The sequence below is a fragment of the Hoeflea marina genome (assembly GCF_003182275.1).
GTDB classification, from domain to species: Bacteria; Pseudomonadota; Alphaproteobacteria; order Rhizobiales; family Rhizobiaceae; genus Hoeflea; species Hoeflea marina.
On record NZ_QGTR01000005.1, the window covers coordinates 279991 to 335490 of the forward strand.

The window sequence follows — 55500 nt, forward strand, 5'->3', positions numbered from 1 at the left end:
GTACCTCGGCCTGATCGCGCTCAACCGCGCCATGGACGAGCCGGGGCGCGCGGCGCGGGCCACCGCGGTGCTGATCCTGGTCGGCTTCGTCAACATCCCCATCATCAAGTTCTCGGTCAACTGGTGGAACACTTTGCACCAGCCCGCAAGCGTCATGCGGCTCGACGGGCCGACGATCCATCCTTCGCTGCTCTATCCGCTGCTGGTCATGGCGGTGGCGTTCACGCTGCTGTTCTTCACGCTGCACATGATGGCGATGCGCAACGAGATCTGGCGCCGCCGGGTCCAGACGATGCGCCACCGGGCCGCGCGCGCCATCGGATCGGGCCAATGATGAGCCATCTGGCCTTTGTGGCACTGGCCTATGGCGTTACCGCCCTGACCGTCGCGGCCATGGTGCTCGCCATCGTTCTCGATGGCCGCGCCCGCAGACGTGAACTCGCCGATCTCGAGGCCCGCGGCATCCGCCGCCGCGCCGCCGGCGCTGACGGGATCGTGTCATGACCGAACGACCCGAAGCTTCACCCGGCAGGCCGGCGGCGGCCGGGCGCCGTCGACTGCTGCTCGCCTTTCTACCGCTGATCCTGTTCATGGCGCTGGCGGGCGTGTTCCTTTACCAGCTGGGCTCCGGCAAGGACGCCAGCGAGATTCCCTCTGTACTCATCGGCTCCCGGGCGCCGAGCCTGGCGCTGGCGCCGCTGGAGGGACTCAACCGCGACGGCGTGCCCGTTCCCGCGCTCACCGATGCGGCGGTTGCCGGCAGGCTGACGCTGGTCAATGTCTGGGCTTCCTGGTGCGTGCCCTGCCGCCAGGAGCATCCGCTGCTGTTTGCTCTCGGGCAGGATCCGCGCCTGACCCTGGTCGGTATCAATTACAAGGACAAGTCCGAGAACGCGCTGCGGTTCCTCGGCGAGCTCGGCAACCCCTTTGCCGCCGTCGGCATCGATCCCGCCGGCCAGTCGGCCATCGACTGGGGCGTCTACGGCATTCCCGAGACCTATCTTGTCGGCCCCGACGGCACCATCCTGTTCAAGCAGATCGGCCCCTTCACCGAAGAAACGATGGCCTCCAGGCTGATGCCTGTCATCGAAAAGCATGCCGGCCCCGCATCCTGACTGGCTCTTTGCCGGCCGCGGTCCTATGGTTCCCGCATGGACAAGAGCATCAACTTCCGACGCCTGATTCCCGATGGCGACACCCATGAGCGCGACGTCTGCGCCAGTTGCGGTTTCGTCAACTACCAGAACCCGCGCATCGTCGTCGGCTCCGTCGTGCGCCATGCCGGCAAGGTGCTGCTGTGCCGTCGCGCGATCGAGCCCCGGCGCGGCTTCTGGACCGTGCCGGCCGGTTATCTCGAACTCAATGAGACGCCCGAACACGGCGCCCTGCGCGAAGCGCGCGAGGAGGCGCTCGCCCGCCTCCATCTCGGCGATTTGCTGGCGGTCTATTCCGTGCCGCATCTGAGCCAGGTGCAGCTCATCTACCGCGCCGAGTTCGCTGCGCTCGACTCCGACCAGCCGCTGTTCGGCGCCGGAGAGGAGAGCCTGGAGGTCGGCCTGTTCGACTGGGACCGCCTGCCGCTCGGCGACATCGCCTTCCCGACGGTGCACTGGATGCTCGACCACGAGCGCGAGGTTCAGGCGAAGGGCTATCATGGTCCGTTCGGCAATCCCGCCTGACGGTGAGCCAGAGCATTTCCAGACCAAGTGAATGTCACTTCGTCGTCGAACAATGCGACGTATCAGAAACCTGGAGCGCTTCTGCGGGTCGATGAAAGGCAGAACCGATCTGTTGGGCGAACCGCAGGCATCGGCGAGCCACCCTCAGCCGCCGCGCCCGCCGCTTCAGGCCTGGTCCTTGGCCTCTTCGGGAAGGGCATGCCGCATCATCAGCGGCATCTGCGCCAGCATGAACAGGATCGACAGCGGCATGTTGCCCCACACCTTGAAGGCAATCCAGGTATCGGTGGAGAAATTGCGCCACATCACCTCGTTGACGACCGCCATCACCAGGAAATAGACACCCCAGCGGAAGGTGAGCTTGCGCCAACCCTCCGCATCAAGTTGAAAAGCCGAATCGAACACATAGCCGAGAAGGGATCGTCCAAACCAGAGGCCGCCGAGCAGGATTGTCCCGAACATGGTGTTGATGATGGTCGGCTTGATCTTGAAGAAAAACTCGTCGTGAAGCCAGAAGCCTATCGCGCCGAAAACGAAGATCACCACGGCGGAGAGAATTGGCATGATCGGGAGCGATCGGAGCAAGATCCATGAGATCGTCAGCGCGATCGCCGTTGCCGCCATGAATGCAGCACTGGCTATGAAGATGGGCTTACCGAGCGAAGCCAGCATCGGAAACTGTTCGGCCATCCATTCGGCTTTGCTGTTGGCGAAGAAGAAGACGAGCAGCGGCCCGAGCTCGAGAGCGAGCTTCAGCACCGGGTTGATGTGCTTGCGCTTCGGATCGGCGGGATCGCGCTCGAACAGCGACTGGTCTTCGGTTTCACTCTTGTGGTCGCTCACTCTGTCTCTCCGGCAATGGCTGCGGCGAAATCCTTCGCCTCGAATGGTTCGAGATCGTCGACGCCTTCGCCGACCCCGATGAAATAGACCGGCAGTTTGTGCTTGGCCGCGATTGCCACCAGGATGCCGCCGCGCGCCGTGCCATCAAGTTTCGTCATCACCAGGCCGTTGACGCCGGCGATGTTGCGGAAGATCTCGACCTGGTTGAGAGCGTTCTGACCGGTGGTGGCATCCAGCGTCTGAAGCACCGTGTGCGGTGCCTCCGGATCGAGCTTGCCGATGACCCGGACCACCTTGGCCAGTTCGTCCATCAGCTCGGTGCGGTTCTGCAGCCTCCCGGCAGTGTCGATGATGAGCACGTCGGCCTTGGCGGTACGGGCCGCCTCGAAGGCTTCGTAGGCAAGGCCGGCCGCGTCGGCACCGAGACGGGTCGAGATCACCTGTGCCCCGGTGCGTTCGCCCCAGATCTTGAGCTGCTCGATGGCCGCGGCGCGGAACGTGTCGCCGGCCGCCAGCATCACCTTGAGCCCGCCGGCGGACAGTTTGGCCGACAGCTTGCCGATCGTGGTGGTCTTGCCGGTGCCGTTGACGCCGACGACGAGGATGACATGCGGCCGGTGGCTGAGGTCGAGCTGCAGCGGCTTTGCCACCGGCGAGAGCACCTTCTCGATCTCGGCCGCCATCACGCGGTTGACCTCGGCAGCCGAGATGTCCCTGCCGTAGCGGCTGGCCGACAGCGCTCCGGTGATCCGCATCGCCGTCTCGACGCCAAGATCTGCCTGGATCAGCACGTCCTCGAGGTCCTGGAGAGTGTCGTCGTCAAGCTTGCGCTTGGTGAAGATCGAGGTGACCTGACCGGTGAGCTGCGAGGAGCTGCGCGACAGCCCCTGGCGCAGTTTCTGCCACCAGCCTGCCTGTGTCTGCGGTTCCGCAGCGGGCGTTGCCAGGGGTGCGGCGCGCGACACGGTCTTGCCAACCTGCACGGTGCCCGAGGGCGTCTCCGGTCCCTCCAGGGCTGCTGGTTCGGGGACGGGAGAGACCTCGATCTCTTGCAGCCCTGCGGGGGCGGTAAGGCCGGCCCGATCCTGCGCGGCTTCTGCCGTGGCCGGCTCCCCGGCGTCGGGCAATCCGTGAGGCATGACGGGCATGATTTCGCCGGCCTCCGCGTGCCCCGCCTCCGAAGCAACCTCAGGCTCAATCGCCCCGGTTCCCGGCGCGCCTTGCGCCGGCGTCACCAGATCGGCGGGCACGATCTCCGCACCGGGCAAGCGTTCGGGATTGCCGGGCGCATCCGCCGGTGCCGCGATCGGCGGCTCGCCGGCATGCTCCTCATCCGCGGGCTCGGGTGTCGACAGATCGGGTTCGGGCGCCGTCTCCGGGGTGAACTCCATGGCGCTGTCGGCGGGAAAGCCGCTGACCACAGAGTCCCCCGCCGACCGCGGCAGCGGCGGCAGCGAGGCGATCTTCGGCTCGGCCAAACCTTCGGCCACGGTCTCGGATGCGCGTGCCGCCTCCGTCCCGGAAGCGGCGGCGGGCTTGCCCTTGCCGAAGGAGAACACCTTTTTGATGAAGTCTAGAGCCATGCCTGCGTCAGTCCTTGTATCGGCGGGCGCTCTCGCCCGCGGCGATGCCCTGCCTGTCAATCCGCTGCGCAATGCCCGGAAATGCGGGCGCTGGCAACCCTCGGGCACGGATCCGGCTCCCGCGGCTGCCCGGCAAGGCTGATCGGGCGCCACGGCCGCGCGCTGCTGTCCGCTGTTGCAGGATCAAGCATCCTGCTCCGCGGGCTGCCACTGGCCGCCGGCGGGATCGAGCGAGCCGGAGAACTCCCATTCGGCCGGACCGGTCATGATCACATGGTTGGTGTCGCGCCAGTCGATGATCAGCGGCCCGCCGGGCACATGCACGATGGTCCTGCGTCCCGTGCGTCCGGTTCGCGCCGCCGCCACGCCGGTGGCGCAGGCGGCCGATCCGCAGGCGCGGGTCAGGCCGGCGCCTCGTTCCCAGGTGCGGATCCGGATCTCGTCGGCGGCCTCCACCCGGGCAATCGAGATGTTGGCCCGCTCCGGAAAGATCGGGTGGTTCTCGAGCAGCGGCCCGAAACGCTCCAGGTCAAAGGACCAGACGTCCTCGCTTACCCAGAAGATGGCGTGCGGGTTGCCCATCGACACGACCGAAGGCGAATGCAGCACCGGCGCATCGATCGGGCCGATCTGCAGCTCGATCTGGCGCGTGTCGTGGAACGCTTCCGACAACGGGATGCGGTTCCACTCGAACGCCGGTTCGCCCATGTCGACGGCGATCAGCCCGTCGGAGAGCTCCTCGGCGGAGATGATGCCGGTCGGCGCCTGGAACGTGTAGCTCTTGCGGCCGGTCTCGGCGGCCAGCGCCTGCACGACGCAGCGGGTGCCGTTGCCGCAGGCCTGCGCCCGACTGCCGTCGGAGTTGATGATGTCGATGCGGTAATCGGTGCCCTCGAGCACCGGATCGTGGATCGCCATGATCTGGTCGAAGGCCGTGGCCGGATCGGCGGCCAGCGCGATGGCGGCCTCGGACTCGACGCGCCCGGCGCGCCCACGCATGTCGACGACGAGAATCTCGTTTCCGAGCCCGTTCATCTTGGCGAAGGGAACCTGTGCGGTCATGGTCTGGGCCTGCGTTGTCATGTGCGCCTATATGGCCCAAACAGGCCCGGATTACCAGTGCGCCGCGTCTCGGTGCTCAGTCCGGGATATCCCAGGCTTCGCCGGGGCTGAGTGGCCGGAACCGCTCCCGGCCCAGGCCCTTGGCCTCGAGCGCCGCGTGCAGCACCGCCGGCGGCGCGTCGCGGCCCTCGTTGGTGAGCTGGAACGTGCCCCAGTGGTGGCCCACCGCCCAGCGCGCGCCGCAGAGCAGCAGGCCTTCGATGGCCTCCTGCGGGTTCTGATGCTGGTCCTTCATGAACCAGCGCGGCTCGTAGGCGCCGACCGGCAGGATCGCGGCGCGCAGGTCTCCGTGCTTCTCGCGCACGCCGCGATAGGGCCGTCCGCCGTCGAACCCGGTGTCGCCGACATGCAGCAACTTGCCCGCCGGTCCCTCGACCACGAAGGCCGCCCACAACGCCATCGAACGGTCGTTCATGCCCCGCGCCGACCAGTGATGGCACGGCTCGAAATGCACGGCCAGCGGACCGGCGTGGCGCACGTCGCCCCAGTCGCCCGTGGCGAACCGCATGCCGGGAACCTCTGACCGGACGATCGCATCATTGCCGAGCGGCGTGATCACCAGAGGATCGTGGGCCTGCTGGAGACGCTTCAACGTCGCGACATCGAGATGGTCGTAATGATTGTGCGACAAGAGCACGAGATCGATCTTCGGCAGGTCTTCGAAGCCGATGCCCGGCGGCGTCACCCGCCGGGGTCCGGCGAAGCTCACCGGACTGGCGCGCTCCGACCACACCGGGTCGGTGAGGATGTTCAGTCCCGCCGTCTGGATCAGCAGCGTGGCATGGCCGACCATGGTGATCCGCAGCGCCGCGCCTTCGACTCGCGGCTCCGGCCGTGCCGGCGCATGCGGGCTCCTGACCTGATCCGGCCATTTCGCCTTGCCGCCGCCCAACTGCCAGCGCAGAAGATCTCCGAACCCCTTCGGGTCGGATCCGTCCGGATTGAAGAACCGGGTTCCATCGAAATGGTCGCTGAGCGGACCGGAATGATATGGATTGCTGGCGCGTGCCAAGGCCATGGCGCTCCCTGTTGCGCCAATGCCCAGCGAGGTGGCAAGCGCGGAAAACCTGAGAAAGGATCGACGTTTCATCCGCAAGGATATGGGGCCTGCGGACACCGTATCAAGGAGGGCGTCAGACGCGTCGCTTTGGAGACGGGGCGCTTGAAGGGAGCGTGTCGCCCGACCGCCTTCGCCGGCGGCCGTCTCGACCCTTCCCCTCGGCAGCGGATGCCCGCGCGGATCGCCCGGGGTTGACCGCGGCATTCGACCATGCAACCCCGGGACCGCAGTCCGCAAAGGCCCATCCCGCTGGAGATACCATAGATGTCGACCGATCAGATCGTGCTGTTTGGCATTCTCGTCATCCTCTTCGGGATGCTTGTCTGGGGCCGCATCCGCTATGATCTCGTGGCCTTCGTGGCGCTGCTGGTCACGGTCCTGGCGGGACTCGTCGAGCCCGGCGAGGCATTTCACGGTTTCGGCCATCCGGCCGTCGTCATCATCGCGCTGGTGCTGATCGTCTCGCGCGGACTGATGAATTCGGGCGCGGTCGAATTCATCGCCCGTTTTGTCACCAGCCCGGACCGGTCGCTCCCGACCCACATCGGCATCATGGCGGTCGTGGGTGCCGCGCTCTCGGCCATCATCAACAATGTCGCGGCCCTGGCGCTGCTGATGTCGCTCGACATGGACGCGGCGCGCAAGGCCAAGCGCGCGGTCTCGCTGACGCTGATGCCGCTGTCCTTCGGGACGATTCTCGGCGGCATGATCACCCTGATCGGGACTCCGCCCAACATCGTCATCGCCCAGTATCGCCAGGACGTGCTCGGAGCTCCGTTCTCCATGTTCGATTTCGCACCCGTCGGCCTCGCCGTCGCGGTAGCCGGCATCGCCTATGTGTCGTTCGTCGGCTTTCGGCTCATTCCCGCCCGGGCCGACGCGATATCGCTGGAGGGAGATGCCGGCCTTTACGTCGCCGAGGCGCGGGTCAAGGAAGGCTCCAGGTCGATCGGCCTGACGGTAGCGGAGCTGTATCCGCTGACCGACGAGAATGATGTGACCATTCTGGGGCTGGCCCGGCAGGGCAAGCGCCTGCCAGGCTTCTCGCAGAGCCGCGAAATCCGCGAGGACGATTTTCTGGTGCTGGAGGGTGACCCGAAGCAGATCGAGGCCTTCATGGGCGCCGCGGAACTCGACGCCATCGGCACCGAGGAGCACGGCGGCCTGATGGGCAAGTCGCTGAGCCTGATCGAGGCCATCGTCCCGGAAGAGGCCAGTGTCGTCGGCCGCACCATGCTCGGGCTGCGGCTGATCCAGCGCCAGGGCGTGACGCTGCTCGGCGTCTCCCGGCAGGGCAGGCGGTTCCGCGAGCGGGTCGGCCGCCTGACGATCAAGGCGGGCGACCTGCTGCTGCTGATCGGACCCGACAAGAACATCGCCGCCGCCTGCCAGTGGCTGGGCGTGCTGCCGCTGGAAAACCGCCGGCTCGAAGTCATGCAGCGGACCAAGGCGCTCATGGCCATCGGCATCTTCGCCGCGGCCATCGCGCTGTCGGTGATGGGGATCACGTCGCTGGCCATCGCGCTGGGGCTCTGCGTGGTGGGATATCTCGGCCTCGGGATCATCGGCGGACGCGATTTCTACGCGCTTGTCGAATGGAAGGTGATCGTTCTGCTTGCCTGCCTCATTCCGGTCGCCGGCGCGCTGGAGGCGACCGGCGGCAGCCAGATGATCGCCAATCTGATCGTCACCCAGACCACCGGCCTGCCTGCCTGGGGCGTGCTCATGGTGCTGATGATCATCACCATGACGCTTTCCGACTTTCTCAACAATGTCGCCACGGCGCTGATCGCCGCTCCCATCGGCGTCAGCGTCGCCCAGTCCATCGGCGCCAACCCCGATCCGTTCCTGATGGGCGTGGCGGTAGCCGCCTCCTGCGCCTTCCTCACCCCCATCGGCCACAAGAACAACACCATCATCATGGGCCCGGGAAACTACCGCTTCGGCGACTACTGGCGCATGGGCCTGATGCTCGAAGTGATCGTCATCGCCGTCGGCGTGCCGATGATCGCGTGGGTCTGGCCGTTCTAGCGCCCAGCGTGAATCTGCGGCGCGACAGTCTCGCGCCGTTTCCCGATCATCAAGCCTGGCCGGCGAGAAGTGTCCTTCCCGCTGCCCAAGGTCGATATCCGCCTCGGGTTTGCCAGCCGGCTCGCACCACAAGTTCCGCAAGGATGGCAAGACCGTCACCGTGCCGCATCCGAAAAAGGATCTGCCAATCGTCACGGTTCGCGCCATCTGCAAGCAGGCCGGCTGGCTCGACTGACAAGGAGGCATTCATGCGTCACTACATCGGCGTCGTGCATCAGGATGGGACAGCGCCTTCGGGTTTCATTTCCCCGATGTGCCGGGTTGTTTTTCCGCCGCCGATCACCTTGATGACCTGCTCGCCAATGCCAGCGAGGCGCTGGCGCTGCACCTGGACGGCGAGGCGCTGCCGACTGCGCGGCCGCTGGAAGCGGTGCGCGGGGATGCCAAGGTGGGGCGCGATCTCAGGCAAGGCGCCTTCCTGCTCGCCGTGCCGGTGATCCGGCTTTCAGGCCGCACCACCAAGGCCAATATCACCATGGACGCGGGGCTGCTGGCGGCAGTCGACGCTACAGCGCGCGAACGCGGCCTCACCCGCTCGGCCTTCCTGGCCGATCTGGCCCGGCGCGAAATCGCCGGCTGAATTGCGATCGGGCCACCAACCTTGACTCGGCGCGCCCTGCGGTGTTATGGCCCGCCACAATCTGCGACGAGTGATGCTCCGAGCCGCCGACCGGGACCCCAGCTGGTATAAACAGATCCCGGAGGTCAACACCCGACAGCGCGATGCGCCCTCGGGTGCTGTTTGGCTTTGGTCTTCCCCGTCCCATATGTACCGGACGACAATCCGGAAACGACAGGAACGCGCATGTTTGACACTCTCCAGGATCGCCTTGGATCCATCCTCAACGGACTCACCGGTCGCGGTGCGCTGTCCGAAAAGGATGTCGCCGGCGCCATGCGCGAGGTTCGCCGCGCCCTGCTTGAGGCCGACGTGGCGCTCGAAGTGGTGCGTGAGTTCACCGACAAGGTTCGCGAGAAGGCGGTCGGCGCCACCATCGTCAAGGCGATCAAGCCGGGCCAGATGGTGGTCAAGATCGTCCATGACGAGCTCGTCGCCCTGCTCGGCACCGACGGCGTCGGCATCGATCTGAATGCCGCCTCGCCCGTCGTCATCATGATGGTCGGCCTGCAGGGCTCGGGCAAGACCACGACCTCGGCCAAGATCGCCGCAAGGCTGACGAAGCGCGACCGCAAGAAGGTGCTGATGGCGTCGCTCGACACGCGCCGTCCGGCAGCCCAGGAGCAGTTGCGCCAGCTGGGCGCCCAGGCCGGCGTCGACACGCTGCCGATCGTGGCCGGCCAGTCGCCCACCGACATCGCCGCCCGCGCTGTCCAGGCCGCGAAGCTCGGCGGCTTCGACGTCGTCATTCTCGACACCGCCGGCCGCACCCATATCGACGAGCCGCTGATGGCGGAGATGGCCGAGATCAAGCGCCGCGCCACGCCGCACGAGATCCTGCTCGTCGCCGATGCGCTGACCGGCCAGGACGCTGTCAACCTGGCGCGCAATTTCGACGAGCGCATCGGCATCACCGGCCTGGTGCTCACCCGCATGGACGGCGACGGCCGCGGCGGCGCCGCGCTGTCGATGCGCGCCGTCACCGGCAAGCCGATCAAGCTCATCGGCACCGGCGAGAAGATGGACGCGCTGGAGGAATTCCACCCCGGCCGCGTCGCCGACCGCATCCTCGGCATGGGCGACATCGTCAGCCTGGTCGAGAAAGCCGCCGAATCCATCGACGCCGAAAAGGCCGCCGCCATGGCCGGCCGGCTCAAGGCCGGCAAGTTCGATCTCAACGATCTCGCCGACCAGTTGCGCCAGATGCAGAAGCTCGGTGGCATGGGCGGGATCATGGGCATGATGCCCGGCATGGGCAAGATGAAGGACCAGCTGGCCGCCTCCGGCATGGATGACCGCTCCATCGTTCGCCAGATCGCCATCATCTCCTCGATGACAAAAGCCGAGCGCGCCAATCCGGACATGCTCAAGCACAGCCGAAAGAAGCGCATCGCCGCCGGCTCCGGCACCGACGCGGCCGCCATCAACAAGCTTTTGAAGCAGCACCGGCAGATGGCCGACATGATGAAAGCCATGGGCGGCAAGGGCAAGGGCGGCGGCATGATGCGCGCGGCCATGGGCGGCCTCGCCTCGAAAATGGGCCTGCCCGGCGGCATGGGTGGCGGCATGGGCGGCATGCCCGATCTCTCGAAGATGGACCCCGCACAGCTCGAGGCGCTGCAGAAGCAGGCGCAGTCCGCAGGGTTCGGCGGCGGTGGCCTTCCGGGCCTCGGCGGCAGCAAGCTGCCTGGGCTTGGCGGTCCGAAGCTTCCGGGTCTCGGGGGCGGCCTCCCCGGCCTGCCCAAGAAGAAATAGGGGGGCGCCATGACCGATGCCGATGCCGTATCCCGTCTCCAGGAACTCCGACGCTCGATCGACAACTTCGACGCCGCCCTGGTTCACATTCTGGCCGAACGCTTCCGCTGCACCAAGGCGGTCGGCGTGCTCAAGGCCACTCACGACTTGCCGCCGGCTGATCCCGAGCGGGAGAAATTCCAGATCGAACGGCTTCGCCGCCTGGCGAACGAAGCCGACCTGGATCCGGATTTTGCGGAGACCTTCCTGAATTTCATCATCAAGGAAGTGATCCACCACCACGAAGCCATTGCCGCCAGGATCGGCGGAAACTGAAATCCGGCCGGTGTATCCGGCCACCGACATCCCTCAAGGAGAACAACCATGTCCACCAAGATTCGTCTCGCCCGCGGCGGCTCCAAGAAGCGCCCGTATTACCATGTCGTCGTCGCCGACGTCCGCAGCCCGCGCGATGGCCGCTTCATCGAGCGCCTCGGCCACTGGAACCCGATGCTGGACAAGGACCATGCCGATCGCATCAGCCTCAACGCCGAGCGCATCCAGTACTGGATGAGCCATGGCGCCGTGCCGACCGACCGCGTCGCCCGCTTCCTCGCCGAAGCCGGTCTCGGCACCCGCGACGCCCGCAACAACCCGACCAAGGGCCTGCCGGGCAAGAAGGCCAACGAGCGCATCGCCGAGAAGAAGCAGAAGGAAGAAGATGCGGCAGCCGCTGCAGCCAAGGCAGCCGCCGAAGCCGCCGAAGCAGCCGCCGCTCCTGCGCCTGCCGCCGAAGAGGCGCCTGCCGAGGAAGCCACCGCTTCCGAATAGGCTGCGGGCCTTTTGGCACAAACAGAAACGGGCGGCTGTTCAGGCCGCCCGTTTGCGTTCATTCTGGCGCAAACCGACAAGGACATTGGTCATGACAGGCTTGGAACAACCCGTTGCCGTCGGCATCGTAGGCGCCGCGCAAGGCCTTCGCGGCGAGGTGCGGGTCAAGTCCTACACCGCCGATCCGCTGGCGATCGGCGAATTCGACGTCCTTTTTGCCGCCGATGGCCGCCGCTTCGAGATCCTCGACATCCGCGAGGCCAAGACCGTCGTCGTCGTCCGCTTCCGCGGCATCAACGACCGCACCGCCGCCGAGGCGCTCAAGGGCACCGAGCTGTTCATCGAACGGGCAAGCCTCGATGACGAGGACCTCGAGGAGGACGAATATTTCCACGCCGATCTCGAGGGCCTCGAGGCGTTCGACGACGAGGGCAAATCCTGGGGCATCGTCACGGCGGTGCTCGACTTTGGCGGTGGCGACCTGCTCGAACTCAGGCTTCCCGGACAGCGCTCCGTGGTCATTCCCTTCACCCGCACGGCGGTGACGCTGGTCGACGTCGCCGGAGGCCGCATCCTGGTCGATCCGCAGGCGGCGGGCCTCATCGATGACGGCTCTTCCGCCGCCGACGAGGACGGCGAGCCGACCGGCCCGTCCCGATGACCTTTCGCGCCACGGTGCTGACGCTCTATCCGGAGATGTTTCCGGGCCATCTCGGCCAGTCCATGTCCGGCCGGGCCATCGAGCGCGGCGATGTGGTTGTCGAGACCTTCCAGATTCGCGATGCGGCGCACGACCGCCACCGTTCCGTCGATGACACCCCCGCCGGCGGCGGCGCTGGCATGGTGCTCAGGGCCGACATCCTCGCCGCCGCCATCGATGCGGCGTCCCCTGCCTCCGATCCAAGGCCCCGGCTGCTGATGAGTCCGCGCGGGCGCCCGCTGACCCAGTCCCGGGTGCGCGAACTGGCCGCGGGCAGCGGCGTCGTCATCGTCTGCGGCCGCTTCGAGGGCGTTGATGAGCGGGTGATCGAGGCGCGGGATCTCGAGGAGGTCTCGATCGGCGATTATGTGCTCTCGGGCGGCGAGCCGGCCGCGCTGGTGCTGCTCGATGCCATCATCCGCACGCTGCCGGGCGTCATGGGCAACTCAGAGTCGGGCACCCACGAGAGCTTCGAGACCGGCCTGCTCGAGCATCCGCACTACACCAGGCCGCAGGACTTCGAGGGCCGCGCCATTCCGGATGTGCTGACATCGGGAAACCACGCCGCCATCGAGAAATGGCGGCACGCGCAATCGCTGCGGCTCACCCGCGAGCGACGACCGGATCTGCTCGCGCGCGATCAGGTCGAGAAATAGTACCAGGTCAGCAGAAGGCCGACGCCGACCACCACGGCCCGGATCACCGTCTGCGGCACGCGGCGGGCGGCCCAGACCCCGAAATGCCCGCCCAGCGCGCCGGCCGGGATCATGATCACCGCCGGCAGCCAGGCGACGACGCCGCCGCTCGAGAACACCACGATCGCCACCGACGCGATGATGACGGCGATGAAGTTCTTCAGCGCGTTGAGCTTGTGATAGTCGCCCCCCTTCGACAGGCCGAGCACGGCGAGCATCATGATGCCCATGCCGGCGCCGAAGAAGCCGCCATAGATCGAGGTCAGGAACTGGCCGGCCATGCCGAGCCGCGATATGGGCTGCTCCGCATGCATGGCCTTCGGCCGCAGATACGGGCCCGCGGCAAAAATCAGCGTCGCGGCCAGCAGAAGCCAAGGCACCAGCGAGCGGAACGAGGGATTGGACATCGAGACCAGGATCAGTGCACCGGCAAGGCTGCCGACCAACGACAGTCCGGCAAGCACCCACGCCTCGCGGCCGGCCTCGCGGATTTCCCGGCGATAGGCCAGCGCCGAGGTCACATAGCCGGGAAACTGCGTCACCGAAGACGTCGCATTGGCCATGATCGGCGGCACGCCGGCCAGCGTCATGGCCCCGAATGTGAGAAACGTGCCGCCGCCGGCGATGGCATTGACGACGCTGGAGAGGAATCCGGCCGAGAACAGCAGCAGGATATCGGGAATGGACATGGCGCACCGGGCGAGACTGCAGGGACCGGCCTTAGAGCACCGGAAGCCCGTCTTCGCAATCCCCGCGGCGGCTTTGGCAGATTCGACGTGACAAACGGGCGTCCGTGGTGTATCTCCGCCCGCGATCGGGAGAATCCCGGCACACCGTCAATCAATGAATGACGCATTCGCTCCGGTCCCTCGGGACCAGGCTTGAAGGCTTTGACCGACAACCCTTGGAGAGCGCTCTGGCATTCAACAAGAACCGCAGGGCACACCCATGGATATCATTTCGCAGCTTGAGGCCGAACAGGCCGCCAAGATCGCAGCCGTTCGCACGCTTCCCGAATTCTCCGCCGGCGACACCGTCCGCGTGATGGTTCGCGTCACCGAAGGCACCCGCACCCGCGTGCAGGCCTATGAAGGCGTGTGTATCGCCCGCTCGGGCGGCGGCATCAACGAGAGCTTCACCGTCCGCAAGATTTCCTACGGCGAAGGCGTCGAGCGCGTGTTCCCGGTCTACTCGCCGATGGTCGAGGGCGTCGAGATCGTCCGCCGCGGTCGTGTCCGCCGCGCCAAGCTCTACTATCTGCGCGATCGCCGCGGCAAGTCGGCCCGCATCGTCGAGAACACCGGCACCCGCGCCCGCAAGCTCAATGACGACGAGCGTCAGGCCTTCCAGGCCGAGAAGGCCCGCATCGAGGCCGAGAAGATCGCCGCCGCCGAGGCGCTGGCCGCCGAAAAGGCAGCCCAGGAAGCCGCAGCTGCTGCAGAAGCCAAGGCAACAGCCGATGCCGCCGCTGCAGCCGAAGCCGCTGCTGAAGCACCCGCCGAAGGCGAATAAGACATTCGCCGGTCTCCGGACCGGCGCGGCCCACAGGGTCTGAATTGCAGAAGGCGTCGGGCAACCGGCGCCTTTTCGCGTTCAAGCATCCCCGGACGAAGTGCAGGTCCCTTCGTCGCAGCACACTGCATCCGACCCATGGCGTGGAACGGCCTGCGTCCACTGCGCGCGCCGTGAGGCCGCAAACGCCCGGCTATCTATCCCCTGAGGATCTTCTCCATCGGCCGTCCCCTGGCAAGTTCGTCCACGAGCTTGTCTAGATAGCGGATCTCCCGCATCGTCGGTTCCTCGACCTCTTCCACCCGCACGCCGCAGACGACGCCCGTGATCAGAGACCGCGCCGGGTTCATCCCCGGCGCCTCGGCGAAGAAGGTCTCGAAATCGGTTTTCCTGTCCAGTTCGGTCTGCAGGCCGTCCTGGCTGTATCCGGTCAGCCAGCGGATGATCGCATCGACCTCCGCCCGGCTGCGTCCCTTCCTCTCGGCCTTTGCGACATAGAGCGGATACACGCTCGCGACGCTGGTCGTGAAAATCCTGTGCTGGGCCATGATCCCTCCGATTCGATCGGTCCGCGCCTTCCTGGGTTGCATCTTAGGCGGCTTCGTGGCTGACGCAACCGCACCTCGGGCCCGTGGTCGGTCGCCCGTCCCGATCATTTATCCTTGTCATCCCCGTCGAGGGTGTGACAGTTTCCAGACTCCAGACCAGGGAGATTGCCGCCATGACCGTTCTCAAGTCCTTCGCCCTCGCGGCCTTGGCCGCAGTCCTTGCCTTCCCGTCACTGGCCGCCGACCTGCCCGATCTCGGCGGCCGGGAGGTGGTGGTGGTCACCGAGAACGCCTATCCGCCGCTGCAGTTCATCGACGTCAGGACCGGCGAGGCGATCGGCTGGGAATATGACGCCATGAACGAGATCGCCAGGCGGCTCAATTTCAAGGTGTCCTATGAAAACACCTCCTGGGACGCGATGATTCCGGCGGTCTCCGAAGGCCAGTACCAGATCGGCATGACCGGCATCTCGATCAAGGAGGACCGCAAGGAGAAGGTGGATTTCTCCGATCCCTATCTGCGCTCGGAAATGTTCATGCTGGTGCGCGGCGACGAGGACCGCTTCGACGACGCCAAGAGCTTCGCCGCGCTGGACAGCGGCCTGGTCGGTGCCCAGCCTGGCACCACGCCGTTCTATGTCGCCGTCTACGACGTGCTCGACGGCAACGAGCAGAACCCACGCATCAAGCTGATGGAAACCTTCGGCGCCACCGTGCAGGCGCTGAAGACCGGCGATGTCGACATGGTGCTGACCGACGGCGTCGCCGGCAAGGGCTATGCCGAGGCCTCCAATGGCGGCCTCAAGCTGGTCGGCGGCCCGCTCGGCGCCGACGACTTCGGCTTTATCTTCCCCAAGGGCTCGGATCTCGTGGCCCCTGTCAACGCGGCCATCGCCGCCATGAAAGCAGACGGCAGCATGGACGCGCTCAACAAGAAGTGGTTCCTCGACTACAAGATCGGCGGCTAAGACCTGCCCGTGAACCCCGGCCTGCAGGCGCCGCAGCCCAACCCGGCGAAGAAGAAGCCTGACGACTTCCCCTGGTGGCTGGTGGCCGCCGGGTCGATCGCCGTGGCGGTGGCGCTTCTGATCGTCTCCAGCGGACTCTACCGGCAGATCTTCGCGATCGTCGCCAAGGGCGTCTGGATCACGATCGTCGTCACCCTCGTGGCCTTCGCGCTGGCCACGCTGCTGGGACTGCTGATCGCTGTGATGGGCCTTTCGGGGTCGAAGGCCCTGCGCCAGTCGGCCCGCTTCTATGTCGAGATCATCCGCGGCATTCCGATCCTGGTGCTGCTGTTCTACATTGCCTTTGTCGGCGCTCCCGGCGTCGTTGCCGGCTGGAACTGGCTGGTGACGCCGCTGCGCGAGGCGGGCCTGGTCGGTGAACTGCAGGTGCGCAGCGTGCCGCTGCTGTGGCGCGCGGTCGCGGCGCTGACCATCGGCTACTCCGCCTTCATCGCCGAGGTCTTCCGCGCCGGCATCCTCGCCGTCGAGCAGGGCCAGGTCGAGGCAGCCAAGGCTCTGGGGCTGAAGGCCTGGCCGCGCTTCCGGCTCATCGTGCTGCCGCAGGCGATCCGCACCATCCTGCCGCCACTCGGCAATGACTTCATCGCCATGATCAAGGATTCCTCGCTGGTATCGGTGCTGGGCGTCGCCGATCTCACCCAGATGGGGAAGGTCTATGCTGCCGGATCCTTCCGCTTCTTCGAGACCTATTCCGTCGTCGCCTACGTCTATCTGCTTCTCACCGTCAGCCTGTCGCTGGGGCTGAGGCGGCTCGAGCGCAGGCTGCGCGAAGGCCGGCCGAGCGGCTGACCGCCGCTTGCTGCCGCCGTCTTTTGCCTGTGTCTGGCCCCAGGACCCTTGGCGCCGGCGCCGGGCGACCCCACATGTTACAGGGAACTGGCGCACGGCGCGCGCCGGTCGCTCCCCACCGGAAGCCATCGAAAGGTCCGACCCATGCAACGAATTCTCCTGATCGCACTCGTGGCTCTGATTGCGCTGCCGTCCGTCGCATCCGCCGAACGGGACCGCACCGGGCGCAAGCTCGACGCGATCCAGTCCGGCCGGCTGTACGATCCGATCCTGACGCCACAGATGAATCCCCGGTTCGAATTCAACGATCCCAACGCCGAGGCGAAATTCCTTCTCGACGTCCGCCAGGGGCGCTTCGATCTCAACCGGGTTCCCGAAGGCCAGCGCCAGTATTTCCAGTTCCAGCTGGAAAACGCCCGCTAAAGCCTGTCGTCCGAAGCATGCTGCGGTTTCGGTATCATGGCATGCCTGATTGCAGGAGCCGAGACACTGCCGGCGAAGAGAATGCGCCTCTCGCGGGGCCTTGCGCCCAACCGGGACCTTGGAGCGACTTTGCGGTTCGACGAGCAGCACAACGACGCCTGCCTGCCGCATCGCCGCGCCGTGAGGCGGGATGCCGCGCCCGCGAGGCTCGGGGCATGCGCTGCCGCTGCCCGGTGGCGGAACCGTGCGCCTGGTGACGCATTCCTTCTGCATGCAAGCGCTGATCGACGAATTCTCCCGACCGACCCATCTGCCCTACGCGGTGATCGCCGCGCGGCTGCTGTTGGCCACCTGCCTCGGTGCGGTGATCGGCTTCGAACGTGAACTCGCCGAACGCCCCGCCGGCCTGCGCACCCACATGATGGTCTGCCTGGCGGCGGCCACCTTTGCCGTCGTCGCCCTCGAGATCATCGCCATGCCGGTGTTCGACACCGACCATGTCCGCTCCGACCCGCTCCGGCTCGTGGAAGCCATCACCGCCGGTGTCGCCTTCCTCGCCGCCGGCACCATCCTGGTCAAGGGCGGCAAGCTGAGCGGTCTCACCACCGGCGCCGGAATGTGGCTGGCGGGTGCCACCGGGCTTTGCGCCGGCCTCGGCCTCTGGGCCATTGCCGCCATGGCCTGCCTGCTCGGTGCCCTGGTGCTGGCGCTGGCTCGGCGGCTGGAGACCGGGCTGCAGCTCAAGCCGCCTCAGGATCCGTCGGATCTCAAGCGCCGCGACTAGCCCGGCCAGATTGCCAACGGGGCAAAACGCTGGTATCAGCAGGCCATGGAAACGATGTTCGGAACAGCCGCCCGCAAGGCCATCATTCTGCAGGACGCCAAGCGTCTGCCGGGTCGATTCCTTGCCTGGATTTCCGGCGTCCGCGCTGCCCGTCGGCCGCTTTTCGCCTGACGACGCCCGGCCGCTGCCGGTCCGAATTTCCATTTGCACCACCGCCAAGGACAGATCCCATGACCGCACCGCGCACGCTTTACGACAAGATCTGGGACGACCATGTCGTCGCCCAGCAGGAAGACGGCACCTGCCTGCTCTATATCGACCGCCACCTGGTGCATGAAGTCACCAGCCCCCAGGCCTTCGAGGGGCTGCGCACCACCGGCCGCAACGTGCACGCGCCGCAGAAGACCCTGGCCGTGGTTGACCATAATGTCCCCACCTCGCCCGACCGGGCCCAAGGGATCAAGAACGAGGAAAGCCGCATTCAGGTGGAGGCGCTGGCCACCAACGCCGCCGAGTTCGGCGTCGAGTATTTCAACGAGAACGACAGCCGCCAGGGCATCGTCCACATCGTCGGTCCGGAACAGGGCTTCACCCTGCCCGGCGCCACGATTGTCTGCGGCGACAGCCACACCTCGACCCACGGGGCGTTCGGCGCGCTCGCCCATGGCATCGGCACCTCGGAGGTCGAGCATGTGCTCGCCACCCAGACGCTGATCCAGAAGAAGGCCAAGAACATGCTTGTGCAGGTCGATGGCCGGCTCCCCGACGGTGTGTCGGCCAAGGACATCATCCTTGCCATCATCGGCGAGATCGGCACCGCCGGCGGCACCGGCCATGTCATTGAATTCGCCGGCGAGGCCATTCGCGCCCTGTCGATGGAAGGCCGCATGACGGTCTGCAACATGACCATCGAAGGCGGCGCCCGCGCCGGACTGATCGCGCCCGACGAGAAGACCTTCGAGTACATAAAGGGCCGCCCACGCGCGCCGAAGGGCGAAGACTGGGACAAGGCCATGGCCTGGTGGCAGGAGCTCAAGACCGACGAGGGCGCCCATTTCGACAAGGTTGTCCGGCTCGATGCCGCCAGCCTGCCGCCGATCGTCTCCTGGGGTTCCTCGCCCGAGGACGTGATTTCGGTCACCGGCGAAGTCCCCGATCCCGACCTGATCGCCGATGAATCCAAGCGCACCTCGAAGTGGCGGGCGCTCGATTACATGGGTCTCAAGCCCGGCACCAGGATCACCGACATCGCCATCGACCGGGTCTTCATCGGCTCCTGCACCAACGGCCGCATCGAGGACCTGCGCGCCGCAGCGGCCGTCGTCGAGGGCAAGAGCGTCTATCCGAGCGTGGACGCGATGATCGTGCCCGGCTCCGGCCTGGTCAAGGCGCAGGCCGAGGCGGAGGGCCTCGACGTGATCTTCAAGGCGGCGGGCTTCGACTGGCGCGAGCCGGGCTGCTCCATGTGCCTGGCCATGAACGACGACCGGCTCAAGCCCGGCGAGCGCTGCGCGTCGACGTCGAACCGCAATTTCGAGGGCCGCCAGGGCTTCAAGGGCCGTACCCATCTGGTCTCGCCGACCATGGCCGCGGCCGCCGCGATCGCCGGCCACTTCGTCGACATCCGCGAATGGCAGTAACGCTCTTCCCGCGCTAATTATGCAAGTGGCAAAACGGGCGCCCGAAGGGGCGCCCGTTTCGATTCTCATCCGCCGGATTCAGGGTCGGATGACGCACACCGAGCCGGCGTCGTGGCAGTGAGTGCCCTGGCCTTTCGGCTTGACCCTGATGATCTTCGGTCCCTTGCCGGCTGCCGGGGCGGGAATGATGCCCGGCTCGGCGTCGCGCCCGGAAAGCGAGAAATAGATGCCGTTGCCGCGGTCGCGCTCGGCATCGAGATCACCCGAAAATGTCCCCAGGCCCGGCACGCGGTCTGGCAGCGGACCGTTGCCGTAGAGGGGCTGGCCCTTGAAACCGCGATGGCCGTACCGGCCCTTGTGGCGCCGGTCCCAGCGGTGATGGCGGTTGCCGCTGTGCCCGTCGTCGCGCCAGCTCGAATGCCATCCTTGATGCTTGACGACGCCGGAGACGGGCAGCTCGTCCGCCACGGCGCCGGGAGCGGCGATCATCAGGGAGCCGGCCGCCAGCGCGGCCATCAGTGTTCGGCACATCGGAATTGGGCGCATCGGAGCGCTCCTTCGGTTGCTGCTGTTTGCCGGAATCCTGCATGATCCGGGCCGACAAGTCACGGCTTGCCACCGCAAACCTCATCTTAACCTTAAGAACGAGATTTGTGCCGCCCGGTTCCCCGCCGCCCGATTCCGGCCGATCCTGCTTGCGGCAATTCTGAATAAGACGTCCGTCAGGCTTGACGTGGGCGGGCTTTCTCCGACAATGGCGCCATGATCACGGACCCCCAGCTTGACATCGACATCGCGGCGCTCCGGCTCGCCGACGCCCATCATCTGGCACCGCTCCTGGCAGCCTACGTGCAGTCGCTCAAGCGCGGCGCGCCGCGCCGTCCCGACCAGTTCTACGCCGAAACCCTCCTGCAGGATCGCACCGCGCAGATCTTCGGTGCCCGGATCGGCGCCGAGCTGGTGGGTTTCGTCATCTTCTACGACCTGCCCGATCCGCTCACCGGCATGCGGCTGGGGCAGGTTGACCATCTCTATGTCAGCCACAACCACCGCAGCCTCGGCATTGCCCAGGCGATGATCGACGTGCTGGCCGAGGAGAGCGACGCGCGATCCTGGTCGCGGCTGGTGTTCAACGCCCCGCGCCAGCCCGACGACGGTCGCAAGCTCTACGAGCGGATTGCCACCAAGGCGGACTTCTCGAGCTGGGAAATGCGCTTCATGTCCCGCGATTGAGAAAGTCTCGCGGCGCGCCTCGGGGACGGAGGCGCCCTCCCGCCGCTCGGCGCTTCGACCAAAGACCACCGCATTGCAGCAAACTCCGCTTTGACGCGGTGCATATAACGCACTAAAACCACCCCACGCCGTGCGCCGAATTCGGTTCCGGTCCGTGAAATCAGGACGAGGTCCCTATGACCAATGTGAGTCGAAACCGCCCGCTATCCCCGCATTTGACCGTCTGGCGCCCGACCATCACCTATGTGATGTCGATTGTTCACCGAATCACCGGCGTGGCGCTCTATGCAGGAACCTTGCTGGTCGCCGCATGGCTGATCGCCGCAGCCTCCGGGCCGGAGAGCTTCGAGCGGGTCAACGCCCTGTTCGGCTCGCTCATCGGCCGCCTCGTGCTGCTGGGCTACACCTGGGCGCTGATGCATCACATGCTCGGCGGACTGCGCCATCTGGTCTGGGACACCGGCCGCGGCCTCGGCAAGTATGAGTCGCGCAAATTCGGCTGGGCCACCATCGCGGGCTCGGTGACGCTGACGATCCTGATCTGGATCGCCGGCTTCGCGTTGCGGTCCTAGGAGACACTGATGAGCATGCGCACCCCCCTCAGCCGCGTCCGCGGCCTCGGCTCCGCCCATGAAGGCACCGACCATTTCTGGCGCCAGCGCCTGACCGCGGTGGCCAACATACCGCTGATGCTGTTCTTCGTCATCTTTCTCGTCCGCTACAGCGACGCCACCCACGCCGAAGTGGTCGCGGCTCTCGCCAATCCCTTCGTCGCGGTCGTCTTCGGGCTGATGCTGGTCTCTGGCCTCTTCCACATGCGGCTCGGCATGCAGATCGTGCTCGAGGATTACGTCCACGGCGAGGGCGCCAAGATTGTCGTCCTGATGCTCAACACCTTCTTCACGATCGCGGTCGGCGCCGTTGCGCTCTTTGCCGTTCTCAAACTCGGCTTTGGAGGCTGACTGCCCATGGCACCCAATTCCACCCGCACCGTCAACGGCCGCGACTACACCATCGTCGACCATTCCTATGACGTCGTCGTCGTCGGCGCCGGCGGCGCAGGCCTGCGCGCCACACTCGGCATGGCCGAGCAGGGCTTCAAGACCGCCTGCGTCACCAAGGTGTTTCCGACCCGCTCGCACACGGTTGCCGCCCAGGGCGGCATCGCCGCGTCGCTGACCAACATGACGCCCGATTCCTGGCAGTGGCATCTCTACGACACCGTCAAGGGTTCCGACTGGCTCGGCGATGTCGATGCCATGCAGTATCTGGTCATGGAAGCGCCCAAGGCCGTCTACGAGCTCGAGCATTACGGCGTGCCGTTCTCGCGCACCGAGGATGGCAAGATCTATCAGCGCCCCTTCGGCGGCCACATGCAGAACTACGGCGAAGGCCCTCCGGTGCAGCGCACCTGTGCCGCCGCCGACCGCACCGGCCACGCCATCCTGCACACGCTCTACGGCCAGTCGCTCAAGCACAATGCCGAATTCTTCATCGAGTATTTCGGCGTCGACCTGATCATGGAGGACGACGGCCGCTGCACCGGCGTGCTGGCCTGGAACCTCGATGACGGCACCATCCACCGCTTCTCCGCCAAGATGGTGGTGCTGGCCACCGGCGGCTACGGCCGCGCCTATTTCTCCGCCACCTCGGCGCACACCTGCACCGGCGACGGCGGCGGCATGATCGCGCGCGCCGGCCTGCCGCTGCAGGACATGGAGTTCGTCCAGTTCCACCCCACCGGCATCTATGGCGCCGGCTGCCTGATCACCGAGGGCGCCCGCGGCGAAGGCGGTTATCTGGTCAATTCCGAGGGCGAGCGCTTCATGGAGCGCTATGCCCCTTCCGCCAAGGACCTGGCCTCGCGCGACGTCGTCTCGCGCTGCATGACCATGGAAATCCGCGAGGGCCGCGGCGTCGGCAAGGACAAGGACCACATCTTCCTGCATCTCGACCATCTCGATCCGGCCGTGCTGGCCGAGCGGCTTCCGGGCATTTCCGAGAGCGCCAAGATCTTCGCCGGCGTCGATCTCACACGCGAGCCGATCCCGGTGCTGCCGACCGTCCACTACAACATGGGCGGCGTGCCGACCAATTTCTGGGGCGAGGTGCTCAACCCGACCACCGACGAGCCTGACCGGGTTACACCCGGCCTGATGGCCGTCGGCGAAGCCGGCTGCGCCTCAGTGCACGGCGCCAACCGTCTGGGCTCCAATTCGCTCATCGACCTGGTCGTCTTCGGCCGCGCCGCCGCCATCCGCGCCGGCGAAGTCATCGACCGCGCCGCCTCGATCCCGCCGGTCAACGAGAAGGCCTGCGAGAAGATCATGGCCCGCTTCGACAGGCTGCGCTTTGCCGACGGCGGCACGCCGACGGCGGTGCTGCGAGAGAAGATGCAGCGCACCATGCAGGAGGACGCCGCCGTCTTCCGCACCCAGGAATCACTTGAATCTGGCGTCCGCCGCATGACCGACATCTGGGCCGAGATGGCCGACGTCAAGGTCACCGACCGCTCGATGATCTGGAATTCCGACCTGATGGAAACGCTGGAACTGGAAAACCTGATGGCCAACGCCATGGTCACCGTGACCGGCGCCGAGGCGCGCAAGGAAAGCCGCGGGGCGCATGCGCGCGAGGACTTCCAGGCCCGCGACGACGTCAACTGGCGCAAGCACACGCTGTCCTGGGTCAATGACGCCGGTGAGGTGCGGCTCGACTACCGCCCGGTGCACACCGAGCTGATCGCAGACGGCATCGACATCGCCAAGATCGCGCCCAAGGCGCGGGTGTACTGATTGAGGATCCGGCCAAATGGTTGAACTGACACTCCCCAAGAACTCCCAGATCACGGCCGGCAAGACCTGGCCGAAGCCCGAAGGTGCGACCAACACCCGCGAGTTCCGGGTCTATCGCTGGTCGCCCGACGACGGCGCCAATCCGCGCATCGACACCTTCCACATCGATGTCGATGATTGCGGCCCGATGGTGCTCGACGGCCTGCTGTGGATCAAGAACAAGATCGACGCCACGCTGACGCTCAGACGCTCCTGCCGCGAGGGCATCTGCGGCTCCTGCGCCATGAACATCGACGGCACCAACACGCTCGCCTGCACCAAGGGCCTCGACGAGATCGACGGCGCGGTCAAGATCTACCCGCTGCCGCACCTGCCGGTGGTCAAGGACCTGGTGCCGGACCTGACCAATTTCTACGCCCAGCACCGCTCCATCGAGCCCTGGCTCAAGACCGTGTCGCCGGAGCCCGCCAAGGAATGGCGCCAGAGCCACGACGACCGCGCCAAGCTCGACGGGCTCTACGAGTGCATCCTGTGCGCCTGCTGCTCGGCGTCCTGCCCGAGCTACTGGTGGAACGGCGACCGCTATCTCGGCCCCGCCGTGCTGCTGCAGGCCTATCGCTGGCTCATCGACTCGAGGGACGAGGCCACTGGCGAGCGGCTTGACAATCTCGAGGACCCGTTCCGGCTCTACCGCTGCCACACCATCATGAACTGCGCCCAGACCTGCCCCAAGGGCCTCAATCCGGCCAAGGCAATCGCCGAGATCAAGAAGATGATGGTCGAACGCCGGGTGTAGTAGGCGCGCCGGCTGCGGCGTCGCTTGCCTCCTCTTGAAGAATGCGGCCCGCCCCGAACCCGCTCTTCCCGACCCGCAGCCCGGCGCGGTGCCTTTCCTCCACACAAAGGGGGAGGAGTCGGCGTAGCCGACGGGGGCTGCAACGCCGGCCGGGCCTCCTCCCGCCAAGACATCGCCCCCGGCCCCGGATCGCCGCTCTTATCCGGATCACGGCAATTTGCGGAAGTGTGAGTTGTCTTGCCGCCGCGCCGCGATACGGTCATGGCAGACAAGGAGATCACAATGTTCCGCATGTTACTGATAGGCGCCGTGGCCGCCGTCTCGATGGCCGCAGGCCCCGCGCGCTCAGCCGAAACCGGCACCGCCATCTTCGCCGGCGGCTGCTTCTGGTGCGTCGAATCCGATTTCGACAAGGTCAAGGGCGTCACCTCCACCGTGTCCGGCTATATCGGCGGCACCACCGACAATCCGACCTACGAGAACCACGTGGCGGGCGGCCATCGCGAGGCGGTCGAGATCAGCTACGACCCGTCGGTGGTCAGCTACGCCGAACTGCTCAAGACCTTCTTCCGCACGGTCGACCCCACCGATGCCGGCGGCCAGTTCTGCGACCGCGGCCCTTCCTATACGACCGCCGTCTACACGCTCGACGCCGCGCAGGCCGACGAGGCCGCGACCGCTGCCGCCGATGCCGCAGCCCAGCTGGGCACGAAGATCGCCACCGAGATCATCCCGGCGCCGGAATTCTGGCCTGCCGAGGACTACCACCAGGACTATCACGACAAAAATCCGATCCGCTACACCTACTACCGCAGGGCCTGCGGGCGCGACGGTGTCGTGGGCAGGCTGTGGGGTGAACAGGCCGATTACGGGCTCACAAAGTAGCGGACGCGAATCAGATCGCCGGGGTTGCGCGACCCCGAATTGGCGGTCGGGGCACGGCGCTCGGGCCGATGGCGGCCGAATTTGGCCGACGAAGGCGGCGCCGCTGCAACGGCGCGCCTTCAATTGGCGTGCCCGGCTACAGATTCGTCGGGTTTGCCTTGCATTTTCCATGTTATGGACATTTTATGCGGATTGAAGGGACTGAGCGTGGTGGTCATCTCCGCCGCAGTCGAGGGAGTATATGTATGCGAATGAAAACGATGCTGGCTGTGACGATCCTGTCGACGGCGGTTCTCGGCGGTTGCCAGCGGACCACCTACGGCTCGATGGATACCCGCCCTCAGCAACCCGCACCGTTGATGCCCGCACCCATCGGAGGCGTCGAAAGCAACCAGCTGCCGCCCGCCAGCGGTGCCGCGACAGAATTTCCGCAGGCACCCGAAACGGCAACCGCGCCTGCCAACACCGAGATGGCGGCCGCCAACGCCCCGGCGGTGACGAAGGAATCGCTGATCGGCCGCTGGTCGGTGGATTCCGGCGGCGGCCGCTGCGATGTGTTCCTGGCCCTGACCAAGTGGACGGGCGGTTATCGCGCCGCCTCCCGCGGCTGTGTCGGCGATGCGGCCTCCGTATCCGCCTGGGATGTCCAGGGCAAGCAGGTCATCCTCTCCGACAGCTCCGGCAACAAGGTCGCCGGCCTCTATCAGACGGCCAATGAACGTTACGACGGTTCGACCTCCGCTGGACAGCCGATTTCGCTGTCGCGTTGACCGTCATCACCCGCACGGCGCGATAAATGCCACACACCGACCTCGCCACCGTGCTGGCGACCTACAGGATGCAGGTCTCGGCCGGGTTGATCGAATCCGACCCGGCGCAGATCCAGCTGGCGCGCAAGCTCGACATCGTCCTGGCCGAGGTCTCCAACCGGCGCCTGGCGAGCAAGTCGAGCGCGCTCGGCTGGCTGTTTGCCAGCCGTCGCACTTCGAAATCAGCCCCGCGCGGCCTCTACATCCACGGCGCTGTCGGCCGCGGCAAGACCATGCTGATGGACATGTTCTTCCAGAAGGTGCCCGCCCGGCGCAAGCGGCGGGCGCATTTCAACGATTTCATGGCCGACGTGCATGACCGCATCCACGCCCATCGCCAGAAGCTGGCGCGTGGCGAGACCCGCGAGGCCGACCCGGTGCCGCCGGTGGCGGCAGCCCTGTTCGCCGAGGCCTGGGTGCTGTGCTTCGACGAATTCTCCGTCACCGACATCGCCGATGCGATGCTGCTGTCGCGGCTGTTCGAACAGTTGTTCGAGCGCGGCTGCGTGCTGGTGGCGACCTCCAATGTGATGCCGGACAACCTGTATCGCGACGGCCTCAACCGCGACCTTTTCAAGCCCTTTATCAAGTTGCTCGAGGCCAATGTCGACGTGCTTGATCTCGACTCTCGCACCGATTACCGGCTGGAGAAGACCCGCCTGATGCCGGTCTACCATGTCCTGGAGCCCGGAGAGGACAACCATGTGCTCGACCGCGCCTGGAGCGAGGCAACGGCCGGCAAGAGCGTCGCCGCCGACACTGTGACGGTCAAGGGCAGGAAGGTCCCGGTGAAGCGCGCGGGCGGCGGCGCGGCACGCTTCAGTTTTGCCGATCTTTGCGACACGCCGCTTGGCGCGGGAGATTATATGGCGATCTCGTCGCGCTATCACACAATCTTCGTCGACCGCGTGCCAGAACTCGACCGAAGCCGCCGCAATGCCGCCAAGCGCTTCATCGCGCTCGTCGACGTGCTCTATGATCGCAAGAACCGGCTCTTCGTCTCGGCTGAAACGCCGCCGGCGGACATCTATCGCAACGATGGCCAGACCGAAGGCTTCGAATTCGCCCGCACCGCCTCGCGGCTGGCCGAGATGCAAACGGCGGAGTATCTCGCCGCCAGCCGCGCCGCGGACGCGGAAACCGGTGTGGCCTCACCATAGTCAATTGACGTTTACGTAAGAATTTGATGACCTAAACGATTGAAAATGCTCATGCCGAAAGTTGGGGTTGCCTGATGCGGCCGATGGGTCTATTGCGTTTGCCGAAATCGGGCGTTCGGATCGATCCAACCCGGCAGTTCAATGAAGGCGGAGACACTGTAATGGCACGCAACAAAATTGCATTGATTGGCTCGGGAATGATCGGCGGCACGCTTGCCCATCTTGCCGGATTGAAGGAACTCGGCGACATCGTCCTCTTCGACATCGCCGAGGGCATGCCCCAAGGCAAGGGTCTCGACATCGCACAGTCGTCGTCTGTCGAAGGCTTCGACGCCCGCATGACCGGCGTCAACGACTATGCCGGCATCGAAGGTGCGGATGTCTGCATTGTCACCGCCGGTGTTGCCCGCAAGCCGGGCATGAGCCGTGACGACCTGCTCGGTATCAACCTCAAGGTGATGGAACAGGTTGGCGCCGGCATCAAGAAATATGCCCCCGATGCCTTTGTCATCTGCATCACCAACCCTCTCGACGCCATGGTCTGGGCGCTGCAGAAATTCTCCGGCCTGCCCGCCGGCAAGGTCGTCGGCATGGCCGGCGTGCTTGATTCGGCCCGCTTCACCCACTTCCTCGCCGAGGAATTCAACGTTTCGGTCGAGGATGTCACATCCTTCGTGCTCGGCGGCCACGGCGACTCGATGGTCCCGCTGGCCCGCTACTCGACGGTTGCAGGCATTCCGCTGCCGGATCTGGTCAAGATGGGCTGGACCACCAAGGAAAAGCTTGAGCAGATCATCCAGCGCACCCGCGACGGCGGCGCCGAGATCGTCGGCCTGCTCAAGACCGGTTCGGCCTATTACGCACCTGCATCCTCGGCCATCCTGATGGCTGAATCCTATCTCAAGGACAAGAAGCGCGTGCTTCCATGCGCGGCCTTCCTGTCCGGCCAGTACGGCGTCAAGGACATGTATGTCGGCGTTCCCTGCGTGATCGGCGCCGGCGGCGTCGAGCGGATCATCGAAATCGAGCTCAACAAGAGCGAACAGAAGGCGTTCGACGCGTCGGTCGGCGCCGTTGCCGGCCTCTGCGAAGCCTGCATCAACATCGCTCCTAACCTGAAGTAGGTGCGAGCCTTCTCAAAGGAAGTCCCATGAACATTCATGAATATCAGGCCAAGGCCCTGCTCAAGGGTTACGGCGCGCCGGTGGCCGAAGGGGTGGCGATCTTTTCCGCCGCCGAGGCCGAAGCCGCTGCCAAGCAGCTTCCCGGCCCGCTTTACGTGGTCAAGAGCCAGATCCACGCAGGTGGCCGTGGCAAGGGCAAGTTCACCGAGCTCGGCCCCGACGCCAAGGGCGGTGTGCGGCTGGCCAAGTCGATCGACGAGGTTGTCGCCAACGTCAAGGAGATGCTTGGCAACACGCTCGTGACCAAGCAGACCGGCCCCGTCGGCAAGCAGGTCAACCGCCTCTATATCGAGGATGGCGCCGACATCGACCGCGAACTCTATCTTTCGCTGCTCGTCGACCGCACCGTCGGCCAGGTGGCCTTCGTGGTCTCCACCGAAGGCGGCATGGACATCGAGACAGTTGCCCATGACACGCCGGAAAAGATCATCACCGTGGCGATCGACCCGACCGCCGGCGTCACCGACGCCGATGTCAAGGCGATCTGCGATGCTTTGAAGCTCAGCGGTGAGGCCGCCAGCGACGGCGCCAAGCTGTTTCCGCTGCTCTACAAGGCCTTTGTTGAAAAGGACATGGCGCTGCTCGAGGTCAATCCGCTGATCGTCATGACCAGCGGCCGGCTCCGCGTGCTCGACGCCAAGATGTCGTTTGATGGAAACGCATTGTTCCGTCACCCCGACGTTATGGAGCTGCGCGACACCACCGAGGAGGACGCCAAGGAAATCGAGGCATCGAAATATGACCTCGCCTATGTGGCGCTCGACGGCAATATCGGCTGCATGGTCAATGGCGCGGGCCTTGCTATGGCGACGATGGACATCATCAAGCTCTATGGCGCAGAGCCTGCGAACTTTCTCGATGTCGGTGGCGGCGCCACCAAGGAGAAGGTCACCGCCGCGTTCAAGATCATCACCGCCGATCCGGCCGTGAAAGGCATCCTGGTCAACATCTTCGGCGGCATCATGAAGTGCGATGTGATTGCCGAGGGCGTCATCGCCGCGGTCAAGGAAGTGGGCCTCGAGGTTCCGCTCGTCGTCCGCCTCGAGGGCACCAATGTCGAACTGGGCAAGAAGATCATCAACGAAAGCGGCCTGAACGTGATTTCGGCCGACGACCTTGATGACGCCGCCCAGAAGATCGTTGCCGCCGTGAAGGGAAACTGAGGTCATGTCCATTCTGATCAACAAAGACACCAGGATCCTGGTGCAGGGTCTGACCGGCAAGACCGGGACATTCCACACCGAGCAGGCGCTGGCCTACCACAACACCAAGATGGTCGGCGGCATTCACCCCAAGAAGGGTGGAGAGACCTGGACCGGCTCGAAGGGCGAAAGCCTGCCGATCTTTTCGACCGTCGCCGAAGGCCGTGACGCCACCGGCGCCACCGCATCGGTGATCTACGTGCCGCCGGCAGGTGCCGCGGCCGCCATCATCGAGGCGATCGATGCCGAGATCGGCCTCATCGTCTGCATCACCGAGGGCATCCCGGTGCAGGACATGATCAAGGTCAAGGCGCGTCTCGATGCCTCGAGCTCGCGGCTGATCGGCCCCAACTGCCCCGGCGTCATGACACCGGACGAATGCAAGATCGGCATCATGCCGGGCTCCATCTTCAAGAAGGGTTCGGTCGGCGTGCTGTCGCGCTCCGGGACGCTCACCTATGAAGCCGTGTTCCAGACCACCAATGAAGGCCTCGGCCAGACCACGGCCGTCGGCATCGGCGGCGATCCGGTCAAGGGCACCGAGTTCATCGACATGCTGGAAATGTTCCTCGCGGACGACGCCACCAAGTCGATCATCATGATCGGCGAGATTGGCGGCTCGGCGGAAGAAGACGCCGCCCAGTTCATCAAGGACGAGGCCAAGCGTGGCCGCGCCAAGCCGATGGTTGGCTTCATCGCCGGCCGCACCGCCCCTCCGGGACGCACCATGGGTCACGCCGGTGCGGTGATTTCCGGCGGCAAGGGCGGCGCGGAAGACAAGATCGACGCCATGGAATCGGCCGGTATCCGGGTTTCGCCTTCGCCGGCGCGACTGGGCAAGACCCTGGTCGAACTGCTCAAGGGCTAAGACGCATCAGCCGGCGCGGCCCGTCCGCGCCGGTCAGGCCGTCCACCAGGGGCGGCAACACTCAACACGGCCCGCGGCATCCGGCTTCGGGCATCAAGGGAGCGGGGCTCGGACCCCGACAAAGGTGGAGCAGATGGCACGCACCGATGACGCGAACGACATTTTCGCGCAGACCTCGTTCCTCTACGGCGGCAATGCCGCCTATATCGAAGACATGTACGCCCGCTTCCAGGACAACCCGTCCTCGGTGCCGGCGGAATGGCAGAGTTTCTTCGCCGAGCTGAAGGATGATCCCGAGCAGGTCCGCAAGTCGGCCGCCGGCGCTTCCTGGAAGCAGGGCAACTGGCCGATTGCGGCCAATGGCGAGCTGGTTTCGGCGCTCGACGGCAACTGGGGCACGGTCGAAAAGATCGTCACCGACAAGCTCAACGGCAAGGCCAAGGCCGAAGGCAAGGCTGTCGACGGCACCGACGTTATGCAGGCGACCCGCGACTCCGTGCGCGCGCTGATGATGATCCGCGCCTTCCGCATGCGCGGCCATTTGCACGCCAAGCTCGATCCGCTCGGCCTGGCGCAGCCGGTCGACGACTACAACGAATTGTCGCCATCGGCCTACGGCTTCACCGAGGCTGATTACGACCGCAAGATCTATATCGACAACGTGCTCGGCCTCGAATACGCGACGCTGCGCGAGATGCTCGACATTCTCCAGCGCACCTATTGCTCGACGCTCGGTGTCGAGTTCATGCACATCTCCAATCCGGAAGAAAAGTCCTGGATCCAGGAACGCATCGAAGGCCCGGACAAGGGCGTCGAATTCACCGACATGGGCAAGAAGGCGATCCTGCAGAAGCTGATCGAATCCGAAGGCTTCGAGCAGTTCATCGACGTCAAGTACAAGGGCACCAAGCGCTTCGGCCTTGATGGCGCCGAATCGCTGATCCCGGCGCTGGAGCAGATCATCAAGCGCGGCGGCAATATGGGCCTCAAGGAGATCGTCTTCGGCATGGCCCACCGCGGCCGCCTCAACGTGCTCACCCAGGTTATGGGCAAGCCGCACCGCGCCGTGTTCCACGAATTCAAGGGCGGCTCCTACACACCTGAAGAGGTCGAGGGATCGGGCGACGTCAAGTACCATCTGGGCGCATCCTCCGACCGCGAGTTCGACAACAACAAGGTGCACCTGTCGCTGACGGCCAACCCGTCGCATCTCGAAATCGTCAATCCGGTGGTGATGGGCAAGGCGCGGGCCAAGCAGGACCTGCTGGCCAAGGAATGGGATGGCGACATCATCCCGCTGCGCGAGCGCGTCAAGGTGATGCCGCTGCTGCTGCATGGCGATGCGGCCTTTGCCGGCCAGGGTGTGGTGGCTGAAATCCTCGGCCTCTCCGGCCTGCGCGGCCACCGCGTCGGCGGCACCGTGCATTTCATCATCAACAACCAGATCGGGTTCACCACCAATCCGGCCTTCTCGCGCTCCTCGCCCTATCCGTCGGATGTGGCCAAGATGATCGAAGCGCCGATCTTCCACGTCAATGGCGACGACCCGGAAGCCGTCGTCTATGCCGCCAAGATCGCCACCGAATTCCGCATGACGTTCCACAAGCCGGTGGTCGTGGACATGTTCTGCTACCGCCGCTACGGCCATAATGAAGGCGACGAACCTTCCTTCACGCAGCCGAAGATGTATCACAAGATCCGCAGCCACGAGACGGTGGTGACGCTGTATTCGCGCCGGCTGATCGAAGAGGGCGTGATCTCGGAGGGCGAATTCGAGAAGATGAAGGCGGACTGGCGCGCCAATCTGGAAACCGAATTCGACATTGGCCAGAGCTACAAGCCCAACAAAGCCGACTGGCTCGATGGCGTGTGGTCCGGCCTTCGCACCGCCGACAACCAGGATGAGCAGCGGCGCGGCAAGACCGGCATGCCGATCAAGGCGCTCCGCGAACTGGGCAAGAAGCTGTCGGAAATTCCGGAGGGCTTCAACGCCCACCGCACGATCCGCCGCTTCATGGACAACCGCGCCAAGATGGTCGAGACCGGTGAAGGCATCGACTGGGCCATGGGCGAGGCGCTTGCCTTCGGCTCGCTTGTCATGGAAGGCAGCAAGATCCGCCTCTCCGGTCAGGACGTCGAGCGCGGTACCTTCTCGCAGCGCCATTCGGTGCTCTACGATCAGGACACCGAGGACCGCTACATCCCGCTCGCAAATCTTGCGCCCAACCAGGCCCGTTACGAAGTCATCAACTCGATGCTTTCGGAAGAGGCCGTTCTCGGTTTCGAGTACGGCTATTCGCTTGCCCGGCCAAACGCATTGACGCTCTGGGAAGCCCAGTTCGGCGATTTCGCCAATGGTGCCCAGGTGCTGTTCGACCAGTTCATCTCCTCGGGCGAACGCAAGTGGCTGCGCATGTCGGGCCTCGTCTGCCTGCTGCCGCACGGCTATGAAGGCCAGGGCCCGGAGCACTCCTCCGCCCGGCTCGAGCGCTTCCTGCAGATGTGCGCCGAAGACAACATGCAGGTTGCCAACTGCACCACGCCGGCAAACTACTTCCACATCCTGCGCCGGCAGATGAAGCGCGACTTCCGCAAGCCGCTGATCATGATGACCCCGAAGTCCTTGCTGCGCCACAAGCGTGCGGTCTCGACGCTGGCCGAACTGTCGGGTGACACCTCCTTCCACCGTCTGTTGTGGGATGATGCCGAAGTGCTCAAGAACGAGCCGATCAAGCTGCAGAAGGATGGCAAGATCCGCCGTGTCGTCATGTGCTCGGGCAAGGTCTATTTCGACCTTTACGAAGAGCGCGAAAAGCGCGGCATCGACGATGTCTACCTCTTGCGTCTGGAACAGCTCTATCCGTTCCCGGCCAAGGCGCTGATCAACGAACTCTCGCGTTTCCGCAACGCCGAGATGGTGTGGTGCCAGGAAGAACCCAAGAACATGGGTGCCTGGTCGTTCATTGATCCCTATCTCGAATGGGTGCTTGCCCATATCGATGCCAAATACCAGCGCGTGCGCTACACCGGCCGTCCGGCCTCGGCGTCCACGGCCACCGGCCTCATGTCGCGTCACCTCGCGCAGCTTGAAGCCTTCCTTGAAGATGCGCTGGGCGGCTGATCGCCCACCGCATCCGGATATGTCGCAAGTCTGATTGAGAAAGAACGGAAACACATCATGGCCACTGAAGTCCGCGTCCCAACACTGGGTGAATCCGTCAGCGAAGCCACCATCGGCACCTGGCTCAAGAAGGTCGGCGACACCGTCACGGTCGATGAGCCGCTGGTGGAACTGGAAACCGACAAGGTTTCAATCGAGGTCCCCTCGCCGGTCTCCGGCGTGCTGAGCGAGATCCTCGCCAAGGACGGCGAGACCGTCGAGGTCAACGCGCTGCTGGCGCAGATCACCGCCGGCGAAGGCGCAGCCACTGCCCCCGCCAAGGCAGAGGCCCCGGCCAAGGCCGCCGAGCCTGCCACCGCGGCCGCTCCGGCCAAGAGCGAGCCGGCTCAGCCCGCAGCCAAGGCGAGCTCCGACATGCCGGCCGCACCGGCGGCCCAGAAGATGATGGCCGAGAACAACGTCGCCGCCGACCAGGTGTCGGGCAGCGGCAAGCGTGGCCAGGTGCTCAAGGGTGACGTCATTGATGCGCTCAACAAGCCGGCCGCCGCCGCGGAGGCGCCGAAGGCGCCCCGTCCGGCCGCCAATGCCGACGACGCCTCGCGCGAGGAACGGGTGAAGATGACCCGCCTGCGCCAGACCATCGCCCGCCGCCTCAAGGAAGCCCAGACCACGGCTGCCATGCTCACCACCTACAACGAGGTCGACATGAGCGCGGTGATGGAGCTGCGCAAGAAGTACAAGGACATCTTCGAGAAGAAGCACGGCGTCAAGCTTGGCTTCATGGGCTTCTTCACCAAGGCCGTTACCCATGCGCTCAAGGAGATTCCGGCGGTCAATGCCGAGATCGACGGCACCGACATCGTCTACAAGAACTTCTGCCATGTCGGCGTCGCCGTCGGCACCGACAAGGGCCTTGTCGTGCCGGTGGTTCGCGATGCGGACCAGATGAGCATTGCCGAGATCGAGAAGGACATCGGCCGTCTCGGCCGCGCCGCGCGCGACGGTGAACTGTCGATGGCCGACATGCAGGGCGGCACCTTCACCATCTCCAATGGCGGCGTCTACGGCTCGCTGATGTCCTCGCCGATCCTCAATTCGCCGCAGTCGGGCATTCTCGGCATGCACAAGATCCAGGACCGGCCCGTCGCCATCGGCGGCCAGGTGGTGATCCGGCCGATGATGTATCTGGCGCTCAGCTATGATCACCGGATTGTCGACGGCAAGGACGCCGTCACCTTCCTGGTCCGGGTCAAGGAAAGCCTGGAAGATCCCGAACGCCTCGTTCTCGACCTCTGAGGCCGGCGATGTCAGCCTCCCGTCTCGTTGCGGCCTGTGCCGCCCTGCTGGCGGGAACCACGATTCCGGCGGGCGCCTGTCCACAGGCGCTGGCCAGCTACGCACAGGCCGGCAGCGGCGTGCTGCTGGGCTTTGACGGCGCCACCGCCGCTACCGACCCGATGGCGCATCGCTTTCACGTCGTCGTCAACGGCAGCGGCGTGCGCATGGACGGCGTGGTGATGACGGTCAGCGACCCCGTCCGGCCCTGGGGCATGGTCATGCACCAATGCCCGGAGGGCGACGTCACCGGCGCGGAGATCGAGGCCTGCACCGTCTGGGAAGGCGAGATGCGGACCGTCGATGCGTCGGGCGGCGAGGCTTTCCTGCCGCTTGCCGGCGGATCGGCGGCCGAGGCGGCGGACCTGTTGCGGCTTTCCGGATTCGGCGCCGCCCTGGCACGGTCGCCCGCCTGGGGCGGGACCGCCTCAGGCCCGCCGACGGACGATTTTCAGCTGAAGGGATGCCAGGAATGACCGGAGCGAAAGTCCTGCTTGTCACCGGCGGATCGCGCGGCATCGGCGCTGCGGTGTCGCTTGGAGCCGCGAGGGCCGGTTACCGGGTCGCGGTCAATTACGTCTCCAACCGCGCGGCGGCCGACAAGGTGGTCGACGCCATCGCGGCCGAGGGCGGCGAGGCCTTTGCGGTGCAGGGCGATGTCGGCTCGGTGGACGACATCGTCGCCATGTTCGAGGCGGTCGACGCCAGGTTCGGCCGGCTCGACGCGCTGGTCAACAATGCCGGCATCGTCGATGAACTGGCCCGGGTCGACGAGATCGGCGCCGCCCGGCTCGAGCGCATGTTCCGCATCAATGTCAGCGGCTCGTTCCTCTGCGCCGCCGAAGCGGTGCGCCGCATGTCGACGCGCCATGGTGGCCGGGGCGGCGTCATCGTCAATGTCTCCTCGGCGGCGGCACGGCTCGGCAGCGGCGGCTGGTATGTCGATTATGCCGCCTCGAAAGGTGCCATCGACACCTTTACCAAGGGACTGGCCATGGAAGTGGCCGCCGAGTCCATCCGCGTCAACGCGGTGCGGCCGGGAATCACCGACACCGAAATCCATGCCTCCGGCGGACAGCCGAACCGGATCGCCGAGGTGCGCGCTGCGCTGCCGATGGGCCGCGAGGGCAAGGCCGACGAGGTGGCCGACGGCATTCTCTTCCTGCTTTCCGACAGGGCGTCCTATGTGACGGGCGCCATTCTCGACATTACCGGCGGACGCTAGCTTCGCCGCACAACTCAAGAGGACCACACAATGGCTTATGATCTTGTCGTAATCGGCTCGGGACCCGGCGGATATGTCTGCGCCATCAAGGCGGCGCAGCTCGGTCTCAAGGTGGCGGTGGTCGAGAAGCGCGCGACGCTCGGCGGCACCTGCCTGAATATCGGCTGCATACCGTCCAAGGCGCTGCTGCATGCGTCCGAGGTGTTTCACCAGGCAGGACACACGATGGAGTCCCTCGGCGTCATCGTCAATCAGCCGAAGCTCGATCTCGGCAGGATGATGGGCCACAAGGATGCGGTGGTGAAGGCCAATGTCGACGGAGTCGCCTTTCTGTTCAAGAAGAACAAGATCGACAGCATCCTAGGCACAGGCAAGGTGCTGGGACAGGGCAAGGTATCGGTGACCGCCGAGGACGGCACGGTTTCCGAGGTGGAGGCCACCAGCATCGTCATCGCCACCGGCTCCGATGTGGCCGGCATTCCCGGCGTTGCCGTCGATATCGACGAGACGGTGATCGTCTCCTCGACGGGCGCGCTGGCGCTCGACAAGGTACCGGAAACCCTCGTGGTGGTCGGCGGTGGCGTCATCGGTCTCGAGCTCGGCTCGGTCTGGGCGCGGCTCGGCGCCAAGGTCACGGTGGTCGAGTATCTCGACACCATCCTCGGCGGCATGGACGGCGAGGTCGCCAAGCAGTTCCAGCGGATGCTCGCCAAGCAGGGCATGACGTTCAAGCTCGGGCAGAAGGTGACGGGGGTCGAGAAATCCGGCAAGGGCGCGGTGGTCAGCTTCGAACCGGTCAAGGGCGGAGACACCGAGCAGCTCAGCGCCGATGTCGTGCTGATCGCCACCGGCCGCAAGCCCTACACCGACGGTCTCGGGCTGGAGAATGCCGGCGTCGTCCTCGATGAACGCGGGCGGGTGCGCACCGACGGCCATTTCCAGACCAATGTCACCGGCATCTATGCCATCGGCGACGTCATTGTCGGCCCGATGCTGGCCCATAAGGCCGAGGACGAAGGGGTGGCGGTCGCAGAGATCCTCGCCGGCCAGGCGGGTCACGTCAATTATGACGTCATTCCCGGCGTCGTCTACACCCAGCCGGAAGTGGCCGCGGTCGGCAAGACCGAGGAAGAACTCAAGAAGGCGGGCATCGCCTACAAGGCGGGCAAGTTCCCCTTCACCGCCAATGCCCGGGCGCGCGCCATGCAGGTCACCGACGGCTTCGTCAAGGTGCTGGCGGACGCCGCCACAGACCGCGTGCTGGGTGTCCACATCATCGGCTTCGGTGCCGGCGAGCTGATCCACGAGGCGGCGGTGCTGATGGAATTCGGCGGCAGCTCCGAGGATCTCGGCCGGACCTGCCACGCCCATCCGACGATGTCGGAAGCAGTCAAGGAGGCGGCGCTGGCCACCTTCTTCAAGCCGATCCACATCTGAGCCCCTTGGGGATCGACGGGTCCCTCCGATGAGGGCGAAGCAAGTGCGCTTCGACCTGCCGCATCCGGCGCTGCCGGATGCGGATTGGGCCGATTGTTTCGAGATCACCGTGCCGCGCGCGATCACCGCCGGCGACGCGGCACGCCGGGCCTTCTCCCGCATGCCGGCCTGGGCGGGGGCGCTTATGGCCGTGCGGGACGCGCTCATGCGGCCATTCGGTCTCAAGGGTGCCGACGAGGCGACCCGCCACAGCGGCAAGACGGTGGGCTTCTTTCCGGTGCTTGAAGAATCAGAGAGCGAACTGGTGGCGGGATTCGACGACCGGCATCTGGATTTCCGGCTTTTCGTGCACGCCGTGCCGGTCGGCGCCGCCGGGACCCGCGTTCGGGTGGCGACGCTGGTCCGGCGCAACAACCGGCTAGGCCGGATCTATCTGGCCGTGATTTCGCCGTTCCACAAGCTGATCGTCGCTGCGGTCACGAGCCGCATCAGCTGATCAGCGACAGGCCGGGTCGGGTCTGTCCTGCTCACTGCATCTTGGTCACAACAAGAACCGCCGGCATCGCTGCCGGCGGTTCTTTCAGGTCTGAGTCTGAGCCGGGACTGCCCGGTGATCAGTTGGCGGGCGCGGGAGCGGCGGGCGCGGTCTCCGCAGGTGCCGTATCGGCCGGGGCAGCCGGGGCCGCCGCGTCGGGAGCGGCAGGGGCCGCATCGGGGGCCGGTGCCGCCGGAGTGGCAGGTTCGGCCGCCGGGGCCGGATTGACCTCGACATTGGTCTCGGTCGCTGGCGCCGTGGCATCCGTGGCCGTATCAGTTCCGCTGTTGAAGAAGAAGAGCGCCCCGATGCCCAGCAGCACCACGACAACGACCGCTGCGATCCAGCCGCCGGAGCCTGTGCTGGTGACCACGGTGGTCTCGCGCGTTGTGTCGGTGCCGCGGACCGGATCGACGGGCCGCTGGCCGGTCGGACGTTGCTGTTCGTTGAAATCGGTCATGTCGGTTCTCCTGATCATGTGTCCGCTGTAAACGCGGGGATCAGGCGATCGTTCCATGCAACAGGCTGTCGGGCATCCGGTTTCGGTCAGAGCGCCCGGGTGACCTGGTAACCCGCATTCTGCAGCAGCGACACAAGCCCCTCTTCGCCCGGCAGATGCAGCGCGCCCACCGCGATGAAGGCCGAGCCCTTGTCGAGGATCGGCGCGGCTCGCTCGGCCATGACGTGATTGCGCACCCGCACGATCCGTTCTTCGAAGGCGGCATAACCGGCGCTGTCGTCGTCGTCGCCTTCCGGCGATGCCGCCCGGACCAGCGGCATGATCAGCGAGATCTCGCCAGCCAGATACAGATCCGTCATCGTCGCCGAGACATCCGGCATCAGGTCGGCAAGCTTGATCGTCTCGACCAGGCCGCGGACGTGGAATTCGACCGGCAGGCTGGCCATGGCCGACAGCTGCTCGCCCATGGTTTCGAGGCCGAGCAACTGCTTGCCGTCCTCGGCCGCCTCGTCGGCGATCTTCTTGTCGAGAAAATCCTCGCCGGAGGAGCGCCGCGTCATCTCGCAATCGGACAGCGCCACAAGGCCCGCCACCATCCACGGCTTCAGCCGGGACACCAGCGCCAGCGGAATGCCGCGGCGCTTGAGTTCGTCCTCGACCAGTTTCAGGTCATCGCCCTTGAGAAGTGACTCGAGCGTCGTGCCGTCGGTGAACATGGTCAGTTCCGGCTGCGTCAGCAGTGCCGCCTGCGCCTTTGCGGGGTCCAGGATGTCGGTGGTCTCGATCACCAGCGTCCCGGCGCCGTCGAAGGCGGAGCGGGCGGCGGGCGGCATTTCGACCACGCGCGGGTCTGTGACATGCATCGTGCCGAACAGCCATGACGGCGCCAGGCCGGCCTTCTCCACCTTCCACAACCGACCATGACCGTTGGGGACCGCGTCGGCCTCGGCGACGGCGGCGGCATAGGCGCCCGGATTCTCCGCCGCCATCGTTGTCGCCAGGCTGATCCCACCGCAGCTTCCGGCGTCGCTGGCATGGGCGCGATTGAGCGCGCCGACAAGCCCGACGGCAAAGGCGATCAACACCAGCAGCGGAAAGCCGGCGGCGAGAATCATCGCGACGTCACGCAGTTGACGGGCAAGGGCGCGAAGGCGCGAAGCGGCGGAAGCCTGGGTCATTTGACGTCGAATCTCCGGATCAGCTGTCCGACAATAGTCCGCTTAGCGTCCGCGAAGGGTTAAGCGGACGCCGTTTCAGGCGACATGGTTACCAAATCGTTTCGGCCGAATTCAGGCGCGCGGATGGGCGCGATCATAGATGTCGAGCAGCCGCTTGCTGTCGATGCCCGTGTAGACCTGCGTGGTCGAGAGACTGGCGTGGCCCAGCAGTTCCTGGATGGTGCGCAGATCGCCGCCGCCGGCAAGCAGATGCGTTGCGAAGGAATGCCTGAGCGCATGCGGCGTCGCCGTCTCGGGCAGGTCGAGGGCCGAACGCAGCACCCGCATGTCCTTCTGGATGATGGCTGCCTGAAGCACGCCGCCGCGCGCGCCGCGGAACATCGGTTCGGAGGCGGCCGGACGGAACGGACACAGCTTGAGATACTCCTGGATTGCCTCGCCTGCGACCGCCAGCAGCGGCACCACACGGGTCTTTCCGCCCTTGCCGGTCACCCTGAGCGCCTGCGTGCCCACCGGCACGTCCTGGCGGCTCAACGACAGCGCTTCCGAGATGCGCAGGCCACAGGCGTAAAGCAGCGTCAGCACCGCCACGTTGCGCGCGGCGATCCACGGCTCTTCCGACATCTGCAGATCCGGATCCACCACCCTGAGCGCGTCGGACGCCGTCAGCGGCCGGGGCAGGGATTTCGGTTGTTTGGGCGTGCGCATGGTGGTTATTCCAGCCGCATTGGCCAGCCCCGCCTTTTCCAGATGCCGCAGGAAGGAGCGGATGCCGGCCATGCCGCGGCCGAGCGTGCGCGCGCCCGCGCCGCCGCGGCGCCGCTCCGCCAGGAAGGCGCGCAGGTCCAGCGGCTTCAGATCGGCCAGATCCGACAGACCGGGGGCGCCGCCGAGATGGGCGGTGAGAAATACCAGGAACTGGCGCAGGTCGCGTTCATAGGCCTCGCTGGTATTGCCGGCCAGCCGCCGCTCTTTTTCCAGCTGCTTCAACCAGCGGTCGCGCTCGGCGGCGACGTCGGATTGACATATGACCAGCAGTGACTCCACAATATGCTCCTTGGCATCTCGGCGGGATGAACCTTTGGGGGAGTTTGGCATTTCAGGATTAGGGTCAGGTAAACGGAACCGGACGGCACTTCTCGTCACGCTAATTTCACAATCGATTGCGATAGATCCCGGACAGCCAAGGGGACGCACATGAACAGTCGACCATCGCAGTCAGCCCTGATCGCCGGCAAGATCACACTGCTGTCGCGGGGTCGGCCGGGCCACATTGTCGATCAGCTGATCACCGAGAGAGGCGAGAAGCTGGTGCGGCATCCCGCCTGGCCGCTGCTGCGGCCGTTTCTCTATCAGCTGTTCCATTACCGGCAGGCGCTGGAACTGGCCGACGAACTGGCCGGCCTCTCCGGCTTCGAGGCCTTCGCGCATCTCAGCCGCCTGCTGGATCTTGACATCTCCAGCCGCCACCTTGAGCGCATCCCCGCAAGCGGCGGCTTTCTCCTGGTGGCCAACCATCCCACCGGCATCGCCGACGGCGTGGCCGTCTTCGACCTGCTCAAGGCTGTGCGTCCGGACATGATGTTCTTTGCCAATCGCGACGCGGTCCGTGTCAACCCGCGATTCTCGGAGATGATCGTTCCCGTCGAATGGCGACCGGAGCACAAGAGCCGCGGCAAGGCGCGGGAAACGCTGGAGTTGACCCAGCGCGCCATGCAGGACGGCAAGGCCACGGTGCTGTTTCCGTCCGGCCGAATCGCCTTCTGGAACGAGGGCCGTCTCACCGAGCGGCCCTGGAAGATCTCCGCCGTCAGCCTGGCCCGCAAGCACGGGCTGACCATCGTGCCTGTGCACATGACGGCCCGCAATTCAGGCCTATTCTACTGGCTCTCGAAGCACTCGACCGAACTGCGCGACATGACGGTGTTTCACGAGCTTCTCAACAAGAAGCGAAAGACCTTCAGCTTCACCATCGGCCATCCCATTCCCGCGGAGGCGCTGGACGGAGACATGGCCGAGGTCACCAGGGCGCTGGAGCGGCATACAGTCCACCGGCTTTGCGCCGATGCCGATGCCCGCTTCGAGCCGCTCGCCCGGAGTGATCAGGCGAAGCCTGCCGCCTGATCGGATTGCCGTAAGATGGTCGAATCCGGCTGTCGATCAGCCGATGGACTGGCCGGTCTTGGCCCAGTCGGCAAGGAACGTTTCCAGGCCCTTGTCGGTCAGCGGGTGCTTGACCAGCGCCTTGATGGTCGAGGCCGGCACGGTGGCCACATCGGCGCCGATCAGGGCTGCTTCCTTGACATGGTTGACGGTGCGGATCGAGGCGGCGAGGATCTCGGTCTCGAAGCCGTAGTTGTCGTAGATCTGGCGGATTTCGCGGATCAGGTCCATGCCGTCGATGCCGATGTCGTCGAGGCGGCCGATGAAGGGCGAGATGAAGGTGGCGCCGGCCTTGGCGGCGAGCAGCGCCTGGTTGGCGGAAAAGCACAGCGTCACATTGGTCTTGTGGCCGTCCATGCTCAGCGCCCGGCAGGCCTTCAGGCCATCGAGGGTGAGCGGCACCTTGATGCAGATGTTGTCGGCGATCTTGGCGAGCACGGCTGCTTCGCGCATGATCTCGTCATAGCTGGTGGCGGCCACTTCGGCGGAGACCGGGCCATCGACGATGCCGCAGATTTCCTTGGTCACTTCGAGAATGTTGCGGCCCGACTTCAGGATCAGCGACGGGTTGGTCGTCACGCCATCGATCAATCCGAGATCATTGAGTTCGCGAATTTCGTTGACATCGGCGGTATCGACAAAGAATTTCATTTTCGGCTCCCAGAATTCATAGGGCCGACCAGTGGGACGGTCCTGCGCGGACTTGCGGCTTTCATTTAAACGAAAGCACGGGCAAGGTCACCCCAAATGGACAGAGATTCGCGACAAAAATATGATCCGGTTCTATTCCCGGACTCGGACCTGAAAGCCGTGCCGGTGCTGGTGCCGATGCCGGTCGACCGGGCGTTTTCCTACGCGGTTCCCGAGGGCGAATCACTCGTCCCGGGCCAGATCGTGCAGGTGCCGCTCGGGCCCCGTCTGGTGGCCGGGGTGGTCTGGGATGGAGACACCGACAGGGTCGACCCGAGGAAGCTCAGGCCGATCGCCCGGATCTTCGATTGCCCGCCGCTCAACGAGCCGATGCGGCGATTCATCGACTGGGTTTCCGCATACACCCTGTCGCCGCCCGGTCTGGTGGCGCGGATGGCCTTGCGCGCTCCCGCCGCCTTCGATCCCGAGCCGCTCATCGAGGCCCTGCGGCTCGTCGGTGAAAAGCCCGAACGGATGACGGCGGCGCGGCAGCGCGTGCTCGACCACGCCGGCGACGGTCTGTACTGGACCCGCAGCGGGCTGGCCCATGCCGCGGGCGTGTCGCGCGGCGTGGTCGACGGACTTGCAACCCAGGGCTTGTTCGAGACGGTGATGCTGCCGCCGCCACCGGTGGTGGCCGCGCCCGATCCCGATTATGCGCCGACGCTGCTCGAGGACGGCCAGAAGGCTGCTGCCGACCTGCTTTCGGCGGAGGTGCAGGACGGCAAGTTCTGCGTCACCCTCCTCGACGGCATCACCGGCTCGGGCAAGACCGAGGTCTATTTCGAGGCGGTGGCCGAAGCGGTGCGCCGGGGCCGCCAGGTGCTGATCCTGCTGCCGGAAATCTCGCTGACGGTGGCCTTTCTCGACCGCTTCCAGGCCCGCTTCGGCGCCCGGCCGGCCGAATGGCATTCGGAGCTGGCGCCGCGCACCCGCGAAAAGGTCTGGCGCCAGACGGCCACCGGCGAGGTCAAGGTCGTTGCCGGTGCGCGCTCCGCCTTGTTTCTGCCGTTCGCCGATCTCGGCCTCATCGTTGTCGACGAGGAGCACGACCCGGCCTACAAACAGGAGGACCGGGTGTTCTACAACGCCCGCGACATGGCGGTGGTGCGCGCCCATATTGCCGGCATTCCGGTGGTGTTGGCCTCGGCGACGCCGTCGATCGAAAGCCGGGTCAACTGCGCCCAGGGCCGTTACGGCCATGTGGTGCTCTCGAGCCGCTATGCCGATGCCGGCCTGCCCGATCTCAAGCTGGTCGACATGCGGCGGCATCCGCCGGCACGCGGCGGCTTCCTCTCGCCGGTGCTGACCAAGGCGATCGGCGAGACGCTGAAACGCGGCGAGCAGTCGCTGCTGTTCCTCAACCGGCGCGGCTACGCGCCGCTGACGCTCTGCCGGGTTTGCGGCCACCGCTTCCAGTGTCCCGACTGCTCCAGCTGGCTGGTCGAGCATCGCTTTCGCGGCCAGCTGCAGTGCCACCATTGCGGCCATAATGAGCCGGTGCCGCAGGCCTGCCCGGAATGCGGCACGCTCGATCATCTCGTCGCCTGCGGCCCCGGCATCGAGCGCATCGCCGAGGAGGTGGACAAACATTTCCCCGACGCCCGCACCATCGTCCTGTCCTCGGACATGATCGGCGGCACCAGGCGGCTACGCATCGAACTCGAGGCGATCGCCAAGGGCGAGGCCGACATCGTCATCGGCACTCAGTTGGTGGCAAAGGGGCACAATTTTCCGATGATGACGCTGGTGGGCGTGGTCGACGCCGATCTGGGCCTGGCCAATGGCGACCCGCGCGCCGCTGAACGCACCTACCAGCTGCTCTCTCAGGTCACCGGCCGCGCCGGCCGCACCGGGCTCGAGAGCCACGGCCTGATCCAGACCTACCAGCCGCAGCATCCGGTGATGCAGGCGATCGTCTCGGGCGATCCGGAAACCTTCTACCAGCGCGAGACCGACGAGCGCCGGCGCGCCAGCCTGCCACCCTTCGGTCGACTGGCCTCCGTCATCGTGTCGGCGGCCACGCGGCCCGAAGCCGAGGGCCACGCCCGGGCGCTGCGCAACGCGGCGCCGACCGGGACGGCGATCATGGTGCTGGGTCCGGCGGAGGCGCCGCTGGCGCTGATTCGCGGCCGCCACCGCTTCCGGCTGCTGGTGCACGGCGTTCGCGGCAGCGACATGCAGGGCTTTCTCAAGCAGATGCTGCAGGCCGGACCGAAGCCGCGCGGCTCGCTGCAGGTGCAGCTCGACATCGATCCGCAGAGCTTTCTCTGATCAGCGGATCTCGGTGAGATGCGCGTCGGTCAGGCCCGGACCGCCGGGTCCGCCAGCACCGCGGTCACCGGGCCGGCCCCAGGCGATCCGGGCCCAGATCCGCTCGTGCAGGAAGAAGCAGACAAAGCCGATGGCTGCGGCCGAAAGGGCGAATGAGAAGGCGCCGGCGATCGATCCGCTCTGCAGCCAGGCCAGGCCGCTCATCGAGACGAGGCCGGAGAGTTGCCAGCTGGTCGCCTTGGCGATGGTTCTGGTCCGCGTTTCCATGGGGGCTCCTTTCGGACACAGAGATAGACCCCGCCTGACATCTTTGGAATTCGGAGAAAAAGCTGCAATAATGCCTCATTGTTTATAAAAACAAACAACTGTTGGATTTGGTGGATGATGTGATGGTTTCACGATGAACAAGGACCTGCGCGCCCGGCTGTTTCGGGACCGCATGGTGCAGCGGATGAAGGCTGCCGGCACCAGCCGCAGCGGGCTTGCCCGCGCCTGCGGGGTCGACCGCTCAACGATCAGCCAGATTCTGAATGGCGAGGACCTGCGGCTGCCCAATGCCCATCTGGCGGCGGAATTCGCGTCAGTGCTGGGCGTGAGCGCCGACTGGCTGCTCGGACTCTCCGAGCACAGCGCCACCGCCGCCGACGTGCTGGCCGCCTCGCTGCGCATCGCCGACGCCAGCCGGACTTCATCGGACGAGCAGTTGCGCGAGTGGCAGCAGGAGGCGGCCGGCCACAAGATCCGCTATGTGCCGGCGACGCTGCCGGATTTTCTCAAGACCGAGGCGGTGCTGGAATTCGAATACGCGGCCTTTCTCGACAAGACCCCGACCCAGGCGACCATTGCCGCCAGGGACACCGCGCAGTTTCTCGGCAGGCCCGGCTCCGACTACGAGATCTGTGTCCCCATCGAGATGGTGCGCTCGCTGGCGCGCGGCGAGGGCTACTGGACCGGCCTGCCGGAAGACGCCCGGCATCACCAGATCCGCACCATGGCCGAGAGCTGCGCCCGGCTCTACCCCTCGCTGCGCCTGTATCTCTATGACAGCCGCAAGCTCTACTCCGCGCCGGTGACGGTGTTCGGCCGGTTCCTGGCGGTGGTCTATGTCGGGCAGATCTTCCTGGTCTACCGCGACGTCCGGCAGGTCAGCGCACTGACCGGACATTTCGACGCCCTGGTGCGGGATTCGGAAGTGGACGCGCGCAGCGCCGCCTCCGTCATCCGCGGCTTCCTGCCCGGGCGCGGCTAGCCGCCGCCCGGCATTCAAGGATTGTTGCGACCGCGCCCGGGTCCGCCCTTTAGCGGCGCCGGTCGGCGTGGTATCAGGCCTTGAACCACCCGGATCCACGCCCGGGACCTGAGACAGGAGTGAGCATGATCGAGTTCTATTTTCCGACCAGCACCGGCGAGTGGCTCGCCTTTGGCTCCGCCGCGATCACCATCGCTTTCGGACTGCTGCTGCTGGTCGCACCGCGCCTCTCCTTCCGGATCCTGCGTCTTCAAACCAGACCCGATCACCCCGAAGCCGTCTCCGAGGGCCGCGGCACCATGGCCGGCTTCTATCTCGGCGTCGGCATCTGCGCGCTTCTCTTCGCCCAGCCGCTGCTCTATCTCGCTCTCGGCGCCGGATGGGCCTTCACCGCCTTTGGACGGCTTGTGTCCATGCTGCTTGATCGCGGCCTGACCCTGTTCAATCTGGTTTCCATCGCCATGGAAATCGCGCTCGCCGCGCTGCCGCTGCTCTACGGCCTTGGCCTGCTTTGAGGCGAGGCCACGATATGCCGCACGATTGCCGGCGCCCGATCGCCCCGGCCGTGGCGCCATCATCCCAAAGCAGGGGTAACTAGCAACCCGCGCCGTGTTGCGAGTCCCTGCGCACTATGCTAGACGAACCCCGAATTTCAGGAAAAGCTCGCTCAACCGCAGGCAACGCCTGATTATTATCGTAACAAAACCAAGATCTTGACTTTCCGGCCAAATGGCAAGAACGAGAACTTGATTGCAAACGAGAGATAGTCCCGCCCGTGGCCGATAAATCCCAGCATATTTCCGGTGTTGCAGAACGGTATGCATCCTCGCTGTTCGAACTGGCGAGCGCCGACAAGTCGGTCGATGCCGTCGCCAAGGACCTCAACCGCTTCCAGGCCATGATCGACAGCAGCCCGGAGCTGCAGCGTCTGGTCGCAAGCCCGGTCTTTTCGGCCGACGACCAGTTCAATTCGGTTGTCGCCCTCAATGCCAAGTCCGGCATGACCGGCCTGGTCGCCAATTTCCTCAAGGTGGTTGCCCGCAACCGCCGTCTCTTCGCCTTTCCCGAGATCGTCCGCTCCTACCACGAGACCGTGGCCCGCGAACGGGGAGAGGTGACCGCCGATGTGCGCTCCGCCCACGCGTTGAGCGCCGCACAGGAGAAAGAACTTGCCGCGGCGCTTTCGAGTTCCACGGGAAAGACTGTATCGATCCGCTTCACCGTGGATCCGTCGCTGCTCGGAGGTCTGATTGTCAAGATCGGTTCCAGGCAGGTCGACACTTCGCTTCGCACAAAACTTTCCACCCTTAAGCATACACTGAAAGAGGTTGGCTGATGGATATCCGCGCCGCGGAAATTTCCGCAATTCTCAAGGACCAGATCAAGAATTTCGGCAAGGAAGCCGAAGTCTCGGAAGTCGGTCAGGTTCTCTCCGTCGGTGACGGCATTGCCCGCGTCTACGGCCTGGACAACGTTCAGGCCGGCGAAATGGTCGAATTCCCGGGCGGAATTCGCGGCATGGCGCTCAACCTTGAAGCCGACAATGTCGGCGTGGTGATCTTCGGTTCCGACCGGGACATCAAGGAAGGCGACATCGTCAAGCGCACCGGCGCCATCGTCGACGTTCCGGTTGGTCCGGAACTGCTCGGCCGCGTGGTCGACGGTCTCGGCAATCCGATCGACGGCAAGGGCCCGATCAATGCCAAGAAGCGTTCGCGCGTCGACGTCAAGGCGCCCGGCATCATGCCGCGCAAGTCGGTGCATGAGCCGATGTCGACCGGCCTCAAGGCCATCGACGCCCTGATCCCCGTCGGCCGCGGCCAGCGCGAGCTGGTCATCGGCGACCGCCAGACCGGCAAGACGGCCATCATTCTCGACACGATTCTCAACCAGAAGGCCATTCACGACAATGGACCCGAGGGTGAGAAGCTGTTCTGCGTCTATGTCGCCGTCGGCCAGAAGCGTTCGACCGTTGCCCAGTTCGTCAAGATCCTCGAAGATCGCGGCGCCCTGAAGTACTCCGTCATCATCGCTGCCACCGCGTCCGATCCCGCTCCGATGCAGTTCCTGGCGCCGTTCGCCGGTTGCGCCATCGGCGAGTATTTCCGCGACAACGGCATGCATGCGCTCATCGCCTATGACGATCTGTCCAAGCAGGCCGTGTCCTATCGCCAGATGTCGCTGCTGCTGCGCCGCCCGCCGGGCCGCGAAGCCTATCCCGGCGACGTCTTCTACCTGCATTCGCGCCTGCTCGAACGCGCCGCCAAGCTCAATGAGGCCAACGGCTCCGGTTCGCTCACCGCTTTGCCGATCATCGAGACCCAGGCCAACGACGTGTCGGCCTACATCCCGACCAACGTGATCTCGATCACCGACGGCCAGATCTTCCTGGAAACCGAACTGTTCTACCAGGGCATCCGCCCGGCGGTGAACGTCGGTCTGTCGGTGTCGCGCGTGGGATCTGCCGCCCAGGTCAAGGCGATGAAGCAGGTTGCCGGATCGATCAAGGGCGAGCTCGCCCAGTATCGTGAAATGGCAGCCTTCGCCCAGTTCGGTTCGGATCTCGATGCCGCAACGCAGCGCCTTCTCAACCGCGGCGCCCGTCTCACCGAGCTGCTCAAGCAGCCGCAGTTCTCGCCGCTGAAGACCGAAGAGCAGGTTGCTGTCATCTTCGCCGGCGTCAACGGCTATCTCGACAAGATCACGGTCGCCCAGGTCGGCAAGTTCGAGCAGGGTCTGCTGAGCTACATGCACGGCGAGGGCAAGGATGTTCTTGACGAGATCCGCAAGGAGAAGGCACTGAGCGACGACCTTCGGGCCCGTCTTAAGGCTGCCGTCGACGCTTACGCCAAAACATTTGCCTGAGGGCACGAGACCGAGGACGGATAACGGATGCCTTCACTCAAGGATCTGAAAAACCGGATCGCCTCCGTCAAGGCGACGCAGAAGATCACCAAGGCGATGCAGATGGTCGCCGCGGCGAAGCTTCGGCGTGCGCAGGAGGCGGCCGAGGCCGCACGGCCCTATTCGCAACGCATGGCCGCGGTGATGTCCAACATCGCCCAGGCCGTGGGTGATGGCGATGATGCGCCGCGCCTGATGGTGGGAACCGGCAGGAACGACGTGCATCTTCTGGTGGTCTGCACCGCTGAACGTGGCCTTTGCGGCGGCTTCAACTCGCAGATCGCCCGATTTGCACGCGAAAGCGTCCGCCGGCTGCTGGCCGAGGGCAAGACCGTCAAGATCATGTGCGTCGGCAAGAAGGGCTACGACATCCTTCGTCGCGAATACAGCGCGCTGATCATCGAGCGGGTCGACTTCCGCGAAGTCAAGCAGATGGGCTTCGTCAACGCCGAGCTCGTTGCCGACAAGGTCATGGCCTTGTTCAACGAGGGCGCGTTCGACGTCTGCACGCTGTTCTATTCGGAGTTCAAATCGGTGATCAGCCAGGTGCCGACGGCACAGCAGCTGATTCCGGCAACGCTCGATGCCGCGGCGACAGCCGAAAGCGCATCGGCGGTCTACGACTACGAGCCGGAAGCTTCCGTCATTCTCGAAGATCTGATGCCGCGCTCGATCAAGGTGCAGATCTTCCGGGCACTGCTCGAAAACGTTGCCGGCGAAATGGGTGCCAAGATGTCCGCGATGGACAGCGCCACCCGCAATGCCGGCGAAATGATCTCCAAACTGTCGATGAGCTACAACCGCCAGCGGCAGGCGCAGATCACCAAGGAACTTATCGAAATCATTTCGGGCGCAGAAGCGCTCAAATAGGCACGGAAGAGGGTAAGACATATGGCTAAGGCAGCTACCCCGGCGAAGACTCCTGCGGCGAAACCCGCGGCAGCAAAGAAGCCTGCGGCAAGCGCGGCGAAGACCGCGACTGCAGCTGGCACGACGAAGACCGCAACTGCGGCCAAGGGTGCGGTCGGGCGCATCACGCAGGTCATCGGCGCCGTCGTCGACGTGACCTTCGATGGCGGAGATCTTCCGAAGATCCTCAATGCGCTCGAAACCACCAACATGGGCAACCGGCTGGTCCTGGAAGTCGCCCAGCACTTGGGCGAGAACGCCGTCCGCACCATCGCCATGGACTCGACCGAAGGTCTGGTGCGCGGCCAGCTGTGCACCGACACCGGCGATTCGATCTCGGTTCCGGTCGGCCCCGAAACGCTCGGACGCATCATGAACGTGATTGGCGAGCCGGTGGATGACGCCGGCCCGATCAAGACCAAGCTGCGCCGCGGCATCCACCAGGACGCGCCGACCTATGTCGAGCAGTCCACCGAAGCCGAAGTGCTGATCACCGGCATCAAGGTCGTCGATCTGCTGGCGCCCTACGCCAAGGGCGGCAAGATCGGCCTGTTCGGCGGCGCCGGCGTGGGCAAGACGGTTCTGATCATGGAACTGATCAACAACGTGGCGCGTGCCCACGGAGGATACTCGGTGTTTGCCGGCGTCGGCGAGCGCACCCGCGAAGGCAACGATCTCTATCACGAAATGATCGAATCGGGCGTGAACAAGGAAGGCGGCGGCGAAGGCTCCAAGGCAGCCCTCGTTTATGGCCAGATGAACGAGCCTCCGGGCGCCCGCGCCCGCGTCGCGCTCACGGGCCTCACGGTCGCCGAGAATTTCCGCGACCAGGGCCAGGACGTGCTGTTCTTCGTCGACAACATCTTCCGCTTCACCCAGGCGGGTTCGGAAGTGTCGGCCCTGCTCGGCCGCATCCCGTCGGCCGTGGGCTACCAGCCGACGCTGGCCACCGACATGGGCCAGATGCAGGAACGCATCACCTCGACCACCAAGGGTTCGATCACCTCCGTGCAGGCCATCTACGTGCCCGCCGACGACTTGACCGACCCGGCGCCCGCGACCTCGTTCGCCCACCTGGACGCGACCACCAACCTGTCGCGCTCGATTGCCGAAAAGGGCATCTATCCGGCCGTGGATCCGCTCGACTCGACGTCGCGCATGCTCGACCCGATGATCGTCGGCGAAGAGCACTACGACGTGGCTCGGCGCGTGCAGCAGACGCTGCAGCGCTACAAGTCGCTGCAGGACATCATCGCCATCCTGGGCATGGATGAACTGTCCGAGGACGACAAGCTGACCGTGGCGCGCGCCCGCAAGATCGAGCGCTTCCTGTCGCAGCCGTTCTTCGTCGCCGAAGTCTTCACCGGTTCGCCCGGCAAGCTGGTCGATCTGGCCGACACCATCAAGGGCTTCAAGGGCCTGGTCAACGGCGACTATGATCACCTTCCCGAGCCTGCCTTCTACATGGTCGGCACCATCGAGGAAGCCATCGAGAAGGCCCAGCGCCTGGCTGCCGAGGCAGCCTGATCCTGAACAGCGCCGCGCGGCCTCCATGGTCCGCGCGGCGCTCACCACCACCGGCTTGATGAAGTGAACACGATGGCAAACAGTTTCAATTTTGAACTCGTATCCCCGGAACGGCTGCTGGTCTCCGAAGAAGTCACAGAAGTCGTCATTCCGGCCACCGAGGGCGAGATGACGGTGATGGCGCTGCACGCGCCGACCATGACCAACATCAAGCCGGGCGTTGTCAGCGTCAAGACGGTCAAGGGTCAGGTCGAGCGCTATGTGGTGTTTGGCGGTTTCGCCGACATCCTGCCGACCGGCTGCACGCTGCTGGCCGAATCGGCCGTGGCCGTGGCCGACATCGACCGGGCAAACCTGACCCAGCGGATCCGCAATGCGAAGGAAGACGTGGCCGACGCCTCCTCGGACCAGGCCCGCCAGAAGGCCCAGGAATATCACGACCAACTGGTCGTCCTGGAAGCCGCCGTCTGATCGCACGACCGACCGTCATGAGAAGACCGAAAGCGGCCCTTGTGGCCGCTTTTTCGTTAGCGCGGGCTGCCGGAAGGTCCTGGATAGTCGAGCTCGCCGTGCCAGCCGGCGAGCGCGCCGGCCACAAGCTCGAGCGCGAGGAATCGCGGGCCCTGGCGATCGATCTCGGCGCCCTCCGCCAGCCGGGACCTGAAGCCGAAGCGGCAATAGTAATCCGGATGCCCATGGACGAAGACCGATCGCCAGCCGCGGCCCCGCGCCAGTTCCAGCGCTTCGCCCACCAGCCGGGTGCCGATCTGCATCTCCTGGAACTTCGGATCGACGGCCAGCGGCCGAAGCGCCAGCGCCTGGTCCGGCCCTTCCAGGCGGCTGAGGAGCACATGCCCGATCACTCGTTCGCCGAGCAGGGCCACCAGCGAGAGCGTCTCCGCCGGCGAGGCTAACAGCTGCTCGCTCAGGTCGGCCTCGCCGGGCCGTCCGAAGGCCAGTTCCTCGACCCGTCGGATCGCCGCCCTGTCGCCGGCCTCGCTTTCGCGGAACCGCGTCCGCGCCGCCGTCATCCGCCCGCCGGTCATTGCCGGGACCCGATCGCGCGCCTGACTGCTGCCTCGGCGTGCAGCCGCGTGGTGTCGAACAGCGGCAGCGGGCTGGTCCGCGGATCGAGCAGCATGGTGATCTCGGTGCATCCCATGATCGCGCATTCGGCGCCGCGCTCCCTGAGCCTGCCGAGTATGGCCTCGTAGGCGACCCGGGAACTCTCCCGGACCACGCCCTGGCAGAGTTCGTCATAAATGATCGAATGCACCTGCGCCCGCTCGTCGTCGTCGGGAACGAGCACCGAAAGTCCGTGCCGGTCCCTGAGCCGGTGCCGGTAGAAATCGTGCTCCATGGTAAAGCGGGTGCCGATGAGCGCCACACGGCGATGGCCGGCATTCCGCAGTGCCTCCCCGGTCGGATCGGCGATGTGCAGCAGGTCCAGCCCCGACTTGGCCTCGATCTCGGTTGCGAGCTTGTGCATGGTGTTGGTCGCCAGCACCAGGAAATCGGCTCCGGCGAGCTTCAGCCCGTGGCCGGCGGCACCGAGGGCACGCGCGATGCCCGCCCAGTCGCCGGCGCGCTGCATGGCCTCGTGGTCATGGAAGTCCACCGAATGAAGCAGGATGCGGGCGGAGTGATGGCCGCCCAGCGCGTCGCGGACGCATTCGTTCATCGCCCGGTAGTAGATCGCCGTCGACTCCCAGCTCATCCCGCCCAGAAGCCCGATCGTCTTCATGCCGGCGTGCCGGCGAGATGGGAGAAGGCCGCCACCACCTGGTCGTAGACCTTGCGCTTGAACGGCACGATCAGTGCCGGCAGCTCAGCCATCGGCTTCCACTCCCAGCGGTCGAATTCCGGCGTGTGGCCGTCGGGCGGCGGGTTGATGGCGATCTCGCTGTCATCGCCCTCGAAGCGATAGGCAAACCAGCGCTGCTTCTGTCCACGGTACTTGCCCTTGAGCCCGATGCCGATCAGGTGCTCGGGCAGGTCGTAGGTGATCCAGCCCGGGGCTTCGGCAACCAGCCTTACCGAGCTCATTCCGGTCTCCTCGTGCAGTTCGCGCCGCGCGGCGGGTTCCGCATCCTCCTCGTCATCGATGCCGCCCTGGGGCATCTGCCAGCGCTGCAGCGAGCCGTCATATTCCGAATTGCCGATCGAGATCCGCTCTCCCGCCCACACCAGGCCGTCGCGGTTGAGCACCATGATGCCGACGCAGGGCCGGTAAGGAAGATCCTCCGCCCTGACCTTGCCGGCTTGCTTGTTCTTTCCCATCAGTCCCTCACTGTTTTGTGGGATCGTCGGCGACGGCCGAGATCGAGACGATCTCGATGCCCCTCGCCTTGGCCTCGTTGGCCCAGTCGGCTATCGCGCTGACGGAGACTTCGAAGGCGGAGGCGACGCCGATTGCGGTGCCGTTGCGCCGCGCGATGCGTTCGAGTTCGTCGAGCTTCTCAAGAATGTAGCCACGCTCCTGGCGTCCGTCGAGCACCAGATTGGAGGCGGCGAAGGGTATGGCCATTGCGCGCGCGAATTTGTCGGTCAGCGACTGCGCCGAGGTACCGTCGTCGAAGAACAGAAGCCCGCGTTCGCCGATGTCGCGCATCACCGGCTCCATGGCGTCGGGAGATGACAGGAAGCGGCCGCCCATGAAATTGGTGATGCCCGTGTAGTTGGTGAACCGGGCCATGGCCGCGTGCAGGTCTGCGAGGTTCTTCTCGGCGCCGGCGGCGACGGTCAGAGTGCCCGGACCGGGATCGTTGGCGGGATAGTCGAACGGTTCGAACGGCACCTGCAGCAACAGCTCGTGACCGTCGCGGCGGGCCTCCTGCATCCAGCGCTGCAGGCTGTTGCCGTTCGCGGCGAAGGCCAGCGTGATCTCCTCGGGCAGCGTGCGGATGGCGAACTGACTGCCCGTCTGGCTCAGACCAAGACCGCCGACGACGATGGCGACGCGCGCGCCGCGGGCGCCCGACCACGGCCGGGCATAGACGTCCGCCGGACGCTTGCCGTCGGCGCCGCGGATCGGCAGGTCGCCGGCCGGCGTGTGCTCGATCACGTCCGGGTCGGGCAGATGCGCCATGCGCGGGTTCTGGCCGACGCCGCCGCCCGCCTGCAGCAGCACGGGCCCCGAGCCGCTGCGCGGCACCGGGCTCACGCGGGTGATCGTCTGGCCGTCGCCGGAGAGTGTGGTGTCGATCCTGGCGCCGGACTGGCCGGAGAGGATCGGGAGCTGGCCGGAATCGCCGGCAGCCTGTGTTTCGACGGAGGCTGACGGAGCCGGAACCTCGGGCATCGGCTCGGCCGCACCGGGCGCATCGACTGCGACGGTGTCCGCGGATTCGGTCACGATGGAGGGTTCGGGCGGCATCGCCGTCCATGCGGCCCAGCCGGCGCCGCCGGCCAGCGCCAGGACGATCGCCGTGCCTGTGAGCCGGTGCCGCAATTTGCGGTCGGCGGCGGATGTCCGCTTGTCTGCGGGGCGTCGTCCGCCCAGAGGCTTGTTGATATCGGTGCCCACGGTGACGACGGGATCCTTGTTGCGGGCGGACAGTCAAGATCCGGCCCGCATGCAGGCGTCAAGCGCGCATGCGGGCCGATCGGGTCAGTTCTTGGCGGCGGCCTGATCGGGAACCGGCGGGAAAGCCGCGTTGGTGGCCTCGCCGCGCAGCAGCTTCAGCGCTTCTCCGAGCTGCACGTCATCCTTGGGATCCGGCGGAACATAGGCGATCGAGCCCGACCCTTCCGTCGTCTCGTCCTTGCCCTTGATGTGGCCGCGCAGTTCCGATTCGCCTGCCGGCTGGATACGGCCGCGCAGCTCTTCGGGTACCGGCTCCTCGACCTTGATGTCGGGCTCGATGCCGATGCCCTGGAT

Annotated in this window: 60 protein-coding genes and 1 pseudogene (2 of these 61 cut by a window edge); 44 read left to right on the forward strand and 17 right to left on the reverse strand. The window is 65.6% G+C overall.

Annotated elements, in window-relative coordinates:
• The 4 genes in view from DFR52_RS19580 to DFR52_RS19595 are tightly spaced (at most 36 nt apart) and all read left to right on the forward strand, a layout consistent with a single transcriptional unit that may run on beyond the window.
• Nucleotides 1-334 carry the end of a heme ABC transporter permease gene (locus tag DFR52_RS19580; RefSeq protein ID WP_110033705.1) on the forward strand. It extends 428 nt beyond the left edge of the window, so the window shows 334 of its 762 coding nt (coding positions 429-762); its start codon lies off the left edge, out of view; the stop codon is at nt 332-334.
• On the forward strand, nt 331-504 hold the full coding sequence (gene ccmD / locus DFR52_RS19585) for a heme exporter protein CcmD (RefSeq protein ID WP_110033706.1): 174 nt from the start codon (nt 331-333) through the stop codon (nt 502-504). The genes DFR52_RS19580 and ccmD overlap by 4 nt, the downstream gene beginning before the upstream one ends.
• On the forward strand, nt 501-1115 hold the full coding sequence (locus DFR52_RS19590; RefSeq protein WP_110033707.1) for a DsbE family thiol:disulfide interchange protein: 615 nt from the start codon (nt 501-503) through the stop codon (nt 1113-1115). Before ccmD ends, DFR52_RS19590 begins: the two co-directional genes overlap by 4 nt.
• Nucleotides 1116-1151: 36 nt before the next feature.
• Nucleotides 1152-1679 (forward strand): NUDIX hydrolase, encoded by a 528-nt coding sequence (locus tag DFR52_RS19595; RefSeq protein WP_110033708.1) that lies wholly within the window; start codon nt 1152-1154, stop codon nt 1677-1679.
• 165 nt (nt 1680-1844) lie between these two features.
• Here the strand turns inward: DFR52_RS19595 and DFR52_RS19600 are convergent, their stop codons facing one another.
• The 4 genes from DFR52_RS19600 to DFR52_RS19615 form a co-directional block, all read right to left on the reverse strand.
• Nucleotides 1845-2522, reverse strand: coding sequence for a septation protein A (locus DFR52_RS19600; RefSeq protein WP_110033709.1), 678 nt, complete (start codon nt 2520-2522; stop codon nt 1845-1847).
• Nucleotides 2519-4105 (reverse strand): signal recognition particle-docking protein FtsY, encoded by a 1587-nt coding sequence (gene ftsY, locus DFR52_RS19605; protein WP_110033710.1) that lies wholly within the window; start codon nt 4103-4105, stop codon nt 2519-2521. Before ftsY ends, DFR52_RS19600 begins: the two co-directional genes overlap by 4 nt.
• 183 nt (nt 4106-4288) lie before the next feature.
• On the reverse strand, nt 4289-5167 hold the full coding sequence (dapF, locus tag DFR52_RS19610) for a diaminopimelate epimerase (RefSeq protein ID WP_110033711.1): 879 nt from the start codon (nt 5165-5167) through the stop codon (nt 4289-4291).
• Nucleotides 5168-5243: 76 nt separating this feature from the next.
• Nucleotides 5244-6317, reverse strand: coding sequence for an MBL fold metallo-hydrolase (locus tag DFR52_RS19615; protein ID WP_110033712.1), 1074 nt, complete (start codon nt 6315-6317; stop codon nt 5244-5246).
• A 234-nt stretch (nt 6318-6551) separates the two neighbouring features.
• Here DFR52_RS19615 and DFR52_RS19620 point away from each other — a divergent pair, with 234 nt between their 5' ends.
• From DFR52_RS19620 to trmD, 8 genes and pseudogenes are all read left to right on the forward strand, one after another.
• Complete coding sequence (locus DFR52_RS19620; protein ID WP_110033713.1) at nt 6552-8318, forward strand: SLC13 family permease; 1767 nt, start codon at nt 6552-6554, stop codon at nt 8316-8318.
• Nucleotides 8319-8436: 118 nt separating this feature from the next.
• Nucleotides 8437-8553 (forward strand): annotated as a pseudogene (locus tag DFR52_RS19625) (type II toxin-antitoxin system HicA family toxin); the annotation flags it as partial.
• A 78-nt stretch (nt 8554-8631) separates the two neighbouring features.
• Nucleotides 8632-8958, forward strand: a complete 327-nt coding sequence (locus DFR52_RS19630) for a type II toxin-antitoxin system HicB family antitoxin (RefSeq protein ID WP_245415406.1) — start codon at nt 8632-8634, stop codon at nt 8956-8958.
• Between the two features lie 225 nt (nt 8959-9183).
• Nucleotides 9184-10752, forward strand: a complete 1569-nt coding sequence (gene ffh, locus DFR52_RS19635) for a signal recognition particle protein (protein WP_110033715.1) — start codon at nt 9184-9186, stop codon at nt 10750-10752.
• 9 nt (nt 10753-10761) lie between these two features.
• The gene (locus DFR52_RS19640) at nt 10762-11067 is read left to right on the forward strand and encodes a chorismate mutase (RefSeq protein ID WP_110033716.1); all 306 of its coding nucleotides are present in this window, start codon (nt 10762-10764) and stop codon (nt 11065-11067) included.
• Nucleotides 11068-11115: 48 nt separating this feature from the next.
• Nucleotides 11116-11562 carry a 30S ribosomal protein S16 gene (gene rpsP, locus DFR52_RS19645; RefSeq protein WP_110033717.1) on the forward strand — a complete coding sequence of 149 codons (447 nt, stop codon included), beginning with the start codon at nt 11116-11118 and terminating at the stop codon, nt 11560-11562.
• A 91-nt stretch (nt 11563-11653) separates the two neighbouring features.
• Nucleotides 11654-12223 (forward strand): ribosome maturation factor RimM, encoded by a 570-nt coding sequence (gene rimM, locus DFR52_RS19650; protein ID WP_110033718.1) that lies wholly within the window; start codon nt 11654-11656, stop codon nt 12221-12223.
• On the forward strand, nt 12220-12918 hold the full coding sequence (gene trmD, locus DFR52_RS19655; protein WP_110033719.1) for a tRNA (guanosine(37)-N1)-methyltransferase TrmD: 699 nt from the start codon (nt 12220-12222) through the stop codon (nt 12916-12918). Before rimM ends, trmD begins: the two co-directional genes overlap by 4 nt.
• Here trmD and DFR52_RS19660 read toward each other — a convergent pair.
• Complete coding sequence (locus tag DFR52_RS19660) at nt 12903-13646, reverse strand: sulfite exporter TauE/SafE family protein (protein WP_110033720.1); 744 nt, start codon at nt 13644-13646, stop codon at nt 12903-12905. The two genes, trmD and DFR52_RS19660, sit on opposite strands and share 16 nt — an antisense overlap.
• Nucleotides 13647-13905: 259 nt before the next feature.
• Between DFR52_RS19660 and rplS the strand changes: the two genes are divergently transcribed.
• Nucleotides 13906-14469, forward strand: a complete 564-nt coding sequence (gene rplS, locus DFR52_RS19665) for a 50S ribosomal protein L19 (protein WP_110033721.1) — start codon at nt 13906-13908, stop codon at nt 14467-14469.
• Nucleotides 14470-14666: 197 nt separating this feature from the next.
• Here the strand turns inward: rplS and DFR52_RS19670 are convergent, their stop codons facing one another.
• Nucleotides 14667-15017 (reverse strand): DUF2200 domain-containing protein, encoded by a 351-nt coding sequence (locus DFR52_RS19670; RefSeq protein WP_110033722.1) that lies wholly within the window; start codon nt 15015-15017, stop codon nt 14667-14669.
• Nucleotides 15018-15190: 173 nt separating this feature from the next.
• Between DFR52_RS19670 and DFR52_RS19675 the strand changes: the two genes are divergently transcribed.
• The 5 genes from DFR52_RS19675 (at nt 15191) to leuC (ending at nt 19681) form a co-directional block, all read left to right on the forward strand.
• Entirely contained in the window at nt 15191-15985 is a 795-nt protein-coding gene (locus DFR52_RS19675; protein ID WP_110033723.1) for a transporter substrate-binding domain-containing protein, read from the forward strand.
• 9 nt (nt 15986-15994) lie between these two features.
• Nucleotides 15995-16834 (forward strand): amino acid ABC transporter permease, encoded by an 840-nt coding sequence (locus tag DFR52_RS19680; protein WP_245415407.1) that lies wholly within the window; start codon nt 15995-15997, stop codon nt 16832-16834.
• 144 nt (nt 16835-16978) lie between these two features.
• Nucleotides 16979-17257: a hypothetical protein gene (locus DFR52_RS19685; protein ID WP_110033724.1), complete on the forward strand. Its 279-nt coding sequence runs from the start codon at nt 16979-16981 to the stop codon at nt 17255-17257.
• Nucleotides 17258-17447: 190 nt separating this feature from the next.
• A complete protein-coding gene (locus tag DFR52_RS19690; protein WP_425351226.1) occupies nt 17448-18041 on the forward strand; it encodes an MgtC/SapB family protein in 594 nt (197 codons plus the stop codon).
• Between the two features lie 230 nt (nt 18042-18271).
• Nucleotides 18272-19681 carry a 3-isopropylmalate dehydratase large subunit gene (gene leuC, locus DFR52_RS19695; RefSeq protein ID WP_110033725.1) on the forward strand — a complete coding sequence of 470 codons (1410 nt, stop codon included), beginning with the start codon at nt 18272-18274 and terminating at the stop codon, nt 19679-19681.
• Nucleotides 19682-19759: 78 nt separating this feature from the next.
• On the opposite strand, the gene DFR52_RS19700 is transcribed toward leuC, so the two are convergent.
• Entirely contained in the window at nt 19760-20227 is a 468-nt protein-coding gene (locus tag DFR52_RS19700; protein WP_146215634.1) for a hypothetical protein, read from the reverse strand.
• Between the two features lie 216 nt (nt 20228-20443).
• On the opposite strand from DFR52_RS19700, the gene DFR52_RS19705 reads away from it, so the two are divergent.
• From DFR52_RS19705 to DFR52_RS19785, 17 genes are all read left to right on the forward strand, one after another.
• On the forward strand, nt 20444-20914 hold the full coding sequence (locus tag DFR52_RS19705) for a GNAT family N-acetyltransferase (RefSeq protein ID WP_110033727.1): 471 nt from the start codon (nt 20444-20446) through the stop codon (nt 20912-20914).
• 176 nt (nt 20915-21090) lie between these two features.
• The gene (sdhC, locus tag DFR52_RS19710; protein WP_110033728.1) at nt 21091-21486 is read left to right on the forward strand and encodes a succinate dehydrogenase, cytochrome b556 subunit; all 396 of its coding nucleotides are present in this window, start codon (nt 21091-21093) and stop codon (nt 21484-21486) included.
• Between the two features lie 9 nt (nt 21487-21495).
• On the forward strand, nt 21496-21876 hold the full coding sequence (gene sdhD / locus DFR52_RS19715) for a succinate dehydrogenase, hydrophobic membrane anchor protein (RefSeq protein WP_110033729.1): 381 nt from the start codon (nt 21496-21498) through the stop codon (nt 21874-21876).
• Nucleotides 21877-21882: 6 nt separating this feature from the next.
• Nucleotides 21883-23709 (forward strand): succinate dehydrogenase flavoprotein subunit, encoded by a 1827-nt coding sequence (sdhA, locus tag DFR52_RS19720; protein ID WP_110033730.1) that lies wholly within the window; start codon nt 21883-21885, stop codon nt 23707-23709.
• A 16-nt stretch (nt 23710-23725) separates the two neighbouring features.
• Entirely contained in the window at nt 23726-24505 is a 780-nt protein-coding gene (locus DFR52_RS19725; protein WP_110033731.1) for a succinate dehydrogenase iron-sulfur subunit, read from the forward strand.
• 291 nt (nt 24506-24796) lie between these two features.
• Nucleotides 24797-25390, forward strand: coding sequence for a peptide-methionine (S)-S-oxide reductase MsrA (gene msrA, locus DFR52_RS19730; RefSeq protein WP_110033792.1), 594 nt, complete (start codon nt 24797-24799; stop codon nt 25388-25390).
• Between the two features lie 260 nt (nt 25391-25650).
• Entirely contained in the window at nt 25651-26160 is a 510-nt protein-coding gene (locus DFR52_RS19735) for a protease inhibitor Inh/omp19 family protein (protein WP_245415417.1), read from the forward strand.
• Between the two features lie 26 nt (nt 26161-26186).
• Entirely contained in the window at nt 26187-27359 is a 1173-nt protein-coding gene (gene zapE, locus DFR52_RS19740) for a cell division protein ZapE (protein ID WP_110033733.1), read from the forward strand.
• A gap of 161 nt (nt 27360-27520) precedes the next feature.
• The gene (gene mdh, locus DFR52_RS19745) at nt 27521-28483 is read left to right on the forward strand and encodes a malate dehydrogenase (protein ID WP_110033734.1); all 963 of its coding nucleotides are present in this window, start codon (nt 27521-27523) and stop codon (nt 28481-28483) included.
• Between the two features lie 26 nt (nt 28484-28509).
• A complete protein-coding gene (gene sucC / locus DFR52_RS19750; RefSeq protein ID WP_110033735.1) occupies nt 28510-29706 on the forward strand; it encodes an ADP-forming succinate--CoA ligase subunit beta in 1197 nt (398 codons plus the stop codon).
• Between the two features lie 4 nt (nt 29707-29710).
• A complete protein-coding gene (sucD, locus tag DFR52_RS19755) occupies nt 29711-30613 on the forward strand; it encodes a succinate--CoA ligase subunit alpha (protein ID WP_110033736.1) in 903 nt (300 codons plus the stop codon).
• A 133-nt stretch (nt 30614-30746) separates the two neighbouring features.
• Entirely contained in the window at nt 30747-33734 is a 2988-nt protein-coding gene (locus DFR52_RS19760) for a 2-oxoglutarate dehydrogenase E1 component (RefSeq protein WP_110033737.1), read from the forward strand.
• 57 nt (nt 33735-33791) lie between these two features.
• Nucleotides 33792-35030, forward strand: a complete 1239-nt coding sequence (gene odhB, locus DFR52_RS19765) for a 2-oxoglutarate dehydrogenase complex dihydrolipoyllysine-residue succinyltransferase (RefSeq protein ID WP_110033738.1) — start codon at nt 33792-33794, stop codon at nt 35028-35030.
• 8 nt (nt 35031-35038) lie between these two features.
• Nucleotides 35039-35545 carry a hypothetical protein gene (locus DFR52_RS19770; RefSeq protein WP_110033739.1) on the forward strand — a complete coding sequence of 169 codons (507 nt, stop codon included), beginning with the start codon at nt 35039-35041 and terminating at the stop codon, nt 35543-35545.
• Entirely contained in the window at nt 35542-36294 is a 753-nt protein-coding gene (locus DFR52_RS19775; protein WP_110033740.1) for an SDR family oxidoreductase, read from the forward strand. Before DFR52_RS19770 ends, DFR52_RS19775 begins: the two co-directional genes overlap by 4 nt.
• A gap of 30 nt (nt 36295-36324) precedes the next feature.
• Nucleotides 36325-37731, forward strand: coding sequence for a dihydrolipoyl dehydrogenase (gene lpdA, locus DFR52_RS19780; protein WP_110033741.1), 1407 nt, complete (start codon nt 36325-36327; stop codon nt 37729-37731).
• Between the two features lie 28 nt (nt 37732-37759).
• Nucleotides 37760-38227 (forward strand): DUF2867 domain-containing protein, encoded by a 468-nt coding sequence (locus tag DFR52_RS19785; protein WP_110033742.1) that lies wholly within the window; start codon nt 37760-37762, stop codon nt 38225-38227.
• A gap of 118 nt (nt 38228-38345) precedes the next feature.
• On the opposite strand, the gene DFR52_RS19790 is transcribed toward DFR52_RS19785, so the two are convergent.
• The 3 genes from DFR52_RS19790 to DFR52_RS19800 form a co-directional block, all read right to left on the reverse strand.
• A complete protein-coding gene (locus DFR52_RS19790; RefSeq protein WP_110033743.1) occupies nt 38346-38726 on the reverse strand; it encodes a hypothetical protein in 381 nt (126 codons plus the stop codon).
• 86 nt (nt 38727-38812) lie between these two features.
• Nucleotides 38813-39904, reverse strand: a complete 1092-nt coding sequence (locus DFR52_RS19795; protein WP_110033744.1) for a TraB/GumN family protein — start codon at nt 39902-39904, stop codon at nt 38813-38815.
• 111 nt (nt 39905-40015) lie between these two features.
• Nucleotides 40016-40951, reverse strand: coding sequence for a tyrosine recombinase XerC (locus tag DFR52_RS19800; RefSeq protein ID WP_245415408.1), 936 nt, complete (start codon nt 40949-40951; stop codon nt 40016-40018).
• Between the two features lie 150 nt (nt 40952-41101).
• Between DFR52_RS19800 and DFR52_RS19805 the strand changes: the two genes are divergently transcribed.
• A complete protein-coding gene (locus tag DFR52_RS19805; RefSeq protein ID WP_110033746.1) occupies nt 41102-42028 on the forward strand; it encodes a GNAT family N-acetyltransferase in 927 nt (308 codons plus the stop codon).
• 36 nt (nt 42029-42064) lie between these two features.
• Here DFR52_RS19805 and fsa read toward each other — a convergent pair whose 3' ends face one another.
• Nucleotides 42065-42718 (reverse strand): fructose-6-phosphate aldolase, encoded by a 654-nt coding sequence (fsa, locus tag DFR52_RS19810; RefSeq protein WP_110033747.1) that lies wholly within the window; start codon nt 42716-42718, stop codon nt 42065-42067.
• Between the two features lie 96 nt (nt 42719-42814).
• On the opposite strand from fsa, the gene DFR52_RS19815 reads away from it, so the two are divergent.
• On the forward strand, nt 42815-45031 hold the full coding sequence (locus DFR52_RS19815; protein WP_110033748.1) for a primosomal protein N': 2217 nt from the start codon (nt 42815-42817) through the stop codon (nt 45029-45031).
• On the opposite strand, the gene DFR52_RS19820 is transcribed toward DFR52_RS19815, so the two are convergent.
• A complete protein-coding gene (locus DFR52_RS19820; RefSeq protein WP_110033749.1) occupies nt 45032-45298 on the reverse strand; it encodes a DUF2061 domain-containing protein in 267 nt (88 codons plus the stop codon).
• Nucleotides 45299-45431: 133 nt separating this feature from the next.
• Between DFR52_RS19820 and DFR52_RS19825 the strand changes: the two genes are divergently transcribed.
• The 7 genes from DFR52_RS19825 to DFR52_RS19855 all read left to right on the forward strand — a co-directional run bounded on the left by DFR52_RS19825 (nt 45432) and on the right by DFR52_RS19855 (nt 52091).
• Nucleotides 45432-46280, forward strand: coding sequence for a helix-turn-helix domain-containing protein (locus DFR52_RS19825; protein WP_110033750.1), 849 nt, complete (start codon nt 45432-45434; stop codon nt 46278-46280).
• 125 nt (nt 46281-46405) lie between these two features.
• The gene (locus DFR52_RS19830; protein ID WP_110033751.1) at nt 46406-46795 is read left to right on the forward strand and encodes an AGROH133_08824 family phage infection protein; all 390 of its coding nucleotides are present in this window, start codon (nt 46406-46408) and stop codon (nt 46793-46795) included.
• A gap of 260 nt (nt 46796-47055) precedes the next feature.
• Nucleotides 47056-47616, forward strand: coding sequence for a F0F1 ATP synthase subunit delta (locus tag DFR52_RS19835; protein WP_110033752.1), 561 nt, complete (start codon nt 47056-47058; stop codon nt 47614-47616).
• Nucleotides 47616-49145, forward strand: coding sequence for a F0F1 ATP synthase subunit alpha (gene atpA, locus DFR52_RS19840; protein ID WP_110033753.1), 1530 nt, complete (start codon nt 47616-47618; stop codon nt 49143-49145). Before DFR52_RS19835 ends, atpA begins: the two co-directional genes overlap by 1 nt.
• 27 nt (nt 49146-49172) lie before the next feature.
• Nucleotides 49173-50054 (forward strand): F0F1 ATP synthase subunit gamma, encoded by an 882-nt coding sequence (locus DFR52_RS19845; RefSeq protein ID WP_110033754.1) that lies wholly within the window; start codon nt 49173-49175, stop codon nt 50052-50054.
• Nucleotides 50055-50075: 21 nt separating this feature from the next.
• Nucleotides 50076-51620, forward strand: coding sequence for a F0F1 ATP synthase subunit beta (gene atpD / locus DFR52_RS19850; protein WP_110033755.1), 1545 nt, complete (start codon nt 50076-50078; stop codon nt 51618-51620).
• 72 nt (nt 51621-51692) lie between these two features.
• On the forward strand, nt 51693-52091 hold the full coding sequence (locus DFR52_RS19855) for a F0F1 ATP synthase subunit epsilon (RefSeq protein WP_110033756.1): 399 nt from the start codon (nt 51693-51695) through the stop codon (nt 52089-52091).
• A 56-nt stretch (nt 52092-52147) separates the two neighbouring features.
• On the opposite strand, the gene DFR52_RS19860 is transcribed toward DFR52_RS19855, so the two are convergent.
• The 5 genes from DFR52_RS19860 to DFR52_RS19880 form a co-directional block, all read right to left on the reverse strand.
• Nucleotides 52148-52666 carry a GNAT family N-acetyltransferase gene (locus DFR52_RS19860; RefSeq protein WP_210205875.1) on the reverse strand — a complete coding sequence of 173 codons (519 nt, stop codon included), beginning with the start codon at nt 52664-52666 and terminating at the stop codon, nt 52148-52150.
• Complete coding sequence (locus tag DFR52_RS19865; RefSeq protein WP_110033757.1) at nt 52663-53364, reverse strand: aspartate/glutamate racemase family protein; 702 nt, start codon at nt 53362-53364, stop codon at nt 52663-52665. The genes DFR52_RS19860 and DFR52_RS19865 overlap by 4 nt, the downstream gene beginning before the upstream one ends.
• The gene (locus DFR52_RS19870) at nt 53361-53900 is read right to left on the reverse strand and encodes an RNA pyrophosphohydrolase (RefSeq protein WP_110033758.1); all 540 of its coding nucleotides are present in this window, start codon (nt 53898-53900) and stop codon (nt 53361-53363) included. The genes DFR52_RS19865 and DFR52_RS19870 overlap by 4 nt, the downstream gene beginning before the upstream one ends.
• A 7-nt stretch (nt 53901-53907) precedes the next feature.
• Entirely contained in the window at nt 53908-55146 is a 1239-nt protein-coding gene (locus DFR52_RS19875; RefSeq protein WP_110033759.1) for a divergent polysaccharide deacetylase family protein, read from the reverse strand.
• 84 nt (nt 55147-55230) lie between these two features.
• Nucleotides 55231-55500, reverse strand: partial view of a S41 family peptidase gene (locus DFR52_RS19880; RefSeq protein WP_110033760.1) — the final stretch only. 1053 nt of this gene lie beyond the right edge of the window; 270 of the gene's 1323 nt are visible here — the last part of the coding sequence; its start codon lies off the right edge, out of view; the stop codon is at nt 55231-55233.

Bases quoted from the DNA above. Each gene is read 5' to 3' on its own strand.
- ccmD (WP_110033706.1), top strand. From the start codon at position 331: ATGATGAGCCATCTGGCCTTTGTGGCACTGGCCTATGGCGTTACCGCC.
- DFR52_RS19590 (WP_110033707.1), top strand. From the start codon at position 501: ATGACCGAACGACCCGAAGCTTCACCCGGCAGGCCGGCGGCGGCCGGG.
- DFR52_RS19595 (WP_110033708.1), top strand. From the start codon at position 1,152: ATGGACAAGAGCATCAACTTCCGACGCCTGATTCCCGATGGCGACACC.
- ftsY (WP_110033710.1), bottom strand. From the start codon at position 4,105: ATGGCTCTAGACTTCATCAAAAAGGTGTTCTCCTTCGGCAAGGGCAAG.
- dapF (WP_110033711.1), bottom strand. From the start codon at position 5,167: ATGACCGCACAGGTTCCCTTCGCCAAGATGAACGGGCTCGGAAACGAG.
- DFR52_RS19615 (WP_110033712.1), bottom strand. From the start codon at position 6,317: ATGAAACGTCGATCCTTTCTCAGGTTTTCCGCGCTTGCCACCTCGCTG.
- DFR52_RS19620 (WP_110033713.1), top strand. From the start codon at position 6,552: ATGTCGACCGATCAGATCGTGCTGTTTGGCATTCTCGTCATCCTCTTC.
- ffh (WP_110033715.1), top strand. From the start codon at position 9,184: ATGTTTGACACTCTCCAGGATCGCCTTGGATCCATCCTCAACGGACTC.
- DFR52_RS19640 (WP_110033716.1), top strand. From the start codon at position 10,762: ATGACCGATGCCGATGCCGTATCCCGTCTCCAGGAACTCCGACGCTCG.
- rpsP (WP_110033717.1), top strand. From the start codon at position 11,116: ATGTCCACCAAGATTCGTCTCGCCCGCGGCGGCTCCAAGAAGCGCCCG.
- rimM (WP_110033718.1), top strand. From the start codon at position 11,654: ATGACAGGCTTGGAACAACCCGTTGCCGTCGGCATCGTAGGCGCCGCG.
- trmD (WP_110033719.1), top strand. From the start codon at position 12,220: ATGACCTTTCGCGCCACGGTGCTGACGCTCTATCCGGAGATGTTTCCG.
- DFR52_RS19660 (WP_110033720.1), bottom strand. From the start codon at position 13,646: ATGTCCATTCCCGATATCCTGCTGCTGTTCTCGGCCGGATTCCTCTCC.
- rplS (WP_110033721.1), top strand. From the start codon at position 13,906: ATGGATATCATTTCGCAGCTTGAGGCCGAACAGGCCGCCAAGATCGCA.
- DFR52_RS19670 (WP_110033722.1), bottom strand. From the start codon at position 15,017: ATGGCCCAGCACAGGATTTTCACGACCAGCGTCGCGAGCGTGTATCCG.
- DFR52_RS19675 (WP_110033723.1), top strand. From the start codon at position 15,191: ATGACCGTTCTCAAGTCCTTCGCCCTCGCGGCCTTGGCCGCAGTCCTT.
- DFR52_RS19685 (WP_110033724.1), top strand. From the start codon at position 16,979: ATGCAACGAATTCTCCTGATCGCACTCGTGGCTCTGATTGCGCTGCCG.
- DFR52_RS19690 (WP_425351226.1), top strand. From the start codon at position 17,448: ATGCCGCGCCCGCGAGGCTCGGGGCATGCGCTGCCGCTGCCCGGTGGC.
- leuC (WP_110033725.1), top strand. From the start codon at position 18,272: ATGACCGCACCGCGCACGCTTTACGACAAGATCTGGGACGACCATGTC.
- DFR52_RS19700 (WP_146215634.1), bottom strand. From the start codon at position 20,227: ATGCGCCCAATTCCGATGTGCCGAACACTGATGGCCGCGCTGGCGGCC.
- DFR52_RS19705 (WP_110033727.1), top strand. From the start codon at position 20,444: ATGATCACGGACCCCCAGCTTGACATCGACATCGCGGCGCTCCGGCTC.
- sdhC (WP_110033728.1), top strand. From the start codon at position 21,091: ATGACCAATGTGAGTCGAAACCGCCCGCTATCCCCGCATTTGACCGTC.
- sdhD (WP_110033729.1), top strand. From the start codon at position 21,496: ATGAGCATGCGCACCCCCCTCAGCCGCGTCCGCGGCCTCGGCTCCGCC.
- sdhA (WP_110033730.1), top strand. From the start codon at position 21,883: ATGGCACCCAATTCCACCCGCACCGTCAACGGCCGCGACTACACCATC.
- DFR52_RS19725 (WP_110033731.1), top strand. From the start codon at position 23,726: ATGGTTGAACTGACACTCCCCAAGAACTCCCAGATCACGGCCGGCAAG.
- msrA (WP_110033792.1), top strand. From the start codon at position 24,797: ATGTTACTGATAGGCGCCGTGGCCGCCGTCTCGATGGCCGCAGGCCCC.
- DFR52_RS19735 (WP_245415417.1), top strand. From the start codon at position 25,651: ATGCTGGCTGTGACGATCCTGTCGACGGCGGTTCTCGGCGGTTGCCAG.
- zapE (WP_110033733.1), top strand. From the start codon at position 26,187: ATGCCACACACCGACCTCGCCACCGTGCTGGCGACCTACAGGATGCAG.
- mdh (WP_110033734.1), top strand. From the start codon at position 27,521: ATGGCACGCAACAAAATTGCATTGATTGGCTCGGGAATGATCGGCGGC.
- sucC (WP_110033735.1), top strand. From the start codon at position 28,510: ATGAACATTCATGAATATCAGGCCAAGGCCCTGCTCAAGGGTTACGGC.
- sucD (WP_110033736.1), top strand. From the start codon at position 29,711: ATGTCCATTCTGATCAACAAAGACACCAGGATCCTGGTGCAGGGTCTG.
- DFR52_RS19760 (WP_110033737.1), top strand. From the start codon at position 30,747: ATGGCACGCACCGATGACGCGAACGACATTTTCGCGCAGACCTCGTTC.
- odhB (WP_110033738.1), top strand. From the start codon at position 33,792: ATGGCCACTGAAGTCCGCGTCCCAACACTGGGTGAATCCGTCAGCGAA.
- DFR52_RS19770 (WP_110033739.1), top strand. From the start codon at position 35,039: ATGTCAGCCTCCCGTCTCGTTGCGGCCTGTGCCGCCCTGCTGGCGGGA.
- DFR52_RS19775 (WP_110033740.1), top strand. From the start codon at position 35,542: ATGACCGGAGCGAAAGTCCTGCTTGTCACCGGCGGATCGCGCGGCATC.
- lpdA (WP_110033741.1), top strand. From the start codon at position 36,325: ATGGCTTATGATCTTGTCGTAATCGGCTCGGGACCCGGCGGATATGTC.
- DFR52_RS19785 (WP_110033742.1), top strand. From the start codon at position 37,760: ATGAGGGCGAAGCAAGTGCGCTTCGACCTGCCGCATCCGGCGCTGCCG.
- DFR52_RS19790 (WP_110033743.1), bottom strand. From the start codon at position 38,726: ATGACCGATTTCAACGAACAGCAACGTCCGACCGGCCAGCGGCCCGTC.
- DFR52_RS19795 (WP_110033744.1), bottom strand. From the start codon at position 39,904: ATGACCCAGGCTTCCGCCGCTTCGCGCCTTCGCGCCCTTGCCCGTCAA.
- DFR52_RS19805 (WP_110033746.1), top strand. From the start codon at position 41,102: ATGAACAGTCGACCATCGCAGTCAGCCCTGATCGCCGGCAAGATCACA.
- fsa (WP_110033747.1), bottom strand. From the start codon at position 42,718: ATGAAATTCTTTGTCGATACCGCCGATGTCAACGAAATTCGCGAACTC.
- DFR52_RS19815 (WP_110033748.1), top strand. From the start codon at position 42,815: ATGGACAGAGATTCGCGACAAAAATATGATCCGGTTCTATTCCCGGAC.
- DFR52_RS19820 (WP_110033749.1), bottom strand. From the start codon at position 45,298: ATGGAAACGCGGACCAGAACCATCGCCAAGGCGACCAGCTGGCAACTC.
- DFR52_RS19825 (WP_110033750.1), top strand. From the start codon at position 45,432: ATGAACAAGGACCTGCGCGCCCGGCTGTTTCGGGACCGCATGGTGCAG.
- DFR52_RS19830 (WP_110033751.1), top strand. From the start codon at position 46,406: ATGATCGAGTTCTATTTTCCGACCAGCACCGGCGAGTGGCTCGCCTTT.
- atpA (WP_110033753.1), top strand. From the start codon at position 47,616: ATGGATATCCGCGCCGCGGAAATTTCCGCAATTCTCAAGGACCAGATC.
- DFR52_RS19845 (WP_110033754.1), top strand. From the start codon at position 49,173: ATGCCTTCACTCAAGGATCTGAAAAACCGGATCGCCTCCGTCAAGGCG.
- atpD (WP_110033755.1), top strand. From the start codon at position 50,076: ATGGCTAAGGCAGCTACCCCGGCGAAGACTCCTGCGGCGAAACCCGCG.
- DFR52_RS19855 (WP_110033756.1), top strand. From the start codon at position 51,693: ATGGCAAACAGTTTCAATTTTGAACTCGTATCCCCGGAACGGCTGCTG.
- DFR52_RS19860 (WP_210205875.1), bottom strand. From the start codon at position 52,666: ATGACCGGCGGGCGGATGACGGCGGCGCGGACGCGGTTCCGCGAAAGC.
- DFR52_RS19865 (WP_110033757.1), bottom strand. From the start codon at position 53,364: ATGAAGACGATCGGGCTTCTGGGCGGGATGAGCTGGGAGTCGACGGCG.
- DFR52_RS19870 (WP_110033758.1), bottom strand. From the start codon at position 53,900: ATGGGAAAGAACAAGCAAGCCGGCAAGGTCAGGGCGGAGGATCTTCCT.